Origin of the sequence: Streptomyces sp. NPDC005017, assembly GCF_042873115.1 — a bacterium.
Taxonomy (GTDB): domain Bacteria; phylum Actinomycetota; class Actinomycetes; order Streptomycetales; family Streptomycetaceae; genus Streptomyces.
The window spans coordinates 170,591-227,483 of the sequence record NZ_JBIALD010000012.1 but is presented as its reverse complement, the minus strand read 5'-3'; the positions used below and the strand labels follow the sequence as shown (position 1 = coordinate 227,483).

Annotated in this window: 50 protein-coding genes and 1 riboswitch (2 of these 51 cut by a window edge); of the genes, 32 read left to right on the top strand and 18 right to left on the bottom strand. The window is 72.3% G+C overall.

All coding sequences use genetic code 11. The annotated features are described in order from the left end of the window. From ACFYR0_RS20455 to thiO, 6 genes are all read right to left on the bottom strand, one after another. On the bottom strand, positions 1-343 hold the 5' portion of the coding sequence (locus ACFYR0_RS20455) for a DUF4396 domain-containing protein (protein ID WP_389329671.1). The gene continues 263 nt to the left of window position 1, outside the view; 343 of the gene's 606 nt are visible here — the first part of the coding sequence; the start codon lies at positions 341-343; the stop codon falls past the left edge of the window. Between the two features lie 78 nt (positions 344-421). Beyond that, on the bottom strand, positions 422-1,327 hold the full coding sequence (locus ACFYR0_RS20450) for a deoxyribonuclease IV (protein ID WP_389329668.1): 906 nt from the start codon (positions 1,325-1,327) through the stop codon (positions 422-424). A gap of 34 nt (positions 1,328-1,361) precedes the next feature. Beyond that, positions 1,362-3,275, bottom strand: coding sequence for a Stk1 family PASTA domain-containing Ser/Thr kinase (pknB, locus tag ACFYR0_RS20445; protein ID WP_389329665.1), 1,914 nt, complete (start codon positions 3,273-3,275; stop codon positions 1,362-1,364). Positions 3,276-3,572: 297 nt separating this feature from the next. Next, positions 3,573-4,367: a thiazole synthase gene (locus ACFYR0_RS20440; protein WP_389329662.1), complete on the bottom strand. Its 795-nt coding sequence runs from the start codon at positions 4,365-4,367 to the stop codon at positions 3,573-3,575. A 2-nt stretch (positions 4,368-4,369) separates the two neighbouring features. After that, positions 4,370-4,570, bottom strand: a complete 201-nt coding sequence (gene thiS / locus ACFYR0_RS20435; RefSeq protein ID WP_386384830.1) for a sulfur carrier protein ThiS — start codon at positions 4,568-4,570, stop codon at positions 4,370-4,372. After that, positions 4,567-5,718: a glycine oxidase ThiO gene (gene thiO / locus ACFYR0_RS20430; protein ID WP_389329659.1), complete on the bottom strand. Its 1,152-nt coding sequence runs from the start codon at positions 5,716-5,718 to the stop codon at positions 4,567-4,569. The genes thiS and thiO overlap by 4 nt, the downstream gene beginning before the upstream one ends. Next, positions 5,716-5,826, bottom strand: a riboswitch (TPP riboswitch). It overlaps the preceding gene by 3 nt. A gap of 54 nt (positions 5,827-5,880) precedes the next feature. Here thiO and ACFYR0_RS20425 point away from each other — a divergent pair. The 6 genes from ACFYR0_RS20425 to ACFYR0_RS20400 all read left to right on the top strand — a co-directional run bounded on the left by ACFYR0_RS20425 (position 5,881) and on the right by ACFYR0_RS20400 (position 10,886). After that, on the top strand, positions 5,881-6,231 hold the full coding sequence (locus tag ACFYR0_RS20425) for a hypothetical protein (RefSeq protein WP_389329656.1): 351 nt from the start codon (positions 5,881-5,883) through the stop codon (positions 6,229-6,231). A gap of 32 nt (positions 6,232-6,263) precedes the next feature. Continuing rightward, entirely contained in the window at positions 6,264-7,511 is a 1,248-nt protein-coding gene (locus ACFYR0_RS20420; RefSeq protein ID WP_389329653.1) for an NAD(P)/FAD-dependent oxidoreductase, read from the top strand. A 208-nt stretch (positions 7,512-7,719) separates the two neighbouring features. Next, on the top strand, positions 7,720-8,085 hold the full coding sequence (locus tag ACFYR0_RS20415) for an Rv2175c family DNA-binding protein (RefSeq protein WP_386384839.1): 366 nt from the start codon (positions 7,720-7,722) through the stop codon (positions 8,083-8,085). Between the two features lie 72 nt (positions 8,086-8,157). Next, positions 8,158-8,805, top strand: a complete 648-nt coding sequence (thiE, locus tag ACFYR0_RS20410) for a thiamine phosphate synthase (protein WP_389329650.1) — start codon at positions 8,158-8,160, stop codon at positions 8,803-8,805. Positions 8,806-8,976: 171 nt separating this feature from the next. Continuing rightward, positions 8,977-9,900 carry a methylenetetrahydrofolate reductase [NAD(P)H] gene (metF, locus tag ACFYR0_RS20405; protein WP_389329647.1) on the top strand — a complete coding sequence of 308 codons (924 nt, stop codon included), beginning with the start codon at positions 8,977-8,979 and terminating at the stop codon, positions 9,898-9,900. A 56-nt stretch (positions 9,901-9,956) separates the two neighbouring features. Further along, positions 9,957-10,886 carry a hypothetical protein gene (locus ACFYR0_RS20400; RefSeq protein ID WP_389329644.1) on the top strand — a complete coding sequence of 310 codons (930 nt, stop codon included), beginning with the start codon at positions 9,957-9,959 and terminating at the stop codon, positions 10,884-10,886. A gap of 67 nt (positions 10,887-10,953) precedes the next feature. Here the strand turns inward: ACFYR0_RS20400 and ACFYR0_RS20395 are convergent, their stop codons facing one another. The 4 genes from ACFYR0_RS20395 to ACFYR0_RS20380 all read right to left on the bottom strand — a co-directional run bounded on the left by ACFYR0_RS20395 (position 10,954) and on the right by ACFYR0_RS20380 (position 16,747). Continuing rightward, positions 10,954-12,474: a phytoene desaturase family protein gene (locus tag ACFYR0_RS20395; protein ID WP_389329641.1), complete on the bottom strand. Its 1,521-nt coding sequence runs from the start codon at positions 12,472-12,474 to the stop codon at positions 10,954-10,956. A 427-nt stretch (positions 12,475-12,901) separates the two neighbouring features. Next, a complete protein-coding gene (locus tag ACFYR0_RS20390) occupies positions 12,902-13,531 on the bottom strand; it encodes a TetR/AcrR family transcriptional regulator (protein WP_389329638.1) in 630 nt (209 codons plus the stop codon). An 80-nt stretch (positions 13,532-13,611) separates the two neighbouring features. Then, the gene (locus tag ACFYR0_RS20385; protein ID WP_389329635.1) at positions 13,612-15,756 is read right to left on the bottom strand and encodes a YhgE/Pip family protein; all 2,145 of its coding nucleotides are present in this window, start codon (positions 15,754-15,756) and stop codon (positions 13,612-13,614) included. Then, positions 15,728-16,747, bottom strand: a complete 1,020-nt coding sequence (locus tag ACFYR0_RS20380) for an ATP-binding cassette domain-containing protein (protein WP_389329632.1) — start codon at positions 16,745-16,747, stop codon at positions 15,728-15,730. The genes ACFYR0_RS20385 and ACFYR0_RS20380 overlap by 29 nt, the downstream gene beginning before the upstream one ends. A gap of 231 nt (positions 16,748-16,978) precedes the next feature. On the opposite strand from ACFYR0_RS20380, the gene ACFYR0_RS20375 reads away from it, so the two are divergent. The 3 genes from ACFYR0_RS20375 to ACFYR0_RS20365 all read left to right on the top strand — a co-directional run bounded on the left by ACFYR0_RS20375 (position 16,979) and on the right by ACFYR0_RS20365 (position 19,216). Beyond that, on the top strand, positions 16,979-17,566 hold the full coding sequence (locus ACFYR0_RS20375; RefSeq protein ID WP_389329629.1) for an SAV_6107 family HEPN domain-containing protein: 588 nt from the start codon (positions 16,979-16,981) through the stop codon (positions 17,564-17,566). A gap of 152 nt (positions 17,567-17,718) precedes the next feature. Further along, a complete protein-coding gene (locus ACFYR0_RS20370) occupies positions 17,719-18,546 on the top strand; it encodes a methyltransferase (protein WP_389329626.1) in 828 nt (275 codons plus the stop codon). 277 nt (positions 18,547-18,823) lie between these two features. Next, positions 18,824-19,216, top strand: coding sequence for a DUF3040 domain-containing protein (locus ACFYR0_RS20365; RefSeq protein ID WP_356697056.1), 393 nt, complete (start codon positions 18,824-18,826; stop codon positions 19,214-19,216). A gap of 477 nt (positions 19,217-19,693) precedes the next feature. On the opposite strand, the gene ACFYR0_RS20360 is transcribed toward ACFYR0_RS20365, so the two are convergent. The 4 genes from ACFYR0_RS20360 to ACFYR0_RS20345 all read right to left on the bottom strand — a co-directional run bounded on the left by ACFYR0_RS20360 (position 19,694) and on the right by ACFYR0_RS20345 (position 25,429). Next, positions 19,694-22,168: a DUF3488 and DUF4129 domain-containing transglutaminase family protein gene (locus ACFYR0_RS20360; protein ID WP_389329623.1), complete on the bottom strand. Its 2,475-nt coding sequence runs from the start codon at positions 22,166-22,168 to the stop codon at positions 19,694-19,696. Next, entirely contained in the window at positions 22,165-23,547 is a 1,383-nt protein-coding gene (locus tag ACFYR0_RS20355) for a DUF58 domain-containing protein (RefSeq protein WP_389329620.1), read from the bottom strand. The genes ACFYR0_RS20360 and ACFYR0_RS20355 overlap by 4 nt, the downstream gene beginning before the upstream one ends. After that, on the bottom strand, positions 23,547-24,581 hold the full coding sequence (locus tag ACFYR0_RS20350; protein WP_386380379.1) for an AAA family ATPase: 1,035 nt from the start codon (positions 24,579-24,581) through the stop codon (positions 23,547-23,549). The genes ACFYR0_RS20355 and ACFYR0_RS20350 overlap by 1 nt, the downstream gene beginning before the upstream one ends. A 296-nt stretch (positions 24,582-24,877) precedes the next feature. Then, entirely contained in the window at positions 24,878-25,429 is a 552-nt protein-coding gene (locus ACFYR0_RS20345; protein ID WP_389329617.1) for a beta-class carbonic anhydrase, read from the bottom strand. Between the two features lie 275 nt (positions 25,430-25,704). Between ACFYR0_RS20345 and rsmH the strand changes: the two genes are divergently transcribed. The 16 genes from rsmH (at position 25,705) to ACFYR0_RS20265 (ending at position 43,366) form a co-directional block, all read left to right on the top strand. Next, a complete protein-coding gene (rsmH, locus tag ACFYR0_RS20340; protein WP_389329614.1) occupies positions 25,705-26,661 on the top strand; it encodes a 16S rRNA (cytosine(1402)-N(4))-methyltransferase RsmH in 957 nt (318 codons plus the stop codon). A 58-nt stretch (positions 26,662-26,719) separates the two neighbouring features. After that, the gene (locus ACFYR0_RS20335) at positions 26,720-27,226 is read left to right on the top strand and encodes a hypothetical protein (protein WP_389329611.1); all 507 of its coding nucleotides are present in this window, start codon (positions 26,720-26,722) and stop codon (positions 27,224-27,226) included. A 5-nt stretch (positions 27,227-27,231) separates the two neighbouring features. Further along, positions 27,232-29,199 carry a peptidoglycan D,D-transpeptidase FtsI family protein gene (locus tag ACFYR0_RS20330; RefSeq protein ID WP_389329608.1) on the top strand — a complete coding sequence of 656 codons (1,968 nt, stop codon included), beginning with the start codon at positions 27,232-27,234 and terminating at the stop codon, positions 29,197-29,199. A 38-nt stretch (positions 29,200-29,237) separates the two neighbouring features. Then, on the top strand, positions 29,238-30,893 hold the full coding sequence (locus tag ACFYR0_RS20325; protein WP_389329605.1) for a UDP-N-acetylmuramoyl-L-alanyl-D-glutamate--2,6-diaminopimelate ligase: 1,656 nt from the start codon (positions 29,238-29,240) through the stop codon (positions 30,891-30,893). Positions 30,894-30,897: 4 nt separating this feature from the next. Continuing rightward, positions 30,898-32,313, top strand: coding sequence for a UDP-N-acetylmuramoyl-tripeptide--D-alanyl-D-alanine ligase (murF, locus tag ACFYR0_RS20320; RefSeq protein WP_386380373.1), 1,416 nt, complete (start codon positions 30,898-30,900; stop codon positions 32,311-32,313). Further along, complete coding sequence (mraY, locus tag ACFYR0_RS20315) at positions 32,313-33,383, top strand: phospho-N-acetylmuramoyl-pentapeptide-transferase (RefSeq protein ID WP_389329806.1); 1,071 nt, start codon at positions 32,313-32,315, stop codon at positions 33,381-33,383. Before murF ends, mraY begins: the two co-directional genes overlap by 1 nt. Further along, entirely contained in the window at positions 33,365-34,792 is a 1,428-nt protein-coding gene (murD, locus tag ACFYR0_RS20310; RefSeq protein WP_389329602.1) for a UDP-N-acetylmuramoyl-L-alanine--D-glutamate ligase, read from the top strand. Before mraY ends, murD begins: the two co-directional genes overlap by 19 nt. 20 nt (positions 34,793-34,812) lie before the next feature. Then, the gene (ftsW, locus tag ACFYR0_RS20305) at positions 34,813-36,177 is read left to right on the top strand and encodes a putative lipid II flippase FtsW (RefSeq protein ID WP_389329599.1); all 1,365 of its coding nucleotides are present in this window, start codon (positions 34,813-34,815) and stop codon (positions 36,175-36,177) included. A gap of 6 nt (positions 36,178-36,183) precedes the next feature. Beyond that, complete coding sequence (murG, locus tag ACFYR0_RS20300) at positions 36,184-37,281, top strand: undecaprenyldiphospho-muramoylpentapeptide beta-N-acetylglucosaminyltransferase (protein ID WP_389329596.1); 1,098 nt, start codon at positions 36,184-36,186, stop codon at positions 37,279-37,281. Positions 37,282-37,306: 25 nt separating this feature from the next. Beyond that, complete coding sequence (locus ACFYR0_RS20295) at positions 37,307-38,101, top strand: cell division protein FtsQ/DivIB (protein WP_389329593.1); 795 nt, start codon at positions 37,307-37,309, stop codon at positions 38,099-38,101. A gap of 279 nt (positions 38,102-38,380) precedes the next feature. Further along, positions 38,381-39,571 carry a cell division protein FtsZ gene (gene ftsZ, locus ACFYR0_RS20290; RefSeq protein ID WP_386380368.1) on the top strand — a complete coding sequence of 397 codons (1,191 nt, stop codon included), beginning with the start codon at positions 38,381-38,383 and terminating at the stop codon, positions 39,569-39,571. Continuing rightward, a complete protein-coding gene (gene pgeF, locus ACFYR0_RS20285) occupies positions 39,568-40,299 on the top strand; it encodes a peptidoglycan editing factor PgeF (RefSeq protein WP_389329589.1) in 732 nt (243 codons plus the stop codon). Before ftsZ ends, pgeF begins: the two co-directional genes overlap by 4 nt. A gap of 5 nt (positions 40,300-40,304) precedes the next feature. Continuing rightward, positions 40,305-41,024: a YggS family pyridoxal phosphate-dependent enzyme gene (locus tag ACFYR0_RS20280; RefSeq protein ID WP_389329586.1), complete on the top strand. Its 720-nt coding sequence runs from the start codon at positions 40,305-40,307 to the stop codon at positions 41,022-41,024. A gap of 128 nt (positions 41,025-41,152) precedes the next feature. Next, positions 41,153-41,794, top strand: coding sequence for a cell division protein SepF (locus ACFYR0_RS20275; RefSeq protein WP_386380365.1), 642 nt, complete (start codon positions 41,153-41,155; stop codon positions 41,792-41,794). A 53-nt stretch (positions 41,795-41,847) separates the two neighbouring features. Continuing rightward, complete coding sequence (locus tag ACFYR0_RS20270) at positions 41,848-42,135, top strand: YggT family protein (protein WP_386380364.1); 288 nt, start codon at positions 41,848-41,850, stop codon at positions 42,133-42,135. Between the two features lie 55 nt (positions 42,136-42,190). After that, entirely contained in the window at positions 42,191-43,366 is a 1,176-nt protein-coding gene (locus tag ACFYR0_RS20265) for a DivIVA domain-containing protein (protein WP_389329581.1), read from the top strand. A gap of 364 nt (positions 43,367-43,730) precedes the next feature. On the opposite strand, the gene ileS is transcribed toward ACFYR0_RS20265, so the two are convergent. Continuing rightward, entirely contained in the window at positions 43,731-46,874 is a 3,144-nt protein-coding gene (ileS, locus tag ACFYR0_RS20260; RefSeq protein ID WP_389329578.1) for an isoleucine--tRNA ligase, read from the bottom strand. Between the two features lie 592 nt (positions 46,875-47,466). On the opposite strand from ileS, the gene ACFYR0_RS20255 reads away from it, so the two are divergent. The 6 genes from ACFYR0_RS20255 to ACFYR0_RS20230 all read left to right on the top strand — a co-directional run bounded on the left by ACFYR0_RS20255 (position 47,467) and on the right by ACFYR0_RS20230 (position 53,163). Then, a complete protein-coding gene (locus ACFYR0_RS20255) occupies positions 47,467-48,378 on the top strand; it encodes a TraR/DksA C4-type zinc finger protein (RefSeq protein WP_389329575.1) in 912 nt (303 codons plus the stop codon). Positions 48,379-48,439: 61 nt separating this feature from the next. After that, on the top strand, positions 48,440-49,111 hold the full coding sequence (gene lspA / locus ACFYR0_RS20250; protein WP_389329572.1) for a signal peptidase II: 672 nt from the start codon (positions 48,440-48,442) through the stop codon (positions 49,109-49,111). 49 nt (positions 49,112-49,160) lie between these two features. Beyond that, entirely contained in the window at positions 49,161-50,105 is a 945-nt protein-coding gene (locus tag ACFYR0_RS20245) for an RluA family pseudouridine synthase (protein ID WP_389329569.1), read from the top strand. Then, positions 50,102-50,566, top strand: a complete 465-nt coding sequence (locus tag ACFYR0_RS20240; protein WP_389329566.1) for a GNAT family N-acetyltransferase — start codon at positions 50,102-50,104, stop codon at positions 50,564-50,566. Before ACFYR0_RS20245 ends, ACFYR0_RS20240 begins: the two co-directional genes overlap by 4 nt. A gap of 87 nt (positions 50,567-50,653) precedes the next feature. Then, positions 50,654-52,243, top strand: coding sequence for a Na+/H+ antiporter (locus ACFYR0_RS20235; protein ID WP_389329563.1), 1,590 nt, complete (start codon positions 50,654-50,656; stop codon positions 52,241-52,243). Between the two features lie 179 nt (positions 52,244-52,422). Beyond that, the gene (locus ACFYR0_RS20230) at positions 52,423-53,163 is read left to right on the top strand and encodes an SDR family NAD(P)-dependent oxidoreductase (RefSeq protein WP_389329560.1); all 741 of its coding nucleotides are present in this window, start codon (positions 52,423-52,425) and stop codon (positions 53,161-53,163) included. Positions 53,164-53,190: 27 nt separating this feature from the next. Here ACFYR0_RS20230 and ACFYR0_RS20225 read toward each other — a convergent pair whose 3' ends face one another. Then, entirely contained in the window at positions 53,191-54,291 is a 1,101-nt protein-coding gene (locus tag ACFYR0_RS20225) for a mechanosensitive ion channel family protein (protein ID WP_389329557.1), read from the bottom strand. Positions 54,292-54,320: 29 nt separating this feature from the next. Here ACFYR0_RS20225 and ACFYR0_RS20220 point away from each other — a divergent pair, with 29 nt between their 5' ends. Continuing rightward, the gene (locus ACFYR0_RS20220; protein WP_389329554.1) at positions 54,321-54,890 is read left to right on the top strand and encodes a dienelactone hydrolase family protein; all 570 of its coding nucleotides are present in this window, start codon (positions 54,321-54,323) and stop codon (positions 54,888-54,890) included. Between the two features lie 24 nt (positions 54,891-54,914). Here ACFYR0_RS20220 and ACFYR0_RS20215 read toward each other — a convergent pair whose 3' ends face one another. Then, on the bottom strand, positions 54,915-55,901 hold the full coding sequence (locus ACFYR0_RS20215) for a zinc metalloprotease (protein WP_389329551.1): 987 nt from the start codon (positions 55,899-55,901) through the stop codon (positions 54,915-54,917). 317 nt (positions 55,902-56,218) lie between these two features. Further along, positions 56,219-56,893 carry the 3' portion of an alkaline phosphatase D family protein gene (locus ACFYR0_RS20210; RefSeq protein ID WP_389329548.1) on the bottom strand. Its footprint extends 987 nt past the window's final position, so the window shows 675 of its 1,662 coding nt (coding positions 988-1,662); the start codon falls outside the window, past its right edge — the gene reads right to left on this strand; its stop codon occupies positions 56,219-56,221.

Sequence of the window (56,893 nt, the reverse complement as noted above, 5' to 3'; positions counted from 1 at the left end):
CGCCCCACAGGGTGAGCGAGTAGCCGAAGAGGAACGCCAGGGCGATCGCCAGGGTCATCGTCTGCATGTTGCCCCAGCCCAGCGCGGTGCCGATGATCATGCCCAGCACCTCGCCGATGGCGCACCCGGTGAGGCAGTGCAGCGTCGCCTTCGCGGCCATCGACCAGCTGGTCCCGCCGCCGTGATGGTGGGCGTGGTGGCCGGTGTGGTCCTGGTGGCCCGTGTGGGCAGTGTGGCCGGCGTGGGCCGCGTCATCGCCGTGGTGTGCCGGGTGACTGCCGTGGTAGTGGCCTTCGTGGCCCTGGTCCTCGTGCTCCCGTGCGGTGTGCGTCTCGTGTTCCATGACTGCCCCCATAGCCGGACAACGGTTCCTGCGCTGTCGCAAGAACCGTATACCCCCTAGGGGTATTCCCGCCAGGGGTTATCCGTCGCGAAGCTTCTTCAGCCGCTCCACGTCGCCCGCGTGGCCCTCTTTCCCGCCGGGCGTCTCGATGATCAGCGGCACGCCCTCGGTCGCCGGGTGGGTCATCAGCGCGCGGAAGGGGTCCTCCCCGATGTGCCCGGCGCCGATGTTGGCGTGCCGGTCGCGGTGCGCGCCCACCCCGGCCTCGGAGTCGTTGGCGTGGATCAGCTTCAGCCGGCCCTCCCCGACCGTGTCCACCAGCTGATCCAGGGTCTGGTGCATGCCGTTCGGCCCGGTCAGGTCGTGCCCGGCGGCGAAGACATGGCAGGTGTCCAGGCAGACCCCCAGCTTCGGGTGGGCGTCCAGCGCCTCGAAGTACGGGCCGAAGTCCCAGGTGCGTGAGCAGAGCGAGAAGCCCTGGCCGGCCGTGGACTCCAGCAGCAGGAACGGGTCGTCGTCATGGGTCAGCTCGTCCAGCAGCGGCAGCATCCGCTCGCGCACCTGCCTCAGCGCCACCGCGCGCTCCCGGCCCCCGGTCGCGCTGCCGGTGTGCACGACCACGCCGAGCGCGCCGATCTCCCGGGCCCGCCGCAGCGAGTGCCGCAGCGAGGTGACCGAACGCTCGACGGTCGCCTCGGTGTGGGAGCCGAAGTTGATCAGATACGGGGCGTGCACGTACGCCGGGATCGACTCCTCGGCGCACGCGGCCCGGAACGCCTCGTCCTCCCCGGGGTTCCCCGCCGGGGTCGCCCAGCCACGCGGGTTGGCGACGAAGACCTGCACGGTCTCGGCCCCGAGCTCACGGGCGTAGGCCAGGCCCACGGTGCTCAGGCCGCCGGCGACGGGCACATGACCGCCGACGGGGTTGCGGGACGGACCGGGGGCCGGGCCGGAAGGGCCATGGGGCTGCTGCTCACTGCTCACCCGCTCAGGGTGCCATGGCGCCGGGGCCCGCCGGTCAGCCGATGTCGAGCGTGATCGTCGAACCCTTGGGGGCGAGCTCGCCGCCCGGCACCGACTGGCCCTCGACCGAGTCACCGAACAGGTCCAGCAGCCCGCGGTCCTCCTTGACCTCGAAGCCGGCCCCCTCCAGCTTCTCCCGGGCCTCGTCCACGCTGTCGCCGACCACGTCCGGAACCTCGACCATGACCGGGCCCTTGGACAGGGTCAGCGTCACGGTGTCGCCCTCGGCGGCCTCACCGCCCGAGTCCGGCGACTGGAGGGCGACCTGGCCCTTCTCGTGCTCGGAGTTGATCTGCGCGGAGGCCACCTCGACCTTCAGGCCCGCCTCCAGCAGCTCCGCGCGGGCGTCGGCCAGGTCCTCGCCGACCACGTCCGGGACGTCGACCGGGCCGCCCTTGCTGACGACGATCGCGATCGCCGTCCCCGCGCGCAGTTCGACGCCGCCCTCCGGGTCGGTGCGGAGCACCTCGCCCCGGGGCACCTCGTCGCTGAACTCGCGTGTGACCATGCCGGGTTCGAGGCCCTCGTTCTTCAGGGTCCGCTTGGCGTCGGCCACCTTCTCGCCGCGCAGCGCGGGCACCCGCACGGTCTCGGGGCCCCGGGAGACGGTGAGCGTCACCGAGTCGTTGTCCCGGATACGGGCGCCCGGCGCCGGGTCCGTGCCGATCACCAGGCCGCGCCGGACGGTGTCGCTGTAGGCCTGCCTGACCTCGCCGACCTCGAGCCCCGCGTCGGACAGCCGCGCCCGGGCCTGCTCCTCGGTCTTCGCCAGCACCGGCGGGACCTGGGTGAACTGGCCGGAGTTGATGTACCAGACGCCCGCGACCAGGCCCAGCACCACCAGCAGGGCCGCGACGAGGGAGACCACTCCGCGCCGGGGCAGCGGGCGGCGGCGCGGCGGCAGCGGGGCGGGACTGGCCAGCCGGCTGGTGTGGTGCCGCTCCTCCTCGTTCACCGGCAGCGGGCGGGGGACCGTCAGCGAGCGCGGGATCACGCTCGTGCGGTCCTCCGCGTTCCCGTGCTCCGTGCTGAGCGCCTGCGGCGGCACCGCGTCCAGCTGCTCGTCGCTCAGCGCGGCCCGCGCCTCGCGCAGCCGCGCCAGCAGCGCCACCGCGTCGTACGGCCGGATCCCCGGGGTCCGCGCGGTCGCCGCGGCGACCAGTTCGTCCAGCTCGTACGCCAGCCCCGGCACGGAAGCGGACGGCGGCGGAACGTCCTCGTGGACATGCTTGTAGAGGATCTGCGCGGGGGAGTCGCCGTGGTGCGGCTTGCCGCCGGTGAGCATCTCGTAGAGCATCACCCCGCACGCGTACACGTCCACGCGCGGGTCGGCGGTGCCGTGCTCGATCTGCTCGGGCGCGAGATACGCGACGGTCCCGAGGACCGTCCCGGTGGTGCTGGTGACGGTGTCCACCGACCGTACGAGCCCGAAGTCGGCGACCTTGACCCGGCCGTCGTCCCCTATGAGCACGTTCTCCGGCTTCATGTCCCGGTGTACGAACCCGGCCCGGTGCGCGCCCCCCAGCGCGGCCAGCATCGGCTCCAGGATGTCCAGGGCGGCCCGCGGCTGGAGCGCGCCGCGCTCGCGCAGCACGTCCCGCAGGGTGCAGCCCGCGATGTACTCCATCGCGAGATAGACGTACGACCCGTCGGCGCCCTGGTCGAACACCTGCACGACGTTGGGGTGTGCGAGCCGGGCCACGGACTTCGCCTCGCGGATGAACCGCTCCACGAACGACCCGTCCGCCGCCAGCGTCGGGTGCATCACCTTCAGCGCGAGCACGCGGTCGAGGCGGGTGTCCACGGCCCGGTAGACCGTGGCCATCCCGCCGACCGCGATCCGCGCCTCGACGCGATAACGCCCGTCGAGCACCTGCCCGACCAGAGGGTCCTGAAGGGTCGTGTCCACGCAGCGAGTCTACGAGCCACCACCGACACCCCCACCGCCCGCACGGGATAGCACCAAGACTGCAGCCGACCTGTGACCGTGTGCCGCCGCGGGCGGGCGTCCTCCGCTTCCGCCGTGGGCGGGCGTTCCGCACTCGGGCCCCGAGCGCGCGTCGGCCGCCGCCCGCCACCGCCCCACCGCCGTGGGCGGGCGTTCCGCAAGGGGCGGAACGGGTGGGCACGGCCACCAACGCCCAGCACCTGGCGGGAGACAGTCCGAAGGCGCCCCTCAGAAGGCGACCGCCAGAAGAGGCACCCCTCAGAAAGCAGGCCGCTCAGGATCCAACCGCGCCAAGCCCTCCGCAGGAGAAGACGCCTCGGCGAAGTGCCGCTTGGGAATCCGCCCCGCCCGCAGGGCGAACCGCCCCGCCTCCACCCCCGCCTTCATCGCGGCAGCCATCAGCACAGGCTCCTGCGCCCGGGTCACCGCGGACGCCAGCATCACCCCCGCACACCCCAGCTCCATCGCCAGCGCCACGTCCGACGCCGTACCGGCACCCGCGTCCAGGATCACCGGCACGCGCGCGTGCTCCACGATCAGCTGGAAGTTGTGCGGGTTCCGGATCCCCAGCCCCGACCCGATCGGCGATCCGAGCGGCATGACCGCCGCACAGCCCACGTCCTCCAGCTTCCGCGCGAGAACGGGGTCGTCGTTGGTGTACGGCAGCACGGTGAAACCGTCCTCCACCAGTGTCTCCGCGGCGTCCAGCAGCTCGACCGGGTCCGGCAGCAGCGTGCGCTCGTCGGCGATGACCTCCAGCTTGACCAGGTCCGTGCCGAGCGCCTCCCGGGCCAGCCGGGCGGTCAGCACGGCCTCGCCCGCGGTGAAGCAGCCCGCCGTGTTCGGCAGCACGCGGATGCCCAGCCGCCGCAGCACCGACAGCACCGAGCCCTGCACCGACGGGTCGACCCGGCGCATCGCGACGGTCGTCAGCTCCGTCCCGGACGCCAGCAGCGCCCGCTCCAGCACCTCCAGGCTGGGCGCGCCCCCGGTCCCCATGATCAGCCGGGAGCCGTACGTCGTACCGCCGAGGACGAAAGGATCGTCGGCCATGGTCAGCCTCCCTGTACGGCGGTGAGGACCTCGACACGGTCGCCCTCGGCGAGTGCGGTGGCGGACCACTGCGCCCGCGGGACGACGGTCTCGTTGAGGGCCGCGGCCACCCCGGAGGGGGCCGCGGTGAGGGACGTCACGAGCGTGTCGAGAGCCGTGCCGGGCTCGATCCGCCTGCGCTCGCCGTTGACCGAGATGTTCATACGGGCTGCTCCGAGAGTGCGAATCGCTTCGGGGTGAACGGGCGTGCCTCGTCCGGCAGTTCCCCGGTGGCCAGGGCATGCGCCAGGGCGTCGCCGGTGACAGGCGTGAGGAGGACGCCGTTGCGGTAGTGGCCGGTGGCCAGCAGCAGGCCGTCCAGCGCGGTCGGGCCGAGCAGCGGCGCGTTGTCGGGGGAGCCGGGGCGCAGCCCGGCGCGGGTCTCCGTGAGCGGCAGCTCGGTGATGCCGGGCACCAGTTCGTGGGCGTCGCGCAGCAGCTCGTACACGCCGCCCGCGGTGACCGTGGTGTCCCAGCCCAGCTCCTCGCTGGTGGCACCGACGACCAGTTCGCCGTTCTCGCGCGGGACGAGGTAGACGTGGCTGCCGCGCACCACCGCGCGGACGGTCCGGTCGAGGAAGGGCGCGTACCGCTTCGGCACGGTCAGCCGCAGCACCTGCCCCTTCACCGGCCGTACCGGCGGCAGCAGATCGTCGGGCACCCCCGCCAGCTGCCCGCTGCGGCTGCCCGCGGCGAGTACGACCTGTCCGGCGCCCAGCAGGACACCCGAGCGCGTGAGGACGCCGGCCGCGCGCCCGCGCTCCACCACGAGCCGCTCGGCCCACTCCCGGTCGAAGCGCACCCCGGCCCGCTCGCAGGCCGTCACCAGCGCCGCGGCCAGCCGCCGAGGGTCGATCTGGTGGTCCCCGTCGACCCGCAGACCGCCGCGCACCCCCGGCGCCAGCATCGGCTCCAGGCGCCGGCACTCGCGCCCCGACAGCCACTGCGAGTCCAGCCCCGACTGCTGCTGGAGGACGTGCAGTTCACGCAGATGGGCCCGGTCGTCGGCGTCCAGCGCCACGGCCAGCGTGCCGCACTGCCGGTAGCCGAGGTCGTGCCCGGTGAGGTCGGTGAGCTCGGAGGCGAACTCCGGATAGCGGCGCGCCGAGGCGAGGTTGAGGCCGAGCAGGGTCTGCTCGCCGTAGTGCAGTTCGGTGACGGCGGCCAGCATCCCGGCCGCCACCTGCGCGGCTCCGCCGCCCGGCCCGGGGTCCACGACGGCCGTGGCGAAACCGCGCTGCGCGGCCCGCCAGGCCGTGACCAGACCGATGATGCCGCCCCCGACCACGAGGACGTCTGACGTACGCGACATGGGCGTCCAGCCCCTCCCTTCGCCGGCATGACCCGGATCAGGTTCGTACGGTCGGAGGCCGCCCGCCTCCCTCTCAGCCCGGTGCGCCGGGCTCCCGCGAGTGCTTTACGTTGGGCCCACCCTAGCCGTTGGTCCGGCGCGTCTGTAAGGGAGCCTTCGCCCATGCCCGGTTCGCTCGACGGTCTGACACTCGCCCCGCTCTCCGACCAGGCAGCGGGACAGGTCGGGACCCGCACCCGGTTCGCGTACCACGAGAAGGACGGGGAGATCTGGGCCGAGTACGCCGGTGGCGATGTCGTACGCGGGCGTCTCGTGGGTACCCGGGAGGGGGACCGGCTCGACTTCCGGTACGTCCAGCTCGGGCGGGACGGCACCACCGCGTCCGGGCACTGCGTGTCGCTGGTGGTGGAACTGGCCGACGGGCGGATCAGGCTGGAGGAGACCTGGGAGTGGGAGTCGCGGCCGGGCAGCGGTACGAGCGTTGTGGAGCAGGTCACGGAACACGGCCCCTGACTGACGGATTGTCAGTTGTCTATGGTGATCAGGTGAGCGAGCAGACGCAGGGAAGAGGAGTGTCCGCGAGACGGAGGGTCGTCGTCGTGGGCGCGGGAATGGCCGGTGTCCAGACCGCGGTCGCGCTGCGCGAACAGGGCCACCCCGGCGCGGTCGTGCTGATCGGCGCCGAGCCCCATCAGCCCTACGACCGGCCGCCGCTCTCCAAGGCCGTGCTGCTCGGCACCGCCGAGGGCTCCGCGTTCGACGTCGACTTCGAGGCCCTCGACATCGAGCTGCACCTCGGCCGCGAGGTCCTCGGGGTGCGCCCGGACGACCACGAGCTGGACACCGCCGAGGGCCCGGTGCCGTACGACGTGCTGGTGCTGGCCACCGGCGCCGAGCCGGTCCGGCTGCCCGGCACGGAGGGGGTCCGGGGCGTGCATCTGCTGCGCACCCTGGACGACGCCGAGCGGCTGCGGCCCGTGCTGGCCCGCCAGCACGACATCGTGGTCGTCGGCGCGGGCTGGATCGGCGCCGAGTTCGCCACCGCCGCGCGCGAGGCGGGCTGCGCGGTGACCGTCGTGGAGGCCGCCGACCGGCCGCTGGCCGGGGCGCTGCCCGCCGAGGTCGCCGCGCCGATGACCGCCTGGTACACCGACAGCGGCGCCGAACTGCGCACCCACGCGCGCGTGCGGCACGTCGAGCCCGGCGAGGTCGTCCTCGACGACGGCACCCGGCTGGCCGCCGGAGCGGTCGTCGTCGGCATCGGCGCCCGGCCCGCCACCGCGTGGCTCAAGGGTTCCGGCATCGAGCTGGGCGAGCACGGGGAGGTCGTCGCCGACGCCCATCTGCGCACCTCCGCCCCGGACGTCTACGCCGTCGGCGACTGCGCCTCCTTCCCGTCCGGGCGCTACGGCGAGCGGCTGCTGGTCCACCACTGGGACAACGCCCTCCAGGGCCCGCGCACGGTCGCCGAGAACATCATCGGCGCCCGTACCGGTGAGGCCCCCGCTGTGTACGACCCGGTGCCCTACTTCTGGTCCGAGCAGTTCGGCCGCTTCGTCCAGTTCGCCGGCCACCACTCCGCCGCCGACACCCTCCTGTGGCGCGGCGACCCGTCCGGCCCGGCCTGGTCCGTCTGCTGGCTCCGCGACAACCGCCTCACCGCCCTCCTCGCGGTGGGCCGCCCCCGAGACCTCGCCCAGGCCCGCAAACTCATCGAAGCCGGCACCCGAATGACCCCCTCCCTCCTGGAAGACCCCTCCCGCCCGTTGAAGGCAGCAACGGCAACCCCCTGAACCCACACCCCTCCGACGCCCGAGAGGAAGCACCCCATAGGGGCGCGGGGAACTGCGCGACAAGCCACAACGAACCCGCACCCAAGAGCCGACCCCAAAAAGGGGCGCGGGGAACTGCGCAAAAGCACCACCGCCCCCCACCCCCCGACCGACACTCACTCCTACGCCCCATCGCCGCCCCACCAGCGGAGCGCCTACGCTGGGGAGCGTGACCGAGATTGACACCAAGACCGACGCTCTCGTCCCCGCCTGGCTCACCCTCCCCGACATCGCCGAAATGCTCGACATCGAGGTGACGCGCGTGCGGCAGCTGGTCAAGGAAGGCCAGCTCATCGCCGTACGCCGAGGTGAGAACCGGGCCCTGCACGTCCCCGCCGCGTTCATCGACGGGGACAAGGTCGTCAAGGGCCTCGCCGGCACCCTGACGCTCCTGCGGGACGACGGCTTCACCGACGAAGAGATGCTGGAGTGGCTTTTCACGCCCGACGACAGCCTGCCCGGCACCCCCGCCCAGGCCCTCAGCGAGAATCGCGGCACGGAGGTGAAGCGCCGCGCCCAGGCGCTCGCCGTCTGACCTGATCAGCACCGGCGTACGGGCCGGGGCCCGCGCCCCGGCCCGTACGCATCCGACGACGGGGGGACACCCATGCCCGCGACCGCACGCGCCCAGCTCGCCGACGCCCGGCTCTACCTCTGCACGGACGCCCGCAGACGCCAGGGCGACCTGCCCGAGTTCCTGGACGCGGTCCTCGCGGGCGGGGTCGACATCGTGCAGCTGCGCGACAAGGGCATGGAGGCCGGCGAGGAGCTGGAGCACCTGAAGGTCTTCGCCGACGCCTGCGCCCGGCACGGCAAGCTCCTCGCGGTCAACGACCGCGCGGACGTCGCCCACGCCGCCGGCGCCGACGTCCTGCACCTCGGCCAGGGCGACCTCCCGGTCCCCGCGGCCCGCGCGATCCTCGGCGAGGACGTCCTGGTGGGCCGCTCCACGCACAGCGAGGCGGAGGCCGCCGCGGCCGCCGTCCAGGAGGGCGTGGACTACTTCTGCACCGGCCCCTGCTGGCCCACCCCCACCAAGCCGGGCCGGCACGCCCCCGGCCTGGACCTCGTGCGCCACACCGCCGCCCTCGGCACCGACCGCCCCTGGTTCGCCATCGGCGGCATCGACCTCGGCAACCTCGACGAGGTGCTCGACGCGGGTGCCCGCCGGGTGGTGGTCGTCCGGGCGCTCACCGAGGCCGACGACCCGGCGGCGGCCGCCGCGGAGCTCGCGAAGCGGCTACGCGCCGCATAGGCGGGGGCGATCTTCGAGCGTCGCTCCACTGGTCGTATAGCGAGACGCCTGCCGGTGCGGATCGGGTCAATTCGGACGGGCTCTGTCCACCCTCTGGACAAGAGTCGGGCAATTCGGGCAAATTTCCGGGATGTGGTTGGGGGACCGGCGGCCCCTGGCTAACCTGCCGGTATGGCCCTAGGAACCGCATCGACCAGGACCGACCGCGCGCGCACTGTGCGTGACATCCTCGCCACCGGCAAGAAGACGTACTCCTTCGAGTTCTCCGCGCCGAAGACCCCCAAGGGCGAGAAGAACCTGTGGAGCGCGCTCCGCAGGGTCGAGGCGGTCTCTCCCGACTTCGTCTCCGTCACCTACGGCGCCGGCGGCTCGACCCGCGCGGGCACCGTCAAGGAGACCCAGCAGATCGTCGTGGACACGACCCTCACCCCGGTCGCCCACCTCACCGCGGTCAACCACTCCATCGCCGAACTGCGCAACATCATCGGCCAGTACGCCGACGCCGGCATCCGCAACATGCTCGCCGTGCGCGGTGACCCGCCCGGCGACCCGATGGGCGACTGGGTGCCGCACCCCAAGGGCCTCACCTACGCCGCCGAACTCGTCCGGCTCATCAAGGAGTCGGGCGACTTCTGCGTCGGCGTGGCGGCCTTCCCGGAGATGCACCCGCGCTCCGGCGACTGGGACACCGACGTCGAGCACTTCGTGGACAAGTGCCGGGCCGGAGCCGACTACGCCATCACGCAGATGTTCTTCCAGCCGGAGTCGTATCTGCGGCTGCGTGACCGAGTCGACGCCGCGGGCTGCGAGACCCCGGTGATCCCCGAGGTCATGCCCGTGACCAGCGTCCGGATGCTCGAGCGGCTGCCCCAGCTCAGCAACGCGCACATCCCGGACGAGCTGAAAGAGCGGATCCTCACAGCCAAAGACAATCCGACCGCTGTACGCTCCATGGGGATCGAGTTCGCCACGGAGTTCTGTGCACGGCTGCTGGCCGAGGGTGTCCCCGGACTGCACTTCATCACGCTCAACAACTCCACGGCGACCCTGGAAATCTACGAGAACCTGGGCCTGCACCACCCCCCGCAGGCCTAGACCTGCCGCTCCGGTTTACGACACACTGCGTAGCGGTCACTGGGAGAGGGGCGTACATGGGCTGGACGGTCCTCTACATCGCGTTCGGCGTGGTCGCGCTGTGGCTGCTCGGCGAAGTGCTGCTGCAGTACAAGGCACGGCTGCGCTGGCGGCTGCTCGCGTTCGCGGGCTTCCTCGGCGTGGTCGCCGGTGTCCTGATCTCCTCGGTCGTGGTCATCGGCCTGGGCGCCTGTGCCTTCGCGGTCGGGCAGGTCTACGTCACGATGTCCTTCCGCCGCGGCTTCCAGGCCGGCTGGGCCTTCAACCGTCCCGGCGCCGACCGGGACGGTGACGACGACTACCAGGACCCGGCCCCGGAGGCCTCCGACCTGGAGGAGAGCGACCGCGGCGCGGCCGCCGACTACCGCCGCGCGGACTCCGGCTACGCCCAGGACGACGACTACGACCGCGACGACGTCTTCACGCCGTCCCGCCCGGAGTCCGCGGCCGACGCCACCGGCGACGTCTACCAGCCCCAGCCCCTCCCCGAGGACACCGGCTCCTACGGCGTCTACACCGACGGCTACCCCCAGTCCGCCGCCCAGCAGCCCCAGGACCAGTACGCCGCCACCGCCCAGAGCACCGACCAGGGCTACGGCTACGACGGCTACTCCGGCTACGGCCAGCAGCAGTCCTACGGCTACGACACCACGGGCCAGCAGCAGTACGCCGCCTACTCCGACCCGTACATCGGCACCCAGGGCTACGACGGCGCCTCGTACGACACCGGTTACGGCGGCCAGCAGCAGTACGGGCAGCAGGCCTACGGCCAGGACCAGTACGCCACCGGCGGCTACGGCGAGTCGACCCCGGCGGGCGGCGTCTGGGTGCCGCAGCAGCGCACCGACGAGCAGTACGGCACCGACCCCTCCCAGGACCAGGGCTACTACCAGGGCGGCGACGGCCAGTCCCAGGGCACCGGCTACGACGAGCACTACCGCTACTGAGCGCGGCCCCCTCCGGCTCCCGAGGGCCTTGCCCCGCACGGCTGCCCGGGCCCGCGCGCCCACCGGCTCACTGAGAGCCGCGGAACTCCGGTCCCTCCACGATCAGACCCGCGACCAGGGCGCCCGACATGCCCGCGTGGGGCAGGCCGCCCCCGGGGTGGGCCCAGCCGCCCGCGGCGAAGAGGCCCGGCAGGGCGGTGGAGTTGGCCGGGTGCAGCAGCCGCCCCGCGCCCGCCGCGAGCGAGGGCGCCGGGATCCCACCGCCTTCCGCGCCGGTCTCGGCCTCGATGTCGGCCGGGGTGCGGACCTCGTGCCACAGCAGCCGGTCGCGCAGCCCGGGAAGGGCGCGCCCGGCTGCGGTGATCATGTCCTGGGCGTGCTGCGCGAAGGACTCCGGCTCCGCCCCGCCCCCGTCCGTCCGGGCGGGAACGGCCGAGGTGAGCACGACCGCCTCATGGACGGCGTCCGGCACCAGCGCCGGGTCGTCGGGCCGCAGCACGGTGACCGTGGGGTGCGCCACCCTCCCCGAGGGGCCGTGGCCGAAGAGCAGGTCCAGTTCGGCTTCACGGTCCCGCGCGTGCACGACCGTCCGGTGAGCCGTCCCCTCCGGACGCCCTCCGCGCAGCGCCAGCAGCACCGTCAGCCGGCTCGGCGTCCCGCGCCGCGGCGGCACCTCGCCCTCGGCGCGCGTGGCCGTGCCCGGGGTGAGGCGGTCCAGCACCTCGGGGGAGACACCGGCGACCACGAAGTCCGCCTCGGCCACCGTCGCGCCGTCGGCCAGCTCCACGCCCGCGGCGCGGCCGTCCTTCTCCAGGATCCGGGCGACCTCCGCGTCGAAGACGAACTCGACCCTGCGGACCAGACACCGCTCGTACACCGCGCGGGCCAGTTCCCTCACGCCGCCCTGCACGTACCAGGTGCCGAAGGCGTGCTCCATGTACGGCAGGACCGCCGCGCTCGCGGGCGCCGTGCGCGGGTCCAGGCCGTGGGCGAGGGCGTGGCTCTCCAGCAGGGCGGCGAGCCGGGTGTCGCGCAGCTCCCAGGCGCCGATCTCGGCGAGGGTGGTGGCCCGGCGGGTGCGCAGGACCCGCTTGTGAGGGACCGCCGGATAGGGCTCGCGGTCGGCCAGCACCGACCAGTTGGGCCACAGCGGCTCCTCCAGCAGGGGCCGGCGCGAGCGGTCCCAGGCCTCACGGGCCCGGACCAGGAAGTCGCCCCAGCGGGCGCCCGCCCCCTTGGCGAGGGCCGCGTCCAGCGCCTCGACCACGCCCGCGCGCGAGGCGTTGGGCAGCGTGGCCTCGGTGCCGTCCGCGAAGAGATGCCGCGCGGACGGGTCGACCTGGACCAGCTCGACGAGGGACTCCAGCTGCTCCTTGCCGGTCTTGATGAACAGGTCGCGGTAGACCGCGGGCAGGGGCAGCAGCCCGGGGCCCGTGTCGAAGCGGAAGCCCTCCCGCTCCAGGCGGCGTACCCCGCCGCCGTAGGTGTCCGTCCGCTCGTACACCGTCACCCGGTGGCCCGCGACGGCCAGCCGGGCGGCTGTCGCCATCGCGCCCATCCCGGCGCCGATCACCGCAATCCGTGCCATGACCGCGACTTTATCGGCCACCGCTGACAATCCGGTCCCGGGGCCGTCCGGGGCCCCGCGCGGGCACTCAGGGGTGAGTATCCGTACCTAGGCACGCAGATGAGTACGCGCGCGGATGGGGCACCACGGGCCGGGACGGGAGAGTTGGAGGCACGGAACGGGGCACTGCGCCGGCACCGCCGACACGGGGCGGCGGAACGGCGCGGCCCCCGACCGCTCCTTCCGCCGACCCGGTCGGCGGGAGCGAGGCAGGGGGGAACCCGGGGGACGACCGCACGGGGGACCGTCGGGGGGACAAGGGGAAACACGGGGGATCACGGGGGAGCACGGGGGAAGTGAGGCGCCGGTCCGGTCCGCGGGGGACGCGGCCGGACCGGACCGGCGCTCTCGTGTTCCCGTGCCCGATCCCGTTCCTGTCGTACGCCGTTCAGCGGCGGCCGCTGACCCGCCCCTGCAGCAGCCGGGACAGGGCCGCGTGGACATCGTCCAGCGAGCGTTCCGGCTGGAACGACTGCCAGTCCAGGGCGGCCACGAGCACCATGCCCACCAGGGCGGCCGCGGTCAGCTGGATGTCGATCTCCTCGCTGAGCTCGCCGTTCTTCACACCCGCCCGCAGCACGTCCTCGACGACCGCGACGACCTGCCGGCGCACCACCATCAGCGTGGACTGCCAGGCCCGGTTGGTGCGCCACAGCTCGGCCACGTACAGCTGGGTGAAGGCCGGGTAGCGGGCGATGAAGCCCAGGCCGGCCCGGATCATCGCGTCCAGGGCGTCCACCTGGGAGCCGCCGCCCCGCACCGTCTCCTCGGCCGCCTCCTGGAGGGAGGCGGTCAGCAGTCCCACGCCGTGCCGCAGCAGCTCCTCGAAGAGGACCGACTTGCTGGCGAAGTTGTAGTAGACGGTGCCCTTCGCGACCCCGGCCCGCTCGGCGATCTCGTCCACCGTGGTGGCGGAGAAGCCCTGCTCGGCGATGAGGGTGACCGCGGCCTCGTAGAGCTTCTGCCGGGTGGCCTCGCGGCGGGTGCTGCCGCCCGACGTGGCGCTGCTGCTTTCCATGGTCCCGATTGTCACAGCAACCCGGGCCACCGACGGCACGGAGGCCGGTTCCTTCGGCGGCTCGACGGAGCGCGGGGTTCTCACAGGCTCAGCTCCGGGTGCAGCCGGTCCAGCGTCCACACCTGCTTGCTCCGGGCCGACAGGGCGGTCAGCGCGAGCGCCCCGGCCGTGAACGCGGCCAGCACCGCGACGGCCTGCCACACCGGGCCCAGCCCGCCGCCGCTGATCAGGCGCCGCAGGGCCTCCACGACGTAGGTCATGGGCAGCCAGGGGTGGATCGCGTTGAAGAATCCCGGACTGGTCTGCACGGGGTAGGTGCCTCCCGCCGAGGTCAGCTGGAGCATCAGCACGGCGAGGACCAGGATGCGCCCGGCCGCGCCGAAGCGGGCGTTGAGCCACTGCACGATCGCCGCGAAACAGGCCGTGACCAGGCACAGGAAGGCCACCGTCCCGGCCGCCCGCGCCATCTGCAGGCCGATCGCCCAGTGCAGCACCGCGATCAGGGCGGACGTCTGGAGCACGCCGATCGCCACGACCGGCAGCCAGCCCGCCAGCGCGATCCGCCAGGCGGAGGCGCCCGCGGCCAGGGCCCGCCGGTTGAGCGGGGAGATCAGCATGTAGGCGACCATCGCGCCGACCCACAGGGACAGCGGGATGAAGTACGGGGCGAAACCGGTGCCGTAGTTGGGCGCCTTGTGCAGGGCCTGGCTGGCGAGCTGGACCGGGTCGGCCATGACCGCGGTGCGCCGGTCGCGCTCGGGCTCGTCGTAGTCGGGGATCTGCTCGGCGCCGTCGTGCAGGCCGTCGGCGAGCTTCCCGGAGCCGTCGACGAGCTTGAACAGGCCGCCGTTCAGGTCGAAGGCGCCCGTCTTGAGCCGGCCGACGCCCTCGTCCAGGTCGACCGCGCCCGTCTTCGCGGTGCCCAGGCCGGAGTGCAGCTTCTTCGCCCCGGCGGCGACCTTGCCGGCGCCCGTGTTCAGCTTGTTGATCTTGGAGACGGCCTCGTCCAGGTCCTCCGACAGATGCGGGGCCCGGTCGGCGAGCGCCTGGGCCTGCTTCTGGAGGGTCGCCAGATGCTGGTCGAGCCTGTCCAGTTCGCCTTCGGGGTCGGCGGCCAGGTCCTTGAGGTCCTGGGCGATCCCGGCGACGTCGGCGGCCGCGTCCTTGGCGATCTTCAGATCCGGGCAGGCCGCGTCGGGCCCGGCAGCGGGCACCACGTCGGCGGGGGAGCCGGAGACCGCGGGGGCGGGCGGCGCCGGCGCGGTGCCGTCCTCGCAGCGGGTGCGGTACACCTCCGCCAGCCGGTCGGACGCGTCGCTCGCGTCCCGCGCGGCGGCCGGGGCGCGCTCCTGGAGCTCGTCCAGGTTGTCGCGCACCGCCTTGGCGGCGTCGGCGACGAACTGGGCCGTCTCCCCGATGCTCTTCTCGTTCTCGCGCAGGAACGGGCCGACCTTGTCGGCGAGCCCGTTGACCTTGTCGGCGAGCGCCTGGGTGCCCTCGGCGACGCTCGCGGAGCCGTCCTCCAGGTCGCCCGCGCCCGAGTCGAGCTTCTTGACGCCCTTGGAGAGGTCACCGCTGCCGCTCTTGGCGTCCTTCAGGCCGTCGGCGAGGTCCTTGGAGCCCTTCTCCGCCTTGTCGATGCCGCCCTTGAGCCGGTCGGCCCCGCTCGCGGCCTTCTCGGTCGCGCCGTGGATGTCGGAGAAGGAGATGAAGATCTTGTCCAGGAAGGACCGCGAGGTCTTCGTCGACGCCGCCGTGCGCACCTCGCTGAAGACGGTCCGGGAGATCTGGCCGACGATGTAGTTGTTCGCGTCGTTGGTGCGCACCTGGAGGGCGCCCGTCTCCGGGGAGTCGCCCGAGCTGGAGGCGATACGCTCGCTGAAGTCGGCGGGCATGGTCAGCGACAGGTAGTAGGTGCCGTCCTCGACGCCCGCGCGGGCGTCCTCGGCGCTCACCTCCCGCCAGTCGAAGACGTCGCTCTCGCGCAGCTTCTCGGTGATGTCGTCGCCCACGTGGACCTTCCTGCCGTCGGCGGTCGCGCCCCTGTCGTCGTTCACCAGGGCGACCGGGAGGCGGTCCAGACGGCTGTACGGGTCCCAGAACGACCACAGGTACAGCGCGCCGTAGAGCAGCGGCAGCAGCAGGAGCGCGACCAGGGCGGCCCGGGGGAGCCGGCCCCGTGCGAACCTCCGCAGCTCAAGAGCGGCCAGTTTCGGCGAGCGCATCGGCCGCCTCCTTCTTCGGGTCGTCGGCGTCCGCGCGGGCCGGGTGCGTGTCGGCGTCGGGGTCGGCCGGGGCCGGTGTCGCGTCCGGGTTGGTGCCGGTCGCGTCGCCCCGGTCCCCGCCAGGGGCGTTTTCGGTGGTCGCGTCGCTCCGGTCCCCGGCGGGGGCGTCCTCGGGGCTCGCGCCGCGGCGGTCCTCGGTGGTGGCGTCCGTGTCGGCCGCGGGCGTCCGCCCGTCCGTGTTCTCGTCGGCGTTCTCGTCGGCCGTGTCCGCCGGGGCGCCCCCCGGAGCCCCGGTGGACACGGCCACCGCCCCCTCGGGGGCCTCGCTGCACACGGCCAGCACGGTCGTGCCGCCCGCGGCCAGCGAGCCGAGCAGGGACCAGACCTCGGCCCGCTCGGAGTCGGAGAGCTTCAGATCGGTGTCGTCGACGCCGAGCAGCCGCGGCCGGCCGATCAGCGCCAGCGCGACGGACAGCCGCAGCGCCTCCAGCCGCTCCAGATCGCGTACGGCTGTCCGTGGGCCCTTGGGCAGGGCCGCGAGGTCGAGACCGGCGGCGGCCAGCGCGGTGTCGATCCGCAGCGCCGCCTCGGCCCGGCGCTCCCGGCGGGGCCGCAGCAGCGCGCGGACGGAGGCGGTGAAACGCCGCTGGAGCAGCGCGCGCTCGTGCAGATGCTCGGCGACGGTCAGCGCCGGGTCGAGGTCGGTGACCCCGGGCACGTGCGCCAGGGCGCTGACGCCCCGCACGGCGGCCATCCGCCGGGGCAGGGCCAGGTCGCCCACGGCCGCGGTCCCCCGCGTGGCCTTCATCCGGCCGGTCAGGGCGAGCAGCAGACAGGTGCGCCCCGTTCCCGACGGCCCCTCGATCGCGATCAGCGAGCCCGGCGGCGCGTCGACCGCGACATCGCGGAACGCCCACCCCCTCGGGCCTTCGAGCCCGAAGTCCCGGGCCGTGACGGCGAGACCGCCGCCTTCGGCTACGGCTTCCCCCATGACCTCCCCCTGCTTCCCCGTTTTTGAACTGACTGGTCAGTTCAAAAACTAGCCCGAACCTCGCCGCGAAGCAAAAGCCGCGCCGCCCCGAGCCCCGGTCGCACGAGGGTTCGAACCTGTGATCGAGGGAAAAGACCAGGTCGGAACGGATTGTCAGTGGCATAGCTCACGATGGGCACATACGGCGCTCCGTATCAGGATCTGCCGTCCGCAGACGACAGGAGGTTCGTCATGGCCAGCTACCACGCAGCCGCCGCGCGCCGGCGCGGCGCCACCGGCCCTGCCCCCTCACCGACCGGTCCGGCGAGCGACGTGCACCCCGTCCTGCGCCGGTCCTCGGCCCCTCCCGCCGCCCTCGACCTGCTCGCCCAGGCCCGTGCCGGACTCGACGAGGCCGCCGTCCTGGAAACCCCCAACGAGCGCTACGCCACGGCCCACCTGGCCGCGTTGCGCACCGCCGCCGCCGTGCTCGCCGCGCGGGGCCGGCCCGAACCCACGCCCAGGCGCCGCGCCCGTATCCGGAGCGCCTGGGAAGTGCTCCCCGAGATCGCGCCCGAGCTCAGCGAGTGGAGCGCGCTGTTCGCCTCCGGGGCCCGCCGCCGCGCGCGGGCCGAGGCCGGCATCCAGGGCGCGGCCACCCGCCGGGACGCCGACGACCTGATACGCGACGTGGCCGTGTTCGTCCGCCTCGTCGAGCGCATGCTCCTCCTCCAGCCGGTGCTGCCCCAGCCCCGGCCCGACACCGACACCGCCGGCCCGCCGGCCACCCCTGCCCCCGCCCCGGGAAGTCCACATCACGAGATGCCCGACGCCGGCTGAGCGGACGCCCCGAGCGCGATGACCTGTCAGGACGGTGAAGGCAATAGGGTGGAGACGCCTGATGCCCTCCCCGCCCCGCACCCCGGAGGACGGAGGGGGCGACCGTTCGCTCCGCCGCGCAAGAGGCGGTGCCGCGCCGAGGAGTCAATGTCGTGTCGGACCCGATGCGCCCGCCCGTCACCCACCACCACCCTCATGCGGCGTCGCTGCGCTCCGACCCCCCTCGTCCTCGCGCGGCCCTCCGTACAGCCGTCGTCTGGGAGGTCCTGCGCGACGCCCTGGAGCGACGGGTCAAGGCCACGGGCCGGGAGTCGCTGGACGTCCTCGACACCGGAGGCGGCAGCGGCAACTTCGCGGTGCCCGCGGCCCGGCTCGGCCACCGGGTGACGGTCGTCGACCCCAGCCCCAACGCCCTGTTCGCCCTGGAGCGCCGCGTCGCCGAGGCCGGGGTCGCCGACCGGGTGACGGGTGTGCAGGGCGATGTGCACGGCCTGTTCGACGTGGTCGAGCGCGGCGCGTACGACGCGGTGCTCTGCCACGGCGTGCTGGAGTACGTCGACGACCCCGCCGAGGGCCTGCGCAACGCGGTGGCCGCGCTGCGCTCCGAGGGCGTGGTCAGCGTGCTCGCCGCCGGGCTCGGCGGTGCCGTGCTCGCCCGCGCCCTGGCGGGGCACTTCAAGGAGGCCAGGCAGGCCCTGTCGGACCCGGACGGCCGCTGGGGCCAGGGCGACCCGATGCCGCGCCGGTTCACGGCCGAGCAGCTCTCCGCGCTGGTCGAGGGTGCCGGGGTGGAGGTCGGCGCCGTGCACGGCGTACGGGTCTTCGCCGACCTCGTGCCGGGCGTGCTGGTGGACACCGAGCCGGGCGCCCTGGAGGCGCTGCTCAGGCTGGAGGAGGCCGCGGCCGAGGTGCCCGCGTTCCACGCGGTGGCCACCCAGCTCCATGTGCTGGGTGAGCTGCGCGGGGCGGACGGTGCCTGAGTGCCGTCTGTGACGCGGCGCTGATCAGCGGGGTCGTCTCCGCATGGAGTCCGCCACAGGCCCCCCGATCGGATGGTTCGCGCCGTATGATCGAGGGAGACCGCCCCGGCATGACGGGTCGGCCGCCGGGGAATGAACCCCCAGCGGGCCGAGCCGCGCATGGCGGGATCTGGTTGGCCAAATGGCGCAGAGGGGCGGGTTTCACGGGGGCGATTCCCTGCCTATCCTGAAGGGACCCCCCGGGTCGCCCCGGCGACTGCACGATGAGGAGGACTCCGTGCCGCTCTCTGAGCACGAGCAGCGAATGCTTGAGCAGATGGAGCGAGCGCTGTACGCCGAAGACCCCAAGTTCGCGACAGCGCTTGAGGGAAGCGGGCTGCGTACGTACACCCGGCGACGGGTCTACCAGGCGGTCGCGGGCTTCCTCGTAGGTATCGCGCTCCTCATGGCTGGAATGGTCGCCAAGCAGGTGTGGCTCAGCGTGGTGGGCTTCCTCGTCATGCTGGGCTGTGCGGTACTCGCGGTGACCGGCTGGCGCAAGGCACCCAGGCCTGGCGAACAGCACGCGGCCGGTCAGCACGGCCGCCATCAGGGGCGCCAGCGGCGTTCCATGATGGACCGCATCGAGCAGCGCTGGCAGCGGCGCCGCGACGAGCAGCAGGGCCACTGATCAACCCCTCGCTCCCACGACGTAGGCATGCGTGAGGGGGCTGCCGCCCAGGGCGGCAGCCCCCTCACGCATGCCCGTCCTGAGCCGATCCGGCCGGCCTCGCTCGAGCCGAGGCAGCGACGGGCCGGAGCGGCGGTGGAGCGGCACTGGAGCTGCGCCGCGAAGTGCGCACCCACCGAGCCCGGCGCCCCTGGCCTGACCAACCTCACCGGCGTGACCAACCCCCACCGGTTGGCCAACCCCCGTCGGCGTGGCCAACCCCCGTCGGCGTGGCCACCCCCCCGCCGGTGTGACCACCCCCCGTCGGTGTGACCACCCCCCGTCGGCGTGGCCAACCCCGTCGGCGCCCAGCCGCCCCATCGACGTCCCGGCCCCCCGTGGCTCGGCCTGCGGACGCACCCTGCTGACGCACCCCGCCGACAACCCGGCCCCGGCACGGAATCTCCGGGCCGGGGCCGTGGTCATGGCCGTGCCCCGTCAGCCGCCGCGCGGTCCCGACGCCCTGCGCGGCAGCGCGCTCAGGCGGGCCGACAGCCGCTCCTTGGCCGCGGCCCAGCGGTCCGCGAGGTCCCACACCGCCCGGACGGCCGAACGCGGCGCGACCACCGAGCGCACCCGCGTCGCCCGGCTGACCCGCGACCGCAGCGCGCCCCGCACCCGGCGAACGTCGTCGGCGAGCCCCGACACAGCCTGCGGCCGGGGCGCGAACAGCACCTGCTCCACCGCGCCCGCCACCCGGTGCACGGCCTCCGCGGCCGGTTCGTCCAGCTCTCCCAGCCGCACGATCCGCTCGGCCGCCCTGCGTGGAGTGAGAGCCTCGTCCGGCGGGATGCCGTAGTCCCAGGCGGTGTCCGTGAGCTCGCGCCACACGGCGAGGACATGCCCCGCCGCCGCCTCCGCCGCGAGCTGCCCGGGCGGCTCACCGGGTCCGAGCACGGTCACCTCGACCCCGTCGGCGCGCGCGGCCCCGGCCGACGGGCCGTGCCGTGCGGACCCCAGCCGCACCGAGCGCCGCCTGAGCCGGTACAGCATCGGCGCCAGCGGCAGGGCGACCAGGGCCAGACCCAGCAGCACCCAGGTGGTGAGGCGGTACCAGGACGGCCCGTCGTCCCCGGCCGAGCCGGTGTCCAGCGGCAGGGCGCCCGCGCAGGCATCCAGCCGCTTGTCCTCGGCCGAGCAGCTGCTGTTGTCCGAGGGCTCCGCGGACGGTGCCGCCTCGGACGGCCGGGCGTTCTCCGGCAGTTCGGGATCACTGCTGCCCGAGGACTCGGGGAGGGTGTAGGGCGGGGTGACGCCCCGGGTCGGCGTCGGCTCGAAGCGGGTCCAGCCGACGCCCTCGAAGTACAGCTCCGGCCAGGCGTGCGCGTCGCGCAGACCCACCGACACCGTGCCGTCGGCCTGCGGCGAGCCCGGCCCGAAGCCGACCGCGACACGGGCCGGGATGCCCAGCGAGCGGGCCATGGTCGCCATCGCGAAGGAGAAGTGGACGCAGAAGCCGCGCTTGTCCCGGAGGAACCGGGCGATGGCCTCCCGGTCGTCGCCGACCTTCACCTCGGTGTCGTACTGGAAACCGCCGGTCAGCGCGAAGTACTCCTGGAGCGCGACGGCCTGCTCGTAGGGGTTCGACGCGTCCGCGGTGATCTCGCGGGCCGTGCGGGCCACCACCGAGGGCACCGAGTCCGGCACCTCCGTGTACTGGCGCTGGATCGCGGCGGGCGCCTGCGGGGCACCGGCGAGCTGGCGGGCCGTCGGCCGGACCTCCAGGCTCGTCACCTCGTAGGTCTTGCCCCGGGTGTTCTCGCCCCGGTCGCCGGTCACCGTCATGCCGGCCGGCTCGTACCGCCAGCGGCCGCCGATCTCCACCCCGCTCGGCGGGTACGGCATCGGCAGCCAGTCCTGGGAGTACCAGTCGGCGGCGGCGAGCCGGGTGCGCACCTCGGAGCGCGGGACGTCGGGGCCGAGGCCGGCCGGCGCCGGGAACTTCTCGGGGACGTCGACGGTGTTGCGGCGGGTCGGGCGCCAGGTGGTGCCGTCGAACTCGTCCAGGGACGTGATCCGCAGATACGGGTTGGACACGTTCTCGGAGTCGGAGCGCATCACCAGGACCGTGCGGTCCTCGTCCACGTTCAGGCTGTCGCGCAGCGACACCAGCAGGTTCACCGAGGAGGGGGGCCCGTCGCCCCCGCCGCCGGGGCCGACGCCCGAACCCGTGCCGTCCAGCAGTCCGCCGTTCATCGCGGGCAGGGCCAGCGGCACCACCAGGGCCATGCCGAGCGCCACCACGCCGATCCGCCGTCCGGTGCGCACCGGGGCCACCGCCCCGCCGGGGGCCGAGAGGGCGCCCGGGGTGCGCGGGCCGCCGGCGAAGACCCGGCCCCACTGGGAGAGCCGTTCGCGGCCCTCGGCCAGCAGCAGCATCAGATAGCCGCTCGCGGCGAGCAGGAACCACACCCAGCCGCCCGCGCCGTCCGCCAGCCCGGCCGCGATCGAGTACAGCGCGAGCAGCGGCAGCCCGGCCGGGGCCGCGCTGCGGTAGGTCACCGCCAGCGCGTCCACCATCAGCCCGATCAGCAGCACCCCGCCGACCGTCATCAGCTGGATGCCGTCGGACATCGGCGCCGGGATCGCGTACCGCTCGACGTCCCGCGCGCCCTGGTCCAGCAGATCGGCGAAGCGCTGGACGGCCTCCGGGCCCGGTATCAGCCCGAGGAAGGCCTGCGAGCGGGCGAAGGACAGGGTGAGCAGCACCAGCGAGACCAGCGCCTGCACGGCCACGGTCAGCGAGCGCGCCAGCGGCACCCGCCGGGCCGCCGCCCCGACACCGGTCTGGACGGCCAGCAGCAGCGCGGCGTGCATCAGCCAGGCAGGCGTCTCGACCAGCGGCAGCAGGGCGCAGGACGTCAGCAGGGTGGCCGCGAGCGCGCACAGCGCCATCCGGGCACTTCCGCTCATCGGCTCCCCTCCCCGGCCGTCGTGCCGCCCGGCGCGACCAGGCCCGAACGCTCCCGGTCCGCCTGCCGCCACAGGTCGCCCAGCCCGGCCCCGCGCGGCACACCCAGTGCCGTCCAGCCGGCCTCGCGCAGCATGCGCAGCCGCTCCTCGCTCCGGTCGCCCGCGCCCGCCACGTCGTACGGCTCACGGGTCCAGGTGTCGCTGTCCAGCACGAAGGCGAGCGCGCCGCCGCTGCGCCGGCTCATCTTGGCGGCGATCGTGGCCTGCTCCTCGTCGAGGTCGCCGAAGAAGGCGACCAGCAGCCCCTCGTTCCCGCCGCGCAGTACGTCGTAGGCGTGGGAGAGGCCGGTGCCGTCGGAGTGGTCGATCACCGCGAGGGTGTCCATCATCAGCCCGGCCGCGTCCGCGGACTCCTGGCTGGCGCCCGCGAACCCGTCGGCGCCCTCACCGGGCACCGCGCTGCCGGTGTCCGTCAGCAGCCGGACCGAGAAGCCCCGCTCCAGCATGTGGACCAGGACCGAGGCGGCGCCCGCCACGGCCCACTCGAAGGCGGAGTCCGGGCCCGCGCCACGGTAGGCGAGGCCCCGCGTGTCCAGGAGCACCGTGCAGCGGGAGCGCTGCGGCTGCTCCTCGCGGCGCACCATCAGCTCGCCGTAGCGGGCGGTGGAGCGCCAGTGGACGCGGCGCAGGTCGTCGCCGTAGCGGTAGCCGCGCGGGATGACGTCGTCCTCGCCGGCCAGGGCCAGCGAGCGCTGCCGCCCGTCCCCGTACCCGGTCGCCTCGCCGGCCAGCCGCACCGGCGGCAGCGGCTCCACCCGCGGGATGACCGTGAGCGTGTCGTACGTCGAGAAGGACCGGGTCAGTTCGCACATCCCGAACGGGTCGGTCAGGCGCAGCTGGAGCGGGCCCAGCGGGTAGCGGCCGCGCAGGTCGGAGCGGACCCGGTAGGACACCTCGCGGCGCCCGCCGGCCTCCACCCGGTCCAGCACGAAGCGCGGCCGCGGACCGAGCACGTAGGGCACCCGGTCCTGGAGCATCAGCAGGCCGGTGGGCAGCCGGGAGACGTTGTCCATGCGCAGGTGCACACGTGCCTCGGAGCCCGCGGGCACGCGCGCGGGGGAGAGGCGGCGGCTGCCCGCCACCCGGTAGCGGGTGCGGTAGAGCACGGTCGCGCACACCAGCGGCAGCACGGCGAGCAGCAGGCCGACGCGCAGCAGGTCGCTCTGGCCGAGGACGTAGGCGCACACGGCGGCGGCGATCCCGGCGGCCAGGAAGGAGCGCCCGCGGGTGGTCAGGCCGGCCAGCGCGGTGCGCACCGGGCCCTTGCCGCCCGCCTCCGTCTCCGGCCGGCCGGTCGCCCTCGTCGCCGGGTCGCTCATCACAGCCTCCGCGGCGGCTGCTGGCCGAAGCCCTGCGTGCCGCGGCCCAGACCGAACGCGTTCTGCTGGGTTCCGGCGGGCACCGGGGTGCGCTGGATGATCTCCTGGACGACCTGCTCGGAGGTACGGCGGTTGAGCTGGGCCTGCGCGGTGGGCAGCAGCCGGTGCGCCAGCACGGCGACGGCGAGGGCCTGGATGTCGTCCGGCAGCGCGTACTCGCGGCCGCTCAGGGCGGCGGAGGCCTTGGCCGCGCGCAGCAGATGCAGGGTGGCGCGCGGGGAGGCGCCGAGTCTGAGGTCGGGGTGGGTGCGGGTGGCCGCGACCAGGTCGACGGCGTAGCGCCGGACGGTGTCGGCGACGTGCACCCCGCGCACGGCCTCGACCAGCTTCACGATCTCGTGCGCGTGGGCCACCGGCTGCAGGTCGTCCAGCGGGCTGACCCCGCCGTGCACGTCGAGCATCTGGAGCTCGGCCTCGGCGCTGGGGTAGCCGATGGACACCCGGGCCATGAAGCGGTCGCGCTGGGCCTCGGGCAGCGGGTAGGTGCCCTCCATCTCGACCGGGTTCTGGGTGGCCACCACCATGAACGGGCTGGGCAGCTCGTAGGTCTGCCCGTCGATGGTGACCTGGCGCTCCTCCATGGACTCCAGCAGCGCGGACTGGGTCTTGGGCGAGGCGCGGTTGATCTCGTCGCCGATCACGATCTGGGCGAAGATCGCGCCCGGCTTGAACTCGAAGTCACGGCGCTGCTGGTCCCAGATGGACACACCGGTGATGTCCGAGGGCAGCAGGTCGGGCGTGAACTGGATGCGCCGCACCGAGCAGTCGATGGATCTGGCCAGGGCCTTGGCGAGCATGGTCTTGCCGACGCCCGGGACGTCCTCGATCAGCAGGTGCCCCTCGGCCAGGAGCACGGTCAGGGACAGCCGGACGACCTCGGGCTTGCCCTCGATCACCGCTTCCACCGAGCTGCGTACCCGATCGACGGTGGCGGTCAGATCAGTGAGGCTCGCTCGATCGTCATAGGTCGTCACCCGGCCCTCCTCGGCCCGTTCACTTGTTGCCGGGCCGACGCTCCGTGACGCGAATCCGGCCCACCCCGAAATACGGGCAGCACGCGAGAAAGGTTCCGCGTGTCGCCACAACCGCATTCTTGTTGCCGTTACCGGTTCGTGTCACTCGACTGTGGACAACTGGCTGCGATATGTCGGGTCTTAGGACCTTTTGTGTCCGGGAGAACGGGGAATCCGCGAAGAACGAGCCTCACCGGCCGGTGCCGTCGTGCGGATCGGGCCGCCCCGGAAGGGCGGCCCGGGGGGACGGCTCCCGGTCACTCGGCGGGGTCGATCTCCCGCAGCAGACCCGTCTTGACGTCGAAGACGAAGCCGCGCACATCGTCGGTGTGCAGCAGGAACGGCGAGGTGCGCACGCGCTGCATGGACTGCCGGACGTCCTGGTCGACGTCCCGGAAGGCCTCCACGGCCCAGGCCGGACGCTGGCCGACCTCCATCTCCAGGTCGTGGCGGAACTCCTCGGTGAGGGTCTCCAGACCGCAGCCCGTGTGGTGGATGAGGACCACGCTGCGGGTGCCGAGCGCGCGCTGGCTGATGGTGAGGGAGCGGATGACGTCGTCGGTGACGACACCGCCGGCGTTGCGGACGGTGTGGCAGTCGCCGAGTTCCAGGCCCAGCGCTGCGTGCAGGTCCAGACGGGCGTCCATACAGGCCACGACGGCGACCTTCAGGACGGGACGGGCGTCCATCCCGGGGTCGGTGAAGGCGGCGGCGTACTGCTCGTTCGCCGAGACCAGACGGTCGGTGACCGTGTCGACGTGGGCTATCGAGCCCTCGGAGCCGGTGGGAATCGATGCAGAAGTCGTCATGCTTATGACGGTACTGGTCACCACCGGGGCAGGCCCGCTGTGAGAGGGGACAAAGAACGCCATTGAGTTCTTGTTGTGAGGCACTGCACAACAGGTGCGTGTGACCGGCGCCACCGGGCCCCGCCGCCACGCGCGGGCCGGTTGATTGACCGCAAGACAGGGTGGACTAAAGTGACGCGAAGCGGGAGGCCAGGCTCTGCCCGCCTCCCATACTTCCCCACGAGGGCGGGGACCCGGCGGTGCGTACGGCCCCCGCCGGACCTGAGAGGGCCCCCTTGAGCAACAGTCGACACGTCCCGGTGATGCTCCAGCGGTGCCTGGACCTGTTGGCCCCCGCCCTGCGGCAGCCCGGCGCGGTCGTCGTCGACTGCACCCTCGGTCTCGGCGGCCACAGCGAAGCCCTTCTGACCCAGTTCCCCGAGGCCCGGCTCGTCGCCCTCGACCGCGACAAGGAAGCCCTCCGGCTGTCCGGCGAACGCCTCGCCCCCTTCGGCGAGCGCGCCACCCTCGTGCACGCGGTCTACGACGAACTGCCCGAGGTGCTGGAGCGGCTGGGCGTCCCGCGCGTCCAGGGCGTCCTGTTCGACCTCGGCGTCTCCTCCATGCAGCTCGACGAGGCCGACCGCGGCTTCGCCTACGCCCAGGACGCCCCCCTGGACATGCGCATGGACCAGACGACCGGGATCAGCGCGGCCGAGGTCCTCAACACCTACCCGCCCGGCGAACTGGTGCGCATCCTGCGCGCTTACGGCGAGGAGAAGCAGGCCAAGCGGATCGTCGCGGCCGTCGTGCGCGAGCGCGAGAAGGAGCCCTTCGGCAACAGCGCCCGGCTGGTGGAGCTGATCCGCGACTCCCTCCCGCAGGCCGCCAAGCGCACCGGCGGCAACCCGGCCAAGCGGACCTTCCAGGCGCTGCGGATCGAGGTCAACGGCGAGCTGTCCGTGCTGGAGCGGGCCATCCCGGCCGCGGTGCGGTCCCTCGCGGTGGGCGGACGGATCGCCGTGCTGTCGTACCACTCGCTGGAGGACCGCCTGGTCAAGCAGGTCCTCGCGGCCGGTGCCGCGTCCACCGCCCCGCCCGGACTGCCCGTGGTACCCGAGCGGTACCAGCCCCGGCTCAAGCTGCTCACACGCGGTGCCGAACTTCCCACCGAGGAAGAGATCGCCGAGAACAAGCGAGCGGCACCGGCGCGTCTGCGCGGTGCCGAGCGCATCAGGGAGGCCATCGAATGAGGGGCGTGAGCCGGGCGACGGGGCGCAGTCACGGGCCGGAGCACGCGGGGGAGGGCGAGTGAACGGCAGACCCGAACTCAGGGGCCGGGCCGCCCGGCTGGCGCGGCTCTTCCCGGCGGGGCCCGGCCGCGCCGCGCGCACCCCCTTCGTCCTCCTCGTCGTCCTGCTGCTCGGCGGCGGCCTGATCGGCCTGCTGGTGCTGAACTCCGCGCTCAGCGAGGGGTCCTTCCGGCTCGCCGACCTCCAGAAGGCCACCAAGGACCTCACCGACCAGGAACAGGCCCTCCAGCGCGACATCGACGCCTACTCCGCGCCGGACGCCCTCCAGCGCCGCGCCCGTGAGCTGGGCATGGTCCCCGGCGGCGACCCGGCCTTCCTGGAACCCGGCGGCAAGGTGCTCGGCGTCCCCTCCCCGGCCGCCGCCCCCGAGCAGGCCGACGCCCGCGGCCCGGTCGTGCTGGCCCCCGAGGCCCTCCCCGCGACGGCCGCGACCCCGGCGGCCACCACCGCGCCGGCCTCCACCGCCCCGCCCCAGTCCACGCCCATCCCGACCCCCGGCAGGTGACGGAAGTGACCGACAGGGAACCCCCGCGCCGACGGGTGCCCGGACCCGCGCGGCCCGCCAGGCCCTCGGGGCGCAGGCCCCAGAGCCCCGGCGCACGGCCCCCCCGGCCCGTCCGCCGCCCGGCGGCATCCCGGCCGGCCGGGCCACGGCCGCTGCGGCTCGGCAGCCCCCGCCCCCGGCTGCGCATGATCGGTCTCGCCCTGACCCTGGTGACGGTCGCCTTCGTCGTACGGCTGCTCCAGGTGCAGGCCGTCGACGCGAGCACCTACGCGGCGAAGGCGGAGGAGAACCGCTACGTCGGCCAGGTGCTGGCCGCCGAGCGCGGGGAGATCACCGACCGCGGCGGGGTCGCCCTGGCCACCAGCGTGGACGCGTACGACATCACGGCCGACCCCACGCTGTTCAGCCGCGAGCAGCTCAAGATCGGCGACGGTCCCGAACAGGCGGCCGCGCTGCTCGCGCCGATCCTCGGCCAGGACCAGGCCGGCCTCGTGAAGCAGCTGCGGCCCGAGGACGACAAGCTCCGCTACGCCCTGCTCGCGCGCCGCCAGACCCCGCTGGTCTGGCAGCAGATCAAGGACCTGAAGTCGGCGCTGGCCAAGAAGGCGCAGACCGACCCGGGAACCGTCAACGTGCTGGCCGGCGTCCTCGCCGTCCCCAGCAGCAAGCGGGTGTACCCGAACGGGGACCTCGCCGCCGGGATACTGGGCTGGGTCAACGCCGAGGGCAAGGGCGGTGGCGGCATCGAGCAGCAGCTGGACGAACAGCTCGCCGGCAAGGACGGCAAGATCCGCTACGCCCAGTCCGGCGGCCGCCACGTGCCCACGGCCGGCTCCACCGAGACACCCGCCGTGCCCGGCTCAGACATCGAGCTGACCATCGACCGCGACATCCAGTGGGCCGCGCAGAACGCCATCTCCGAGCAGGTGCGCGAGTCCCGCGCCGACCGCGGCTACGTCATCGTCCAGGACACCCGCACCGGCGAGATCCTCGCGATGGCCAACTCGCCCGGCTTCGACCCCAACGACCTCACCAGGGCTAACCCGGCCGCCCTCGCCAACTCCGCCCTGCTGGACGCCTACGAGCCCGGCTCCACCGCCAAGGTCATCTCCATGGCCGCCGTACTGGAGGAGCAGGCCGCGACGCCCGAGACGCATGTCGTGGTGCCCAACCGGCTGCACCGGGGCGACCGCCTCTTCAAGGACGACATCGACCACAAGACCTGGTACCTCACGCTCAACGGCGTGCTCGCCAAGTCCAGCAACATCGGCACCATCCTCGCCACCGGCCAGCTGGGCAGGACCCAGCCCGAGGCGAACCGCGTCCTGTACTCCTACCTGCGCAAGTTCGGCCTCGGGAGTTACACCGGCCTCGGCTTCCCCGGCGAGACCAAGGGCATCCTCGCCCCGCCCGGCCAGTGGTCCACCTCGCAGCAGTACACGATTCCTTTCGGCCAGGGCGTCTCCGTCAACGCCCTCCAGGCAGCCTCCGTGTACTCGACCGTCGCCAACGGCGGCGTCCGCGTCGAGCCGACCCTCGTGCGCGGCACCAAGGGCCCCGACGGCCGCTTCACCCCGGCCCCGGAGCCCCGGAAACAAAGGGTGGTCAGCGAGAAGACGGCCAGAACGCTCGCCCGGATGCTGGAGTCGGTCGTGGACGACGAGGAGGGCACCGGCACCAAGGCGCGCATCCCCGGCTACCGCGTCGCGGGCAAGACCGGTACGGCCAACCGCGTGGATCCGGCCACCGGCATGTACCGCGGCTACACGTCCTCCTTCGCCGGTTTCGCCCCCGCCGACAAGCCCCGCGTCACCGTCTACTGCGCGATCCAGAACGCCACCAAGGGCGACTACTTCGGCGGCCAGATCTGCGGCCCGATCTACAAGAAGGTCATGGAGTTCGCCCTGAAGACCCTCCAGGTCCCGCCCACCGGGGCCGCCCCCGCCAACCTGCCCGTCAGCTACCGCCCCTGACCGAACCTGATCAGCGCACAACAGCGAGGAACCAGCCCGTGACCACGACCACCCCAGATCCCGGGAACCAGAGCACCCCCCACACCTCGCTTCGCCCCGCGGCGGGTGAGCCCGGTACGCTCACCGCCGTGCCACATGCTGATCAGTCCCGAACCACCCGGAAAGGCGCCCCCGTGACCCACCCGGGACCGCCCCGGCCGGCCCAGGTCGCCGCCACACCCCTCGCGGACCTGGCCGAACGGCTGGATGCCACCGCCCCCGAGGGCGCCGCCGCCGTCACGGGCATCACCCACGACTCGCGCGCCGTCCGGCCGGGCGACCTCTACGCCGCCCTGCCCGGGGCCCGCGTGCACGGCGCCGACTTCGTCGCGCAGGCGGCGGGGCTGGGCGCCGCGGCCGTGCTGACCGACCCGGCGGGCGCCGAGCGCGCCGCCGCCACCGGTCTGCCCGTGCTCGTCGTGGAGGACCCGCGCGCCCGGATGGGCGCCCTGGCCGCCGAGATCTACGGCCGCCCCGGCGAGGACCTCCTCCAGATCGGCATCACCGGCACCTCCGGCAAGACCACCACGGCCTATCTCGTCGAGGGCGGTCTGAAGACCTCCCGCGGCAGCGGGCTGATCGGCACGGTCGAGACGCGCATCGGCGACGAGCGCATCAAGTCCGAGCGCACCACGCCCGAGGCCACCGACCTCCAGGCCCTGTTCGCCGTCATGCGCGAGCGCGGTGTCGACGCGGTCGCCATGGAGGTCTCCAGCCACGCCCTGGTCCTCGGCCGGGTCGACGGCTGTGTCTTCGACGTGGCCGTGTTCACCAACCTCAGCCCGGAACACATGGAGTTCCACTCCGACATGGAGGACTACTTCCGGGCCAAGGCGCAGCTGTTCACGCCGAAACGGAGCAAACGCGGCGTCGTCAACCTCGACGACGAGTACGGCCGCAGGCTCGCGGCGGAGGCGACCGTCCCGGTCGTCACCTACTCCGCCGAGGGCCACCCCGACGCCGACTGGCGCGCCGACGGCGTCGAGATCGGCCCCATGGACTCCACGTTCACCGTGCACGGCCCGAACGGCGAGCAGCTCGCGGCCAGGTCGCCGCTGCCCGGCCCGTTCAACGTCGCCAACACCCTCGCCGCGATCGTCGCCCTGGCAACGGCCGGCCTCGACCCGCAGGAGGCCGCCGACGGCGTCGCCGCGGTGCCGGGCGTGCCGGGCCGGCTGGAGCGCGTCGACGCCGGACAGGCCTATCTGGCCGTCGTCGACTACGCCCACAAGACCGACGCCGTCGAGTCGGTGCTCAAGGCGCTGCGCAAGGTCACCAAGGGCCGGCTGCACATCGTCCTCGGCTGCGGCGGCGACCGCGACACCACCAAGCGGGGCCCGATGGGCGCCGCCGCGGCCCGGTTCGCCGACACGGCCGTGCTGACCTCCGACAACCCCCGGTCCGAGGACCCCCTCGCGATCCTCGCGACCATGCTCCAGGGCGCGGCCGCCGTGCCGGCGCACGAGCGCGGCGAGGTGCTCCTGTTCGAGGAGCGGGCCGCCGCCATCGCCGCGGCCGTGCAGCGCGCGCACCCCGGGGACACCGTGCTCGTCGCGGGCAAGGGCCATGAGCAGGGCCAGGACATCGCCGGCGTGATCCGTCCCTTCGACGACCGCCAGGTGCTTCGCGAAGCTATCCAGCAGACCCAGGGATGAACTTGTGATCGCCCTCTCCCTCGCCGAGATCGCAGCAGTCGTCGGCGGGCAGACGTACGACATACCGGATACGGCCGTGCAGGTCACCGGGCCCGTCGTCCGGGACTCCCGTGAGGTGGTGCCCGGCAGCCTGTTCGTCGCCTTCGTCGGCGAACGGGTCGACGGCCACGACTTCGCACCGGCCGTCGTCGAGGCGGGCGCGGCCGCCGTACTGGCCTCCCGGCCGGTCGGGGTGCCCGCGATCGTCGTCGACGACGTGCAGGCGGCGCTCGGCGCCCTCGCCCGGCACGTCGTGACCCGGCTCGGCGCCACCCTCGTCGCCCTCACCGGCTCGGCCGGCAAGACCAGCACCAAGGACCTGATCGCCCAGGTGCTCCAGCACAAGGCGCCCACCGTGTGGACGCCCGGCTCGCTGAACAACGAGATCGGCCTGCCGCTGACCGCGCTGAGCGCCACCGAGGAGACCCGGTTCCTCGTCCTGGAGATGGGCGCCCGCGGCATCGGCCACATCCGCTACCTCACCGGCCTGACGCCCCCGAGGATCGGCCTGGTGCTGAACGTGGGCACCGCCCACATCGGCGAGTTCGGCGGCCGCGAGCAGATCGCCGAGGCCAAGGGCGAACTCGTCGAGGCCCTCCCCCCGGCGGAGGAGGGCGGTACGGCCGTCCTCAACGCCGACGACCCCCTCGTGCGCGCCATGGCCTCCCGGACCAAGGCCCGGGTGGTCCTCTTCGGTGAGAGCGACGAAGCGGACGTACGCGCCGAGAACGTACGACTCACGGACAGCGGACAGCCCTCCTTCAGGCTTCACACACCCTCCGGTGCAAGCGATGTGACCATGCGCCTGTACGGTGAGCACCACGTGTCGAACGCGCTCGCCGCGGCCGCCGTCGCCCATGAGCTGGGCATGTCCGCGGAAGAGATCGCCACCGCGCTCTCCTCGGCGGGCACCCTCTCCCGGTGGCGCATGGAGGTCACCGAGCGCCCGGACGGCGTGACGATCGTCAACGACGCCTACAACGCGAACCCCGAGTCCATGCGAGCCGCGCTGCGCGCGCTCGCGGCGATGGGCAAGGGGCGGCGGACCTGGGCGGTGCTCGGCAAGATGGCCGAGCTCGGGGACGAGGCGCTCGCCGAGCACGACGCGGTCGGACGGCTCGCCGTCCGGCTCAACGTCAGCAAGCTCGTCGCGGTCGGGGGCAGGGAAGCCGCCTGGCTGCAACTGGGCGCATATAACGAGGGTTCGTGGGGTGAGGAGTCGGTGCACGTGTCCGACGCACAGGCGGCGGTCGACCTGTTGCGCAGCGAGCTGCGCCCGGGGGACGTCGTACTCGTGAAGGCGTCCCGTTCGGTCGGTCTGGAGAGCGTTGCCCAGGCGCTCGTCGAGACCGGTGCCGAGGGTGAGGTTTCCGCCCGATGATGAAGCAGATCCTGTTCGCGGGTGTCATTGGCCTGTTCCTCACCCTGATCGGCACCCCGCTGCTGATCAAGCTGCTGGCCAAGAAGGGCTACGGTCAGTACATCCGCGACGACGGCCCGCGCGAGCACGCCAGCAAGCGCGGTACGCCGACCATGGGCGGTATCGCCTTCATCCTGGCCACGGTCGCCGCGTACTTTCTGTCCAAGGTCATCACCGGCTACTCGGTGACCTTCTCCGGCCTGCTGGTGCTGGGCCTGATGGTCGGCATGGGCCTGGTCGGCTTCCTGGACGACTACATCAAGATCGTCAAGCGGCGTTCGCTCGGTCTGCGCGCCAAGGCCAAGATGGCCGGCCAGCTGATCGTCGGCATCGGCTTCGCCGTGCTCTCGCTCCAGTTCGCGGACAACCGCGGCAACACCCCGGCCTCCACCAAGCTGTCGTTCATCACCGACTTCGGCTGGACCATCGGCCCGGTGCTGTTCGTCCTCTGGGCGCTGTTCATGATCCTCGCGATGTCGAACGGCGTGAACCTCACCGACGGCCTCGACGGCCTGGCCACCGGCGCCTCGGTCCTCGTCTTCGGTGCCTACACCTTCATCGGCGTCTGGCAGTTCCAGGAGTCCTGCGCCAACGCCCAGACGCTCACCAACCCGGGCGCCTGCTACGAGGTGCGCGATCCGCTCGACCTCGCGGTGGTCGCCTCGGCGCTGATGGGCGCCTGCCTCGGCTTCCTGTGGTGGAACACCTCGCCGGCCAAGATCTTCATGGGCGACACCGGTTCGCTGGCGCTCGGCGGTGTGCTCGCCGGTCTCGCGATCTGCTCCCGCACCGAGCTGCTGATCGCCATCCTCGGCGGCCTGTTCGTCCTCATCACCATGTCGGTCGTCATCCAGGTCGGCTCCTTCCGGCTCACCGGGAAGCGTGTCTTCCGGATGGCGCCGCTCCAGCACCACTTCGAACTCAAGGGCTGGTCCGAAGTGCTCGTCGTGGTCCGTTTCTGGATCATCCAGGGCATCTGTGTGATCGTCGGACTGGGCCTCTTCTACGCGGGATGGGCAGCGGACAAGTGACCGACTGGCAGGGGAAGAACGTCACCGTCGCCGGGCTCGGCGTCTCCGGCGTCCCGGCGGCCAAGGTGCTGCACGGGCTCGGCGCGAGGGTCACCGTCGTCAACGACGGCGACGACGAGCGGGCCCGCGCCCAGGCCGCCGAACTCGAGGCGCTGGGCGTCACCGTGCGGCTCGGCGACGGGGCGACCCTGCCCGAAGGCACCGAGCTGATCGTCACCGCCCCCGGCTGGAAGCCGGACAAGCCGCTGTTCACCGCGGCCCACGAGGCCGGCGTCGAGATCTGGGGCGACGTCGAACTGGCCTGGCGGCTGCGGGGCCAGGACGGCAGGAAAGCAGCCCCCTGGCTCTGCGTCACCGGCACCAACGGCAAGACCACCACCACGCAGATGCTCGCCGCCATCCTCGAGGCGGCGGGCCTGCGCACGGCGGCCGTCGGCAACATCGGCGTCTCGCTGCTCGACGCGGTCCTCGGCGAGGAGGAGTACGACGTCCTCGCCGTGGAGCTCTCCAGCTACCAGCTGCACTGGGCGCCCTCGCTGCGCGCCCACTCCGCGGCGGTCCTCAACCTCGCCCCGGACCACCTCGACTGGCACGGCTCCATGGAGGCGTACGCCCGCGACAAGGGCCGGATCTACGAGGGCAACCGGGTCGCCTGTGTCTACAACGTCGCCGACAAGGCGACCGAGGACCTGGTGCGCGAGGCCGACGTCGAGGAGGGCTGCCGGGCGATCGGCTTCACCCTCGGCACCCCCGGCCCCTCCCAACTCGGCGTGGTGGACGGCATCCTGGTCGACCGCGCCTTCGTGGAGAACCGCCAGAAGAACGCCCAGGAGCTGGCCGAGGTCTCCGACGTGAACCCGCCGGCCCCGCACAACGTCGCCAACGCCCTTGCCGCGGCGGCCCTCGCGCGCGCCTTCGGGGTGCCCGCCAGGGCCGTGCGCGAGGGACTGCGCGCCTTCACCCCGGACGCCCACCGCATCGCGCACGTGGCCGATGTGGACGGCGTCGGCTACGTGGACGACTCCAAGGCCACCAACACGCACGCCGCCCAGGCCTCGTTGGCGGCCTTCGACTCCCTCGTGTGGATCGCCGGCGGACTCGCCAAGGGCGCCACCTTCGACGAACTCGTCGCGGCCTCGGCGAAGCGCCTGCGGGGCGTCGTCCTGATCGGTGCCGATCGGGCGCTGATCCGCGAGGCCCTCGCGCGACACGCCCCGGAAGTACCCGTGGTCGACCTCGACCGGACCGACACTGGGGCGATGCTCCAGGCCGTCCAGGAGGCCCAGCGGCTCGCACAGCCGGGCGACACCGTGCTGCTGGCCCCCGCCTGCGCCTCCATGGACATGTTCGCCAACTACAACAAGCGCGGTGACGCGTTCGCGGAGGCGGTTCGCGAACTCGGCGCCTGACCGACGTAGCGGAGGCGCTGATGCCCAGTAGCCGTACCGGCGGCAGGCCGCCCGTCCAGCGGCAGGCCGCCCGGCCCGCCGCCCCGCGCCCCCCGCGCGACAATCCGCTCCTGCGGTTCTACACGCGCGCCCACAGGGCCTGGGACCGGCCGCTGACCGCGTACTACCTGATCCTCGGCGGCAGCCTGCTGATCACCGTGCTCGGCCTGGTGATGGTCTACTCGGCCTCCCAGATCAAGGCGCTCCAGATGTCCCTCCCGGGCTCCTACTTCTTCCGCAAGCAGCTGCTCGCGGCGGTGCTCGGCGGCGCGCTGCTGCTGCTGGCCTCGCGGATGCCCGTCAAGCTGCACCGGGCGCTGGCCTACCCGATCCTCGCGGGCGCGGTCTTCCTGATGGCGCTGGTGCAGGTGCCGGGGATAGGGATGTCGGTCAACGGCAACCAGAACTGGATCTCCGTCGGCGGCCCCTTCCAGCTCCAGCCCAGCGAGTTCGGCAAGCTCGCCCTGGTGCTGTGGGGCGCCGACCTGCTGGCCCGCAAACAGGACAAGAAGCTGCTCACGCAGTGGAAGCACATGCTGGTGCCGCTCGTGCCCGTGGCCTTCCTGGTGCTCGGGCTGATCATGCTCGGCGGCGACATGGGCACGGCGATCATCCTGACCGCCATCCTGTTCGGCCTGCTCTGGCTGGCCGGGGCGCCCACCCGGCTGTTCGTCGGCGTGCTGGCGGTCGCGGCCGTGATCGGCGTGGTCCTCATCCGGTCCAGCGCCAACCGCATGGCCCGGCTGGCCTGCCTCGGGGCCACCGAGCCGCAGTCCGGTCCGGTCGACTGCTGGCAGGCCGTGCACGGCATCTACGCCCTGGCCTCCGGCGGGATCTTCGGATCCGGACTGGGCGCGAGTGTGGAGAAATGGGGCCAACTCCCCGAAGCCCACACCGACTTCATCTTCGCCGTCACCGGTGAGGAACTGGGGCTGGCGGGGACGCTGTCGGTGCTCGCCCTGTTCGCCGCTCTAGGCTATGCGGGTATCCGCGTGGCCGGACGTACGGAGGACCCCTTCGTCAGGTATGCCGCGGGAGGTGTGACCACCTGGATCACGGCCCAGGCCGTGGTCAACATGGGTGCGGTGCTCGGCCTGCTGCCGATCGCCGGTGTCCCCCTCCCGCTGTTCTCCTACGGAGGATCCGCCCTGCTGCCGACCATGTTCGCCATCGGGTTGCTGATCGCCTTCGCACGCGACGACCCCGCTGCGCGGGCGGCGCTTGCGATGCGGCAACCTCGCTTTGGTAGAAAGCGGGGGGTGGGGGTCTCCGGGTCCGTCAGGAGTCCCCGGAGGTGGAACACGATGCGACGGCGCGTATCCACGCGTTCGTCCGGAGAGCGGTGAATTTCGGTGCATGTCGTACTCGCCGGTGGGGGGACCGCCGGCCACATCGAGCCAGCGCTCGCCCTCGCGGACGCCCTGCGCAGGCAGGACCCGGCCGTGGGGATCACGGCCCTCGGCACGGAGCGGGGTCTGGAGACCCGGCTGGTGCCCGAGCGCGGCTACGAGCTCGCGCTGATCCCGGCCGTGCCGCTGCCCCGCAAGCCCACGCCCGAGCTGATCACCGTCCCCGGACGGCTGCGCGGCACGATCAAGGCCGCCGAGCAGATCCTGGAGCGCACCAGGGCGGACGCCGTCGTCGGCTTCGGCGGCTATGTGGCGCTGCCCGGCTATCTGGCCGCCAAGCGCCTCGGTGTGCCCATCGTGATCCACGAGGCGAACGCCCGGCCGGGCCTGGCCAACAAGATCGGCTCGCGGTACGCGGCCCGGGTCGCCGTCTCCACCCCGGACAGCAAGCTGCGCGACGCCCGCTACATCGGCATCCCGCTGCGCCGCGCCATCGCCACGCTGGACCGTGCCGCGATGCGCCCGGAGGCCCGCGCCGCCTTCGGGCTGGACCCGAACCTGCCGACGCTGCTGGTCTCCGGCGGCTCGCAGGGCGCGCGCCGGCTGAACGAGGTCGTCCAGCAGGTCGCCCCGTGGCTCCAGCAGGCGGGCATCCAGGTCCTGCACGCGGTCGGCCCGAAGAACGAACTGCCGCAGGTGCACCAGATGCCGGGAATGCCCCCCTATATCCCGGTAAGTTACCTGGACCGGATGGATCTCGCGTACGCCGCGGCCGACATGATGCTCTGCCGCGCGGGCGCGATGACCGTCGCCGAGCTCTCCGCCGTCGGACTCCCGGCCGCCTACGTCCCGCTGCCCATCGGCAACGGTGAGCAGCGGCTGAACGCCCAGCCGGTGGTCAAGGCCGGCGGCGGTCTGCTGGTCGACGACGCGGAGCTGACCCCCGAGTGGGTGCAGCGCAACGTTCTGCCCGTGCTCGGTGACCCGCACCGGCTGTACGAGATGTCCCGCGCCGCCGGGGAGTTCGGCCGGCGCGACGCCGACGAACTGCTCGTCGGCATGGTGTACGAGGCGATCGCCGCCCGTCGTGCACACCACTAGGCGCAGATGACGGAAGGCAGGGAGTGTGGCCGGATCGACCACCGCCGAGCGCGGTGACCGCCAGCAGGAGTCGTCCGGCCCGCCCCCCGTGCGGCGTCTCGCGCGCCGCAGGCTCCGGCCGGCGCTCGCCGGGGCCGCCCTCGTCGTCCTGCTCTCGGCGGGCTCCGTCTGGCTGCTGTACGGCTCGCAGTGGCTGCGTGTCGAGCGGGTCACCGTCTCCGGCACCCAGGTCCTCACGCCGCGGCAGGTGACCGGGGCCGCCGAGGTGCCGGTCGGGGATCCGCTCGTCTCGGTCGACACCGACGCCGTCGAGGCCCGGCTGCGGCGGGAATTGCCCCGGATCGACACGGTCGACGTGGTTCGTTCCTGGCCGCACGGAATCAGTCTGAAAGTGGTTGAGCGCACTCCGGTTCTGCTGGTGGAAAATGGCGGAAAGTTCATCGAAGTGGACGATGAAGGCGTCCGATTCGCCACGGTTTCCGACGCCCCAAAAGGGGTTCCCGTCCTGGAATTGACCGTTTCCCGGTCGAGTTCGGCGGCCGCCAGTCTGCGCCGTTTCGACGAGGGCCGGCTGACCCGTGAGGCGGTACGGGTGGCCCGTGCCCTGCCGCGCGCGGTCGCCCGCGACACCCGGGTCGTGGAAGTGCGCTCCTTCGACGCCGTCTCACTGGAGTTGAGCGGCGGGCGGACGGTCGCCTGGGGGAGCTCCGAGAAGGGGCATGCTAAGGCCCGTACGCTCTCCGCGTTGATGAAAGCGGACCCCGGCGCGCGGCACTTCGACGTCAGCGTCCCCACGGCCCCCGCGTCATCAGGAAGTTGACGCACATCAGCGCAGGCCAGCACCCTGGTTGGGCATCGCTACGGCTGATCACATAGGGTGAAAAGAAAAACGGGAGGTTCGGCGTGTTCGTTGAACGCGCGCCACTTGTCGACTTAGTGTCTCGTTCAGAAGACTCCAAGGAACAGACACACTGGTAACCCTAAACTTCAGGTTTAGGGTTCGGGTCGGCGTTACGGACCGTCCCATTCGGCATCTGTCGTCCCGGTACGGGCCACCGTACGGCGGCGACGACGTAATTCGAGGCGAGAGGCCTTCGACGTGGCAGCACCGCAGAACTACCTCGCAGTCATCAAGGTCATCGGTGTCGGCGGCGGTGGTGTCAATGCCATCAACCGGATGATCGAGGTCGGTCTCAAGGGCGTCGAGTTCATCGCCATCAACACCGACGCGCAAGCTCTGTTGATGAGCGACGCCGACGTCAAGCTGGACGTCGGCCGTGAACTCACCCGCGGACTCGGCGCCGGAGCCAACCCGGCCGTCGGCCGCAAGGCCGCCGAGGACCACCGCGAGGAGATCGAGGAGGTCCTCAAGGGGGCCGACATGGTCTTCGTGACGGCTGGCGAGGGCGGCGGTACCGGCACCGGCGGCGCGCCCGTCGTGGCCAACATCGCGCGCTCGCTCGGCGCGCTCACCATCGGCGTGGTCACGCGCCCGTTCACCTTCGAGGGACGGCGCCGCGCGAACCAGGCCGAGGACGGCATCGCCGAGCTCCGCGAGGAGGTCGACACCCTCATCGTCATCCCGAACGACCGGCTGCTGTCCATCTCGGACCGCCAGGTCTCCGTCCTCGACGCCTTCAAGTCGGCGGACCAGGTCCTGCTCTCCGGTGTCCAGGGCATCACCGACCTCATCACGACGCCCGGTCTGATCAACCTCGACTTCGCCGACGTGAAGTCGGTCATGTCCGAGGCCGGCTCGGCCCTCATGGGCATCGGCTCGGCCCGCGGCGACGACCGCGCGGTGGCCGCGGCCGAGATGGCGATCTCCTCGCCGCTGCTGGAGGCCTCGATCGACGGCGCCCGCGGCGTGCTGCTGTCCATCTCCGGCGGCTCCGACCTCGGTCTGTTCGAGATCAACGAGGCCGCCCAGCTGGTCAGTGAGGCCGCCCACCCCGAGGCCAACATCATCTTCGGCGCGGTCATCGACGACGCCCTCGGCGACGAGGTGCGCGTCACGGTCATCGCGGCCGGCTTCGACGGGGGCCAGCCCCCGGCCCGCCGGGACAACGTGCTCGGCTCGTCCTCGGCCAAGCGCGAGGAGCCGGTGCCGGCCCGGCAGCCCGAGACCCGCCCGTCCTTCGGCTCGCTCGGCAGCGTCAAGCCGAAGGAGGAGCCGGAGCCCGCGCCCGAGCCGGTGGCCGACCTCCCGGTCGCCCCGCCGGTCCCGCCGTCGCGGAGCTACTCCGACAGCGCCGCCGAGGAGCTGGACGTGCCGGACTTCCTCAAGTGATAGGACAGCGCGAGAGCGTGAGCGGCGCGCACTTCGCCTTCACCGACAGGTGGGGCGGGGTGAGCGCCGTTCCGTATGAGGAGCTCAATCTGGGCGGCGCCGTCGGCGACGACCCGGAGGCGGTGCGCACCAACCGGGACCTGGCCGCCAAGTCGCTGGGCGTCGAGCCCGCGCGGGTGGTCTGGATGCGGCAGGTGCACGGCGCGGAGGTGGCCGTCGTCGACGGACCCTGGCCGGCCGGCGCCGAGATCCCCGAGGTGGACGCGCTGGTCACGAACCGGCGCGGACTCGCCCTCGCGGTCCTGACCGCGGACTGTGTGCCGGTCCTGCTGGCCGACCCGGTCGCGGGTGTGGTCGCCGCGGCCCACGCGGGCCGGCCCGGCATGATCGCCGGGGTGGTCCCGGCCGCCGTCCGCGCGATGACCGGGCTCGGCGCCGACCCCGCGCGGATCGTCGCCCGCACCGGACCCTCGGTGTGCGGCCGGTGCTACGAGGTGCCCGAGGCGATGCGCGCCGAGGTGGCCGCGGTGGAACCGGCGGCGCACGCCGGGACCAGCTGGGGCACACCCGCGGTGGACGTGGCCGCCGGAGTGCACGCCCAGCTCGACCGGCTCGGGGTGTGCGACCGGGCGCAGTCCCCTGTGTGCACGCTGGAGTCGGGGGACCACTTCTCGTACCGCCGCGACCGCTCCACGGGGCGACTCGCGGGATATGTCTGGCTGGACTGATGGGCATGACGGACCGCAAGGACGAACTCGCCGCGAATCTGGCGAAAGTGGAGAAGCGGATCGCGGCGGCCTGTGCGGCCGCAGGGCGCGGACGCGACGAGGTGACTCTGATCGTCGTCACCAAGACCTACCCGGCGAGCGATGTGCGGATCCTGTCGGAACTCGGTGTGCGGCACGTCGCCGAGAACCGTGACCAGGACGCCGCCCCGAAGGCCGCCGAATGTTCGGATCTGCCCCTTACCTGGCATTTCGTGGGCCAGTTGCAGACCAACAAGGTGCGCTCCGTGGCCGGTTACGCGGACGTCGTGCAGTCCGTCGACCGGGGCCGGCTGGTGACCGGGCTCTCCAGGGAGGCCGTGCGGGCGGAGCGCGAACTCGGCTGTCTGATCCAGGTCGCGCTCGACGCGGGGGAGAGCGGCCGGGGGGAGCGGGGCGGTGTCGCCCCCGGCGGAATCGAGGAGTTGGCCGGCCTCGTCGCCGGCTCACCCGGACTGCGGCTCGGCGGACTGATGACCGTCGCCCCGCTGACCGGGGAGTACGCGGGTCGTCAACGTGCGGCGTTCGAGCGGTTGATGGATTTGTCGACTGTCCTGCGCCGAGCTCATCCGGCTGCGAACATGGTCTCGGCAGGAATGAGTGCGGACCTCGAGGAGGCCGTGGCGGCCGGAGCGACACATGTACGCGTCGGCACTGCGGTACTCGGAGTCCGCGCCGGGCTCGGGTAACGTCGCCAGGAAGTCGGACCACAGCAGAAAATATGGTCATTTCCGCCGAAAGGCGGCATAACGACCTCGTGGATCGCGACCACTTGGCGGTCGCCAGCAGATCCACCACAGAGCGGAGGACTCAGAGCATGGCCGGCGCGATGCGCAAGATGGCGGTCTACCTCGGCCTCGTGGAGGACGACGGGTACGACGGCCGGGGTTTCGACCCCGATGACGACTTCGAGCCCGAGCTCGACCCGGAGCCCGAGCGAGACCACAGGCGGCATGAGCCGTCACATCAGGCACATGTGGCACATCAGTCCCAAAGGGACGAAGAGGTGCGTATCGTGCAGCCGCCCGCGCCGCGCGAACCGATGGCCCGGTCGGCTTCGCTTCCCGCGGAATCCGGCCGCCCGGCGCGCATCGCGCCCGTGGCGTCCATCACACAAGAACGTCAGAGCCTGGAGAAGAACGCACCGGTGATCATGCCCAAGGTCGTGTCGGAACGAGAGCCTTACCGGATCACCACGCTTCACCCGCGGACCTACAACGAGGCCCGTACCATCGGGGAACACTTCCGTGAGGGCACCCCGGTGATCATGAATCTGACTGAGATGGACGACACAGACGCGAAGCGACTTGTCGACTTTGCTGCCGGTTTGGTGTTTGGTCTTCACGGCAGCATCGAGCGGGTGACGCAGAAGGTGTTTCTGTTGTCGCCTGCTAACGTCGATGTCACGGCTGAGGACAAGGCCCGTATCGCAGAGGGCGGGTTCTTCAACCAGAGCTGAGACGCACCACCGGAACGAAACGCACGGAAACAGGGGAGAGGGAAGCACCAGACATGAGCGTGGCCTTGCAGGTTCTTTACATCGCGCTGATGGTGTTCCTCATCGTGCTGATCTTCCGACTGGTCATGGACTACGTCTTCCAGTTCGCCCGCTCGTGGCAACCAGGCAAGGCGATGGTGGTCGTTCTGGAGGCCACCTACACTGTCACCGATCCACCGCTCAAGCTTCTGCGGCGGGTCATCCCGCCGTTGCGTCTCGGGGGCGTGGCGCTCGACCTGTCCTTCTTCGTACTGATGATCATCGTCTATATCCTGATCACGCTCGTACGGAGCGCGATGTGACCGATGTGACAGATACGGTCCTGCCGACTGCCGACGACTACGTTGAGGTGAAGAGATGCCGTTGACCCCCGAGGACGTGCGGAACAAGCAGTTCACGACCGTCCGCCTCCGAGAAGGCTATGACGAGGACGAGGTCGATGCCTTCCTCGACGAGGTCGAAGCCGAACTGACCCGCCTGCTCCGCGAGAACGAGGACCTGCGCGCCAAGCTGGCCGCTGCCACGCGTGCTGCTGCCCAGAACCAGCAGAACATGCGCAAGCCTCCGGAGCAGGACGGGCCGCCGCAGGGCATGCGAGGCCCCGGCGCCCCGGTGCCCGCCGGCATATCGGGCCCGCCGCAGCAGCAGATGGGTGGCCCCATGGGTGGCCCGCCCCAGCTGCCGAGCGGTGCCCCGCAGCTGCCCCCCGGCCCCGGTGGGCAGGGCCCGCAGGGTCCCGGCCCCATGGGCCAGGGTCCCGGCCCCATGGGTCAGGGTCACGGTCCGATGGGTCAGGGTCCCGGTCCGATGGGCCAGCCCCCCATGCCGCAGCAGATGGGCGGTCCGATGGGTGGCCCCATGGGCGGTCCGATGGGCGGCCCCATGGGTCAGGGTCCCGGTCCGATGGGCGGTGGCCCCATGGGCGGTGCGCCCGGTGGCGACAGCGCCGCGCGTGTTCTCTCGCTGGCCCAGCAGACCGCCGACCAGGCGATCGCCGAGGCCCGCTCCGAGGCGAACAAGATCGTCGGCGAGGCCCGCAGCCGCGCCGAGGGTCTGGAGCGTGACGCCCGTGCCAAGGCCGACGCCCTGGAGCGGGACGCGCAGGAGAAGCACCGCGTCGCGATGGGCTCCCTGGAGTCCGCCCGCGCCACGCTGGAGCGCAAGGTCGAGGACCTGCGCGGCTTCGAGCGCGAGTACCGCACGCGCCTGAAGTCGTACCTGGAGTCGCAGCTGCGCCAGCTGGAGACCCAGGCCGACGACTCCCTCGCCCCGCCGCGCACCCCGGCGGCCGCGTCCCTCCCGCCGTCCCCGGCGCCTTCCATGGCACCGGCCGGCGCGGGCGCCCCGTCCTACGGTGGCAACGGTCCGATGGGCGGCCCTCCGGTCCCGCCGGCGCCGTCCTACGGCGGTCAGCAGCAGATGTCCCCCGCGATGACCCAGCCCATGGCTCCGGTCCGCCCGCAGGGTCCGTCCCCGATGGGTCAGGCGCCGTCGCCGATGCGTGGCTTCCTGATCGACGAGGACGACAACTGACAGTCCTGAGTACGCCGTAGGCGTCGGCAGCGTTCAAAAAGGGGCGGGCCCCGGATGATTCCGGGGCCCGCCCCTTTTATGCGCGTTGACAGTTCCCGGCGAGGCGCAGCAGCCCAACTGCCCCGCTGTCAGGGGCGCGGGGAACTGCGCGACCAGCGACGAGCGACAGTCCCCGGAGAGGCGCAGCGGCTCAAGTGCCCTGCTTTCAAGGGGCGCGGGGAACTGCGCGACAAGCCGCAACGTGCCCCGCGGACGGCCGCGGCGGGCAAGCAGAACGGCGGCTGCCCGAAGAACAGCCGCCGTTCACCTGTGAGTTACGCCTCACGCAAGCGGAAAACCAGGCAACGCCCGCGCGAGCGAACCGTCACGCCTTGCGCAGCCGGAACGTGAGCGCCAACCCCTCGTCGCCGAAAGGCGATCCGAAGCTGTCGTCCGCCTCCCCCTGCGCGAAGTCCGTCGCGAGAACCTCGTCCGCGATGAGCCCCGCGTGCTCCGAGAGCGCCACCGTGGTCGCCGGGTCCGTCGAGGCCCAGCGCAGGGCGATCCGGTCGGCCACGTCGAGACCGCTGTTCTTGCGGGCCTCCTGGATCAGCCGGATCGCGTCACGGGCCAGACCGGCCCGCCGCAGCTCCTCCGTGATCTCCAGGTCGAGCGCGACGGTCGCGCCGGAGTCGGAGGCGACCGACCAGCCCTCGCGCGGCGTCTCGGTGATGATCACCTCGTCCGGAGCCAGGGACACCGTCTCGCCGTCGACCTCCACCGACGCCGTGCCCTCGCGCAGCGCGAGCGACAGCGCGGCCGCGTCGGCGTTCGCCACGGCCTTGGCCACGTCCTGCACCCGCTTGCCGAACCGCTTGCCCAGGGCGCGGAAGTTGGCCTTGGCGGTGGTGTCCACCAGGGAGCCGCCCACCTCGCTCAGCGAGGCCAGCCCCTCGACGTTCAGCTCCTCCGTGATCTGCGTGTGCAGTTCGGCGTCGAGCGCCTCGAAGCCCGAAGCGGCGATGAGCGCGCGACGCAGCGGCTGACGCGTCTTGACGCCCGACTCCGCGCGCGTGGCCCGGCCCAGCTCCACGAGCCGTCGCACCAGCACCATCTGCTTCGACAGCTCCGGGTCGATCGCGGACAGGTCCGCCTCCGGCCAGGACGACAGGTGCACCGACTCCGGCGCGCCCGGCGTCACCGGCACGACCAGGTCCTGCCACACCCGCTCGGTGATGAACGGGGTCAGCGGGGCCATCAGCTTGGTGACGGTCTCCACGACCTCGTGCAGGGTGCGCAGCGCCGCCTTGTCGCCCTGCCAGAAGCGGCGACGGGAGCGGCGGACGTACCAGTTGGAGAGGTCGTCGACGAACGCGGACAGCAGCTTGCCGGCGCGCTGGGTGTCGTACGCCTCCAGAGACCGCGTCACCTGGTCGGTGAGCGCGTGGAGTTCGGACAGCAGCCAGCGGTCGATCAGCGGGCGCTCGGCCGGGGCCGGGTCGGCCGCGGAGGGCGCCCAGCCGGACGTACGGGCGTACAGGGCCTGGAAGGCGACCGTGTTCCAGTACGTCAGCAGGGTCTTGCGGACGACCTCCTGGATCGTGCCGTGGCCCACGCGGCGGGCCGCCCAGGGCGAACCACCGGCCGCCATGAACCACCGCACCGCGTCCGCGCCGTGCTGGTCCATCAGCGGGATCGGCTGGAGGATGTTGCCCAGGTGCTTGGACATCTTGCGGCCGTCCTCGGCGAGGATGTGGCCGAGGCAGACCACGTTCTCGTACGAGGACTTGTCGAACACCAGGGTGCCGACCGCCATCAGCGTGTAGAACCAGCCACGGGTCTGGTCGATGGCCTCGGAGATGAACTGCGCCGGGTACCGGCTCTCGAACAGCTCCTTGTTCTTGTACGGGTAGCCCCACTGCGCGAACGGCATCGAACCCGAGTCGTACCAGGCGTCGATGACCTCGGGCACGCGCGTGGCCGTGCTGCCGCAGCCCTCGTGCGGGCAGGCGAAGGTGACGTCGTCGATGAACGGGCGATGCGGGTCGAGGTTCGACTGGTCGGTGCCGGTCAGCCCGGTGAGTTCGGCGCGGGAGCCGACGACCGTGAGGTGGTCGTTCTCGCAGCGCCAGACGGGCAGCGGGGTGCCCCAGTAGCGGTTGCGGGACAGCGCCCAGTCGATGTTGTTGTTCAGCCAGTCGCCGAAGCGGCCGTGCTTGACCGTCTCCGGGAACCAGTTGGTGTTCTCGTTCTCCTGGATCAGCCGGTCCTTGACGGCCGTCGTACGGATGTACCAGGACGGCTGCGCGTAGTAGAGCAGCGCGGTGTGGCAGCGCCAGCAGTGCGGGTAGCTGTGCTCGTAGGGCAGGTGCCGGAAGAGCAGGCCGCGCGCGCCGAGGTCCTCGGTGAGCTTCTCGTCGGCCTTCTTGAAGAAGACGCCGCCGACCAGGGGGACGTCCTCCTCGAAGGTGCCGTCCGGGCGGACCGGGTTGACCACGGGCAGCCCGTAGGAGCGGCAGACCTTGAGGTCGTCCTCGCCGAAGGCGGGGGACTGGTGGACCAGACCCGTGCCGTCCTCGGTCGTCACGTACTCGGCGTTCACCACGTAGTGCGCGGGCTCCGGGAACTCCACGAGCTCGAACGGGCGCTGGTAGGTCCAGCGCTCCATCTCGGCGCCGGTGAAGGACTCGCCGGTGGTCTCCCAGCCCTCGCCGAGGGCCTTGCCGACGAGCGGCTCGGCGACGACGAGCTTCTCCTCGCCGTTCGTGGCGACCACGTAGGTGACCTCGGGGTGCGCGGCGACGGCCGTGTTGGAGACGAGGGTCCACGGGGTCGTCGTCCAGACCAGGAGCGAGGCCTGGCCGGCGAGCGGGCCGGAGGTCAGCGGGAAGCGGACGTAGACCGAGGGGTCGACGACCGTCTCGTAGCCCTGCGCCAGCTCGTGGTCGGACAGGCCCGTGCCGCAGCGCGGGCACCAGGGGGCGACGCGGTGGTCCTGGACGAGCAGGCCCTTGTCGAAGATCTGCTTGAGCGACCACCACACCGATTCGATGTACTCGGGGTCCATGGTGCGGTAGGCGTCGTCGAGGTCGACCCAGTACCCCATGCGGGTCGTCAGCTCGGCGAAGGCGTCGGTGTGCCGGGTCACCGACGAGCGGCACCTGGCGTTGAACTCGGCGATGCCGTACGCCTCGATGTCCTGCTTGCCGGAGAAGCCGAGCTCCTTCTCCACCGCCAGCTCCACCGGCAGGCCGTGGCAGTCCCAGCCTGCCTTGCGGGCCACGTGGTAGCCGCGCATGGTGCGGAAGCGGGGGAAGACGTCCTTGAAGACACGGGCCTCGATGTGGTGGGCGCCGGGCATGCCGTTGGCGGTGGGCGGGCCCTCGTAGAACACCCATTCGGGGCGGCCCTCGGACTGCTCCAGGCTCTTGGCGAAGATCTTCTGGTCGCGCCAGAAGTCGAGCACGGCGTGCTCGAGCGCGGGCAGGTCGACCTGGGCGGGCACCTGGCGGTACGTAGGCGATGTCATCAGCGAGCTTCCTCCGGCGGACTTGCTGCCTTCCGTCCGGAGGGACGAGAGCCTCCGCGCCGGTTTCGGCGCGCTCCCGCGGTACCACCCTCCTTGGCTCCCCGGTGCCTGGTGCGCTCCGGCGAGCCCCCTCATTGGGGTCGCGATGCCGGGTCTACTGGCCGTGGCGCTCCCACGGTGTTCTTCCGGCGGCTCCGGGGTGATCTTCACGGCGCGCTCGCCCCCGGGCTCCCACCGTCCCCGGGTCGCTCTGGGCTGCGTACGCCGCTACTCGTCCCCATCCACGCTTCTCGCTCCGCCCAGTGTACGGCGCCGCGCGGACAGTGGCCGCCCGGTTTTTCCGGCCCTGGCGGGCGGGGCCGGGACGCGTCCGGGATGACCCGAATGGCCAGGCGTGCCCGTCCCTGTTCCCGCGGGCCCGGCCCGACGGATTACCCGGCGGGGAGCTGGGCACAACCGATGCATGCCGGCCTCGCGGCACGCGCGGGGTGGGCGAATCGGGCGGCGTGCCCCGTTGCCGCGGGACTGGAGTCGATTTATCGTCCCAGCACGATTCGCGAGCAAGATCACAATATGTGAAGGGGCCGCGGCCATGGTGGCGAAGAAGACCGCCGCAGAGGAGTCGGCGTCCGGCGGGTCCACGGGCTCGGCGGCCAAGGACGCCGGGGGGAAGAAGCGCGCGCAGGGGGCCGACGGCAAGGCCGCCGACGGCAAGGCCGCCGTGAGGAAGCCAGTGGCGAGAAAGGCCGCCATCCGGAAGGCTCCGGCGGCGAAGCCGACTGCCGACGGGAAGGCTCCGGTGGCGAAGCCGACTGCCGACGGGAAGGCTCCGGTGGCGAAGGCGGCCGCCGACGGGAAGGCCGGGACCGGCGACGCCCCGGCCGCCAAGGCGCCGGCCAGGAAGACCGCGGCGAAGAAGGCCACGACGGACAGGGCCGCCGCCGCGAAGGGCGCCGGCGCGGGCAGGAAGAGCACGGCGAAGAAGGCGGACGCGGCACGGGCCGCGGAGCAGACGGGAGCCACCACGATGGGTGCGAAGAAGACTCCGGGCACGGCCACGGCCGCGCAGACGGCCGTTCCCAAGGCGCGCGGCGCGGCGACGGAGCCGGGCGGCCTCGCCGTACGCCCGGGGGAGGACCCCTGGACGGCCGAGGAGGTCGAGGAGGCCCGCACGGAGCTGACCGGCGACATGCAGCGCCTGAAGGCCGAGCTCGCCAGCTCCGAGGAGTCCCTGGTGGGCCTGATGCGGGACTCCGGCGACGGCGCGGGTGACGACGAGGCCGACACCGGCACGAAGAACATCACCCGCGAGCACGAGCTGGCGCTGGCCGCCAACGCGCGCGAGATGCTGATCCAGTCCGAGCGGGCCCTGGAGCGGCTGGACGCGGGCACCTACGGCCTGTGCGAGAACTGCGGCAGGCCCATCGGCAAGGCCCGGATGCAGGCCTTCCCGCGGGCCACGCTGTGCGTGGAGTGCAAGCAGAAGCAGGAACGCCGGTACTGATCGAGCGGGGAGGCGTGACGTACCCTCGTCCTCAGTCAGGCACCTAGGTTGAGGGACTCACGTGGCAGAGGCGGAGCGCATCATCGGTACGCCGGACATCCCCGAGGCGGCGCAGGCCGCGCAGGAGCGGGATGACGACGGCACGCGGGCGCGGTCGGACGCCTCCGCGGACACCGGCACGTCCGGCGGATCCCAGGCCCCCGACCAAGCCGACCGGGCCCCGGAGGAGGACGGCGGGCGGCCGAAGGGCCGGCGCAGGATCGCCGTCCTGTTCGCGGTCGCCGCGTTCGCCTACCTCGTCGACCTGGTCAGCAAGATGATCGTGGTGGCGAAGCTGGAGCACCACGACGCGATCGAGATCTTCGGTGAGTGGCTGAAGTTCGACGCCATCCGCAACCGCGGCGCGGCCTTCGGCTTCGGCCAGGCCTTCACGATCATCTTCACCCTGATCGCGGCGGCCGTGATCGTGGTGATCTTCCGGCTCGCCCGCAAGCTCTACAGCCTGCCCTGGGCGATCGCCCTCGGGCTGCTCCTCGGCGGCGCGCTCGGCAACCTCACCGACCGGATCTTCCGCGCGCCGGGCGTCCTCGAGGGCGCGGTCGTCGACTTCATCGCGCCCAAGCACTTCGCCGTGTTCAATCTCGCCGACTCGGCGATCGTGTGCGGCGGCATCCTGATCGTGCTGCTCTCGTTCCGCGGCCTGGACCCGGACGGGACCGTCCACAAGGACTGACCCCGCCCGCGGCGACAGGGCTGTCGGTGCCGTCCGGCATACTCGACGGGTGAGTACGATTCCCGAGATCCGCACCCTGCCCGTACCGGACGGCCTGGAGGGCGAGCGCGTCGACGCCGCCATCTCCCGCATGTTCGGCTTCTCCCGTACGAAGGCCGCGGAGCTGGCGGCGTCGGGCAAGGTGCTGGTCGACGGCACGGTGGTCGGCAAGTCCGAGCGCGTGCACGGCGGGGCCTGGCTCGAGGTCGAGATGCCGCGGGCGGCCGCGCCGGTGCAGGTGGTGGCCGAGCCGGTCGAGGGCATGGAGATCATCCATGACGACGACGACGTCGTGGTCATCGTCAAGCCCGTCGGTGTCGCCGCCCACCCCTCGCCCGGCTGGACCGGCCCGACCGTCATCGGCGGTCTCGCGGCGGCCGGCTACCGCATCTCCACCTCCGGCGCCGCCGAGCGCCAGGGCATCGTGCACCGCCTCGACGTGGGCACCTCCGGCCTGATGGTGGTCGCCAAGTCGGAGCGCGCGTACACCTCGCTCAAGCGCCAGTTCAAGGAGCGCACGGTCGACAAGCGGTACCACACGCTCGTCCAGGGCCACCCGGACCCGACCAGCGGCACCATCGACGCGCCCATCGGCCGCCACCCGAACCACGACTACAAGTGGGCGGTCACCGCGGAGGGCAAGCCCTCCGTCACGCACTACGACCTCATCGAGGCCTTCCGCGCCGCCTCCCTGCTCGACGTGAAGCTGGAGACCGGCCGCACCCACCAGATCCGCGTCCACATGTCCGCCCACCGCCACCCCTGCGTCGGCGACCTGACCTACGGCGCCGACCCCACGCTCGCCAAGCGGCTGCGCCTGACCCGCCAGTGGCTGCACGCGGTCCGGCTCGGCTTCGAGCACCCCGGGGACGGACAGTGGGCCGAGTTCGCCAGCGACTACCCCGCCGATCTGCAGAAGGCCCTCGAGCAGGTCCGCGAGGAGACCTACGGATGAGCGCGTACAGCGTCCGGGTCGCCGAGGACCCCGCCGACCGCGAGGCCTGCTTCGCCGTCCGCAAGGAGGTCTTCGTCGCCGAGCAGGGCGTCCCGCAGGAGATCGAGTACGACTCCTACGACCCCGGCGCGCTGCATGTGCTCGCCGTGCGCGAGGACGGCACCCCGCTCGGCACGGGGCGGCTGCTGTACGGCGAGGGCGCCGCGGAGAAGACCGGCGGCGACCTCACCCTGGGCTCGCTCGGCCGGCTCGCCGTGACCCGGGAGGCCCGCGGGCTCGGTGTCGGCGTCGCCCTGGTGCGCGCCATCGAGGACGCGGCACGCGCGCGTGGCCTCGCCGCCGTCGACCTGCACGCGCAGACCCACGCGCTCGGTTTCTACGAGCGCCTCGGCTACGAGCCGTACGGCCCGGAGTACCTGGAGGCCGGGATCGCGCACCGGGCGATGCGGCGCGCCCTGTAGCCACCTGCGGGAATCGGCTGACGGGACGGGTGCCGTGGCAGGCTTGAGCCCTGCCGTGTGATCGTCCGAGCTCCCGGAGCGCCGAGCGTGGAACAACTGGGCCTGGTCTTCCTGCTGCTGCTCGGAGCCGTGCTGAGCGTCCCGCTCGGGGACCGGCTGGGGCTGCCCGCCCCGGTGCTGATGACCCTGTTCGGCATCGCCCTGGCCCTGGCCGAGTTCGTGCCGAACGTCGACGTCCCGCCCGACCTCATCCTGCCCCTGCTGCTTCCGCCGCTGCTCTACGCCGCCGTACGGCGCACCTCGTGGCGGCAGTTCGCGGCGAACCGGCGGCCGATCTTCCTGTTGGCCGTCGCGCTGGTGTTCGTCACGACGTTCAGCGTGGCCGCCGTCGCCGACGCGGTCGTGCCGGGGCTGCCGCTGGCCGCCGCGTTCGCGCTCGGCGCGCTGGTGGCGCCGCCCGACCCGGTAGCCGCGACCGCCGTCGCGGGGCAGCTCGGGCTGCCGCGCCGGCTGGTGTCCATCCTGGAGGGCGAGGGCCTGTTCAACGACGTCACGGCGATCGTGCTCTACCACGTGGCGATCGCCGCCGCCGTCAGCGGCGAGTTCTCGCCGGGGCAGGCCGCCCTCGACTTCGTGCTGTCCGCCGTGGTGGCGCTCGCCGTCGGCGTCGCGCTCGGCTGGACCGCGAACCGGCTCCTCGACCTGCTGGGCGATCCGACCCTCCAGATCGGGCTGACGCTGCTGGTGCCGTACGCCTCCTACGTACTGGCCGAGGAGCTGCACGGCTCGGGGGTGCTGGCCGTGCTCACCACGGCGATGTTCCTCGCCGAGTACGCCTCCGACGCCGACGACGTGATGACCCGGCTCGCCGGGCACACCTTCTGGGACATCATCGACACCCTGGTCACCGGGGTCGCCTTCGGGCTGATCGGGCTCGAACTGCACATCGCCGTGCGGACCGCGTCCGGCCGCTGGGGCGAGATGCTCGGCTGGGCGGCCATGGTCGCGGCCGTGGTGATCCTCGTGCGGCTGGCCTGGCTGCTGCCGGCGACCTGGCTCACCAAACGGCTGCACGCCCGGCGGAACGACCCGGACGAGGACATCCCGGTGAGCTGGAGGGAGACCGTCGTCATGTGGTGGTCCGGGATGCGCGGGGTCGCCTCGGTGGCGCTGGCGCTGGCGATTCCGCTGAGGACGGACGACGGGGCGCCGTTCCCCGCCCGTTCCGAGATCATCTTCATCGCCTTCGGGGTGATCATGGCGACGCTGGTGCTCCAGGGGCTGACCCTGCCGTGGCTGGTGAAGCGGCTGGGGGTGCGGGCGGACACCGAGCGGGAGAAGGAGTTCGAGAAGCGGCTCGCGGTGCGGGCGGCGAAGGCGGCGAAGGCGCGGCTGCGGGAGATCGAGGAGGTGGAGGTGCTGCCGGAGGAGGTGTCCGAGCGGATGCTGCGGCGGGCCTTCGACATCGGGGTGCGGATCTCTCCCGAGATGGGGGAGGAGGAGCGGAGGGAGGCGCATGAGCAGCGGGTGCGGCGGGCGAAGCGGTTGCGGCGGATCGAGGGGGAGATGCTGAGCGCGGCTCGGCATGAGGTGCTGGCGGCGCGGAGTGAGCCGGGGGCGGATCCTGAGGTGGTCGACCGGGTGCTGCGGCAGCTGGATGTGCGTAGCTTGCGGTAGTTGTTCGGGTTTCTCTCCTTTGGGTACTTTCCTCGCCCGCGCGCCGCCCGTGACCGGCGGTCGGGACGCCCGGCTCTCCTTCCGGGGTTCCCGCCGTCGGCGGCTGCCGGGTCCGCGGCTTTCCTTCGCCCGGTGGGCGCTTGCCTCCGCCGCGGTGGTCCGAACCGTAGGGTGTGATCATGAGTCGGAACGTGGTGATCAGCGGTGGGGGAACGGGGATCGGGCTCGCCGCCGCGCGGGTGTTCGCTGCCGATGGGGACCGGGTGGTGCTGCTCGGGCGGCGCGCCGAGGTGCTGGAGAAGGCCGGGGTGCCGGGGGCGCTGCACTGCGCGGCCGATCTGGCCGAGCCCGGCGACGTGCGGCGGGTCGCGGAGTTCGTGCGGCAGGAGATCGGGACCGTCGACGTCCTCGTGCACAGCGCGGGCGGCAACGGCGGCCTGGAGCCCGGCCCGCCGGGCGGCGACCCGCTGGACGCCGTCCTGCACGACTGGACCGTGAACTTCCGGCTGAACGTCCTGACCGCCGTACTGCTCACCGAGGCGCTCAAGGAGCGGCTCGCCGAGCCCGGCGGGCGGGTGCTGTTCCTCAGCTCCATCGCCGCCTTCCGCGGCTCGGGGAGCGGGGCCTACGCCGCCTCCAAGGCCGCCCTGCATCCCTATCTGCACGACCTGGCCCGGCAGTTGGGCCCGCGCGGGATCACCGTGAACGCGGTCGCCCCCGGCTTCGTCGAGGACACCGGGTTCTTCGGCGGGCCCGTCGAGACGGCCCGCCGGGAGCGGCTGGTCGCGGAGACGGTCACCGGGCGGGCCGGGGAGCCCGGGGACGTCGCCGCGACCCTGCACTGGCTCGCGTCCCCGGGCGCCGGGCACATCACCTCCCAGATCGTGCAGGTCAACGGCGGCGCCGAACGCGGCCACTGACCGGACGCCAGCGGCGTCCGGGCCGCTTCAGCCCCGGTCCGGACGCGGGTCCGCGACCGCTCGGCGGTTGCCGCCGTCGAGGGACGCCCGGGAACCGGGCAGCGTCGCGTCGGCGGTGTTCACCCGCGGCAGCGCGTACGGGTGTTCCAGGACCAGCCAGCGGATCATCCGCTCGCGCACCGTGACCCGTACCGTCCAGACGTCGTCGGCGTCCTTCGCCGTCATCAGCGCCCGCACCTCCATGGTGTTGGGCGTGGTGTCGGTGACGTCCAGGGTGTAGGTGCGGCCGTCCCAGGAGGGGCACTCGCGCAGGATGTCCCGCAGCTTCTCGCGCATCGCCTCCAGCGGTGCCGAGTGGTCCAGGTGCCAGTAGACGATGCCGGTCATCTGCGGGGTGCCCCGCGACCAGTTCTCGAACGGTTTGGACGTGAAGTACGACACCGGCATGGTGATCCGGCGCTCGTCCCAGGTCCGCACGGTCAGGAAGGTCAGCGTGATCTCCTCGACCGTGCCCCACTCGCCGTCCACCACGACCGTGTCGCCGATGCGCACCATGTCGCCGAAGGCGATCTGGAGCCCGGCGAACATGTTGCTCAGCGTGGACTGGGCGGCCACACCGGCGACGATGCCGATGATCCCGGCCGAGGCAAGCAGCGAGGCGCCGGCCGCGCGCATCGCCGGGAAGGTCAGCAGCATCGCGGCCACGGCCATCACACCGACGATCGCCGCGACCACACGTGTGATCAGCGTCACCTGGGTCCGCACCCGCCGGACCCGGGCCGCGTCGTGGCTCGCGCGGGCGTAGCGGCTGTACGTCGTCTCCACCACGGCGCCGGCGATCCGGATCACCAGCCAGGCGGACGAGCCGATCAGGGTCAGGGTCAGGATGCGGCCGATACCGACCTCGTTGGCCTCCAGCAGTTCCGCCTCGTCGTACGACCCTCTCAACAGGGCCGTGCACAGCACGAGCTGATAAGGGACACGGGCACGGCGCAGCAGACCCCACAGGGGGGTCTCGCTGTGCCGGCGGTCCGCCTTGCTCAGCAGTCGGTCCGTCGCCCAGCCGATGAGCAGCGTGAGGACGACCGAGCCGCCGATGACGATCACCGGGCGCAGTACGTTCTCCATGCCCCCGACCGTACTGGCACGATGGCCTCATGAACATCATGCTCTTTCACTCCGCCTACGGCCTGAGGCCCGCGGTGCGCGACGCGGCCGACCGGCTGCGCGCGGCCGGTCACGAGGTGTGGTCGCCCGATCTGTTCGACGGCCGCACCTTCGAGACGGTCGAGGAGGGCATGGACTGCAAGGACGAGATCGGCAAGGACGAACTGCTCAGGCGGGCCGTGCTGGCGGCCGCGCCGTACTCGGAGCGCGGGCTGGTGTACGCCGGGTTCTCGCTGGGCGCGTCCCTCGCGCAGACCCTGTGTCTCGGCGACGACAAGGCGCGCGGTCTGCTGCTCCTGCACGGCACCTCGGACATCGCGCCGAACGTCACGGCGGACGAGCTGCCGGTGCAGCTGCACGTCGCGGAGCCCGACCCGTTCGAGACGGACGACTGGCTGAGCTCCTGGTACCTCCAGATGGGCCGCACCGGCGCCGACGTGGAGGTCTACCGCTACGTCGGGGCCGGTCACCTGTACACCGACCCCGGTCTGCCGGACTACGACGCCGAGGCCGCCGAGGCCACCTGGCGGGTGGCGCTCGGCTTCCTCGGCTCGCTGTAGTCCCGCCGGGTCACCTCAGCCGGTTCAGCCCGCGCGGTACGCGGCCCAGTTCTGCTGCATGCGGGTCACCTGGCCGGCGGTGAACTGGTACATGCAGTTGTCGTACGTGTAGTCCATGAAGTTGTGGATGGGGTCCACACCGGTCTTGTTGGTGCATGTGTCACGGCCGGTGGGGCACTGGTACGCGGCGCTCTTCTCGGCCGGGGTGTCGGTGACGTAGTCGCCGTTGCCGTTACAGCCGCCCTGGAAGGTGTGGTAGAGGCCCATCCAGTGGCCGACCTCGTGGGTCGCCGTGTCGCCCTCGTTGTAGTTGGCGGCCGAGCCGCCCGGCAGCGAGGTGTCCAGCAGGACCACGCCGTCCATGGAGGGGCTGGAGTTGTAGGAGCTGGGGAAGGTGGCCCAGCCCAGCAGGCCGCCGCCGAGGTTGGCGGTGTAGATGTTGAGCGCGTTCGCGCCGCCCTTGCGCAGGGCGGTCTTCATCGCCTTCTCCGCGGTCGAGCCGGAGCTGAGGTTGTACCAGGCCGCGTTGTCCGTGTAGTCGGTCGCGGCCAGCGTGAACTGGTAGCCGGAGTCGACGTTTCCGGTGCCCTGGCCGGCGTAGGCCGCGTTCAGCACGTTCATCTGGGCGTTGACGGCGGTGGCGGAGAGCTTGCCGGCCGTGCCGCTGTGGATGACGTGGAAGTAGACCGGGACGGTGGTGGCCGCGGCGGCGGCCGTGACGCGCTTGCCGCTCGTACGCAGCCTGTCGAGGCGCTTCTGGAGGTCGGCGTCCATGGCCTGGGCCTTGGCGGCGGTGACCTCGTTGGGCTCGGCGACCGTCTGGCCCGCGCCGGGCCTGGCCTCACGGGCGGCCGCGGGGGCGGAGTCCTCGGCGCACTCGGCGCCGGTCGTGCCGGCCGCGGCGACACTGGTGGGTGCCGACAGCGGGGTGAGGAGCAGGGTTCCGGCCACGGCGGCACTGCCGATGAGGCGTCTGCGCATGTGGGGGGATATCCGGGCGAACGCACGCATGCTGACTCCAGGTGGGGTGGGGAGTTGGTTGAGCCAGGGATCTTCCTGACCGCCGCCCGGAGATTACGTGGACATGCCGACCTGGCAAGAGGAGAGTTCAGGCCCTATCAAATTCCCGGCGAACAGGGAGGATTGGGTAAGTGAACGATCGCCGCGTCCGGAGTTCGGTACCCGGATGTAACGAGAGCGGTGACCTGCGCGGGTGGTGTGTCCGGAAAAGGACCACGGCTCACACCACCCGCCGTAGCGACGTGATCTCGCCTTAACGGTTCAGTAGCACACCGGGTTTGGCTGAAAATCGTCGCTCACTGTCCGGCTCACACCGGTGAGTAGGTCCGCTCGACCTTCTGGGTGCCGCTGCGGGTGCGGTAGGAGCGCGCCCACGACGAGGTCGCGTCCGCCTTCGTCCGGTCGGACAGGACGTAGTAGTCCATCTGCGCCCGGTCGGCGGTGATGTCCAGGACGCCGTAGCCGTGGCGGTCGGTGTCGACCCAGTGGACATGCCGGTTGGCGGCGCGGATCAGCGGCGCGGCGACGGCCGACACCGTGCCCTCGGGGACCTTCACCAGGTCGTCGAGGTTGTCGGAGGTCACGGAGGTGACCACGAACTCCGTGGCGGCCGAGGCCGACAGCGGGTACGTGCCCGCGTTCACCGGGACGTCGTTCGCCCAGGCCATGTGGATGTCGCCGGTGAGGAAGACGGTGTTGCGGATGGCGTTGGACCGCAGATGCGCCAGCAGCTCGCGGCGGTCGTCCGTGTAGCCGTCCCACTGGTCGGTGTTGAGGGCCAGGCCCTCCTTGGGCAGGCCCAGCAGCTCGGCGAGCGGCTTGAGCAGGTCGGCGGTGAGCGAGCCGATGGCGAACGGCGAGATCATCACCGAGTTGCCGACCAGCCGCCAGGTGGTGTCCGAGGACTTCAGGCCCGCCTTCAGCCAGTCCAGCTGGGCCCGGCCGGTGAGCGTGCGGTCCGGGTCGTCCACCTGGCCGTTGCC

What these genes read in the sequence shown, in the direction of transcription:
- ACFYR0_RS20440 (WP_389329662.1), bottom strand. Translation starts at nt 4,367, where the DNA reads ATGGCCGACGATCCTTTCGTCCTCGGCGGTACGACGTACGGCTCCCGG.
- thiS (WP_386384830.1), bottom strand. Translation starts at nt 4,570, where the DNA reads ATGAACATCTCGGTCAACGGCGAGCGCAGGCGGATCGAGCCCGGCACG.
- thiO (WP_389329659.1), bottom strand. Translation starts at nt 5,718, where the DNA reads ATGTCGCGTACGTCAGACGTCCTCGTGGTCGGGGGCGGCATCATCGGT.
- ACFYR0_RS20425 (WP_389329656.1), top strand. Translation starts at nt 5,881, where the DNA reads ATGCCCGGTTCGCTCGACGGTCTGACACTCGCCCCGCTCTCCGACCAG.
- thiE (WP_389329650.1), top strand. Translation starts at nt 8,158, where the DNA reads ATGCCCGCGACCGCACGCGCCCAGCTCGCCGACGCCCGGCTCTACCTC.
- metF (WP_389329647.1), top strand. Translation starts at nt 8,977, where the DNA reads ATGGCCCTAGGAACCGCATCGACCAGGACCGACCGCGCGCGCACTGTG.
- ACFYR0_RS20400 (WP_389329644.1), top strand. Translation starts at nt 9,957, where the DNA reads ATGGGCTGGACGGTCCTCTACATCGCGTTCGGCGTGGTCGCGCTGTGG.
- ACFYR0_RS20395 (WP_389329641.1), bottom strand. Translation starts at nt 12,474, where the DNA reads ATGGCACGGATTGCGGTGATCGGCGCCGGGATGGGCGCGATGGCGACA.
- ACFYR0_RS20390 (WP_389329638.1), bottom strand. Translation starts at nt 13,531, where the DNA reads ATGGAAAGCAGCAGCGCCACGTCGGGCGGCAGCACCCGCCGCGAGGCC.
- ACFYR0_RS20385 (WP_389329635.1), bottom strand. Translation starts at nt 15,756, where the DNA reads ATGCGCTCGCCGAAACTGGCCGCTCTTGAGCTGCGGAGGTTCGCACGG.
- ACFYR0_RS20380 (WP_389329632.1), bottom strand. Translation starts at nt 16,747, where the DNA reads ATGGGGGAAGCCGTAGCCGAAGGCGGCGGTCTCGCCGTCACGGCCCGG.
- ACFYR0_RS20375 (WP_389329629.1), top strand. Translation starts at nt 16,979, where the DNA reads ATGGCCAGCTACCACGCAGCCGCCGCGCGCCGGCGCGGCGCCACCGGC.
- ACFYR0_RS20360 (WP_389329623.1), bottom strand. Translation starts at nt 22,168, where the DNA reads ATGAGCGGAAGTGCCCGGATGGCGCTGTGCGCGCTCGCGGCCACCCTG.
- ACFYR0_RS20355 (WP_389329620.1), bottom strand. Translation starts at nt 23,547, where the DNA reads ATGAGCGACCCGGCGACGAGGGCGACCGGCCGGCCGGAGACGGAGGCG.
- ACFYR0_RS20345 (WP_389329617.1), bottom strand. Translation starts at nt 25,429, where the DNA reads ATGACGACTTCTGCATCGATTCCCACCGGCTCCGAGGGCTCGATAGCC.
- mraY (WP_389329806.1), top strand. Translation starts at nt 32,313, where the DNA reads ATGAAGCAGATCCTGTTCGCGGGTGTCATTGGCCTGTTCCTCACCCTG.
- murD (WP_389329602.1), top strand. Translation starts at nt 33,365, where the DNA reads ATGGGCAGCGGACAAGTGACCGACTGGCAGGGGAAGAACGTCACCGTC.
- ftsW (WP_389329599.1), top strand. Translation starts at nt 34,813, where the DNA reads ATGCCCAGTAGCCGTACCGGCGGCAGGCCGCCCGTCCAGCGGCAGGCC.
- ACFYR0_RS20280 (WP_389329586.1), top strand. Translation starts at nt 40,305, where the DNA reads ATGACGGACCGCAAGGACGAACTCGCCGCGAATCTGGCGAAAGTGGAG.
- ACFYR0_RS20275 (WP_386380365.1), top strand. Translation starts at nt 41,153, where the DNA reads ATGGCCGGCGCGATGCGCAAGATGGCGGTCTACCTCGGCCTCGTGGAG.
- ACFYR0_RS20270 (WP_386380364.1), top strand. Translation starts at nt 41,848, where the DNA reads ATGAGCGTGGCCTTGCAGGTTCTTTACATCGCGCTGATGGTGTTCCTC.
- ACFYR0_RS20265 (WP_389329581.1), top strand. Translation starts at nt 42,191, where the DNA reads ATGCCGTTGACCCCCGAGGACGTGCGGAACAAGCAGTTCACGACCGTC.
- ileS (WP_389329578.1), bottom strand. Translation starts at nt 46,874, where the DNA reads ATGACATCGCCTACGTACCGCCAGGTGCCCGCCCAGGTCGACCTGCCC.
- ACFYR0_RS20255 (WP_389329575.1), top strand. Translation starts at nt 47,467, where the DNA reads ATGGTGGCGAAGAAGACCGCCGCAGAGGAGTCGGCGTCCGGCGGGTCC.
- ACFYR0_RS20240 (WP_389329566.1), top strand. Translation starts at nt 50,102, where the DNA reads ATGAGCGCGTACAGCGTCCGGGTCGCCGAGGACCCCGCCGACCGCGAG.
- ACFYR0_RS20230 (WP_389329560.1), top strand. Translation starts at nt 52,423, where the DNA reads ATGAGTCGGAACGTGGTGATCAGCGGTGGGGGAACGGGGATCGGGCTC.
- ACFYR0_RS20225 (WP_389329557.1), bottom strand. Translation starts at nt 54,291, where the DNA reads ATGGAGAACGTACTGCGCCCGGTGATCGTCATCGGCGGCTCGGTCGTC.
- ACFYR0_RS20220 (WP_389329554.1), top strand. Translation starts at nt 54,321, where the DNA reads ATGAACATCATGCTCTTTCACTCCGCCTACGGCCTGAGGCCCGCGGTG.
- ACFYR0_RS20215 (WP_389329551.1), bottom strand. Translation starts at nt 55,901, where the DNA reads ATGCGTGCGTTCGCCCGGATATCCCCCCACATGCGCAGACGCCTCATC.